This window comes from Microvirga makkahensis, from assembly GCF_009830105.1.
Taxonomy (GTDB): Bacteria; Pseudomonadota; Alphaproteobacteria; order Rhizobiales; family Beijerinckiaceae; genus Microvirga; species Microvirga makkahensis.
In genome coordinates, this window is the sequence record NZ_WURB01000007.1 from 1 (window position 1) to 57671 (window position 57671).

The window sequence follows — 57671 nt, forward strand, 5'->3', positions numbered from 1 at the left end:
CTTGCCCTCGGAGTCGAGCCCCGACAGGGTGTAGGCGTCGGTGTGGCACACGCCGGTCGCCATCACCTCCACCAGAACCTCGCCCGCCTTCGGGCCCTCCAGGCGGATCGTCTCAATCGTCAAAGGCCGGCCCGCCTCCCACGCAACTGCCGCACGCGTTTCCATGTCCCTTCCTCCCGTTGCTTGGTCCGGAACACCAGCGCGCCGGCACCGGACCCACAAAGACTCTGAAGAACCTAACGGAGCGATCCCTGCAGGCAAAGCCAAGCTACAGACGCTCCTGGATGCGGCGCGCGATCTCGAAGAGATGGTGTTCCAGAAGCACAGGCGTATCGCAGACGGAGCGAAGCGCCTGCGCCCTCTCCTCGAAGATACGCTTGTCCCATTGAAAGCGGGTCTCGAGATCCTGAAGGTCCTTGCCGAGCTGGACAGCCGGCTCATCCCTGGCAGCACTGACTTCATCGGCTTCCTTGCGGATTCTCTCGGCAAGTTTTCCCTGGCCGCGGGCGTAGCGCTCAATTCCAGCTATGACGCGGGATCTTTCCGTATTGACGATTTCGAGAACGCCCGCGAACACCCGGGTGAGGCGCTCGGCCCTGTGCTCTCCAATCTTCGCCAAGAATTCGTCGATCAAAGGGCCGACTTCCTCCGGCCGCGTTCGGCGGGAGGCTAGCCGCTGCGCGAGCGCTGCCGCATCTGCATCCGACTGCCACGGCCCGACTTTCTGAAGATCGGGTCCCGACCACACCGTGCCGGCAGCGATCACCGGCACCTTTCTTTGCACGCACGGCCAATCGGCATTCGATGGCGCCTGCCCTTGAGCGGCAGGGCAAAGTCCCGCAACCGCAAAAGCTGAGACAAGCAAGGAAACACGCTTCATGTGGTCTCTCCAGCGGGGCCACCGCGCCGGATCATGATCCCACGGGCAGGATCATAGGCGAGGACTGCGAGCACGAAGAATACGAGTGTCACCAGCGTGACGACACTCAGCGCGGTCGGGTCGAAAGAGCCGTACAGCGCATGTCGGACCAGTTCCACGGCATGCGTGAACGGGTTTGCGAGGCATATCATGTAGAGCGCCTCGCTCGATTCGCGGATGCGCCATAAGGGGTAAAGAGCAGAGGAAGCGAAGAACATCGGAAAGATGACGAAGTTCATCACGCTGGCGAAATTCTCGAGCTGGCGAACGAGCGAAGACAGGAACAGGCCGATCGAACCCAGCATCAGCCCTGAAAGGACCAGCGCCGGCAGCGCCGCGAGATAGCCGAGCGGAGGGATGTCAACCTCCCAGACGTGAGCGATGGCGAGGAAGACATAGACCTGCAAAAGGGACACAAGAACACCTGCGGCAAGCTTGGCGAGCAGGATGGACCAGCGTGGAAAGGGGCTGGTGAGAAGGACGCGCATCGAGCCGACCTCCCGGTCGTAAACCATGGAGAGTGACGATTGCATGCCGTTGAAAAGCTGGATCATGACCGCAAGGCCCGGAACGACATAAACTTCGTAGAGCACATAGGTCTCATACGGAGGAATGATCGATACCCCCAGGACACTCCGGAAGCCTGCAGCGAAAATGAAGAGCCACACGAGCGGCCTGACGAGAGCCGAGAGAAAACGTTCCCTCTGGTTGACGAAGCGGAGAAACTCCCGCCGCACGATGCCCGAGAAGCAGGTAGCATATCCTGCAAAGCCTAGCCTGCCCTCGACTGTCACCGTGCTGCTCATGCGTTCTCTTTGACTCTTCTGTCATTAGTAAGCTGGTGGAACGCCGTGGCCAGGCCACCCTCGGAAGCAACCGACCGGACGGGTCCGCTTGCGATCACCTGACCCTCATGAAGGACCACGACACCATCGTCCGGCTCGATCTCATCGAGAATGTGCGTGGCCCAGAGGACGGACAATCCCTCTTCCCGCACCAGCGCCCGAATGTCTGCGACAATGTCGGAGCGGGACGCCATGTCGAGTCCGACAGTCGGTTCGTCGAGCAGGAGGAGGCGCGGCTGATGGATAAGGGCGCGGGCGATCTCGACGCGTCGCGCCTGCCCTCCGGACAGAGTGCGCACCTTGTCGTCCATCCGGTCGGCTAGCCCAACCCGCGCCAGAAGTGCGGCAGAGCGCTCGACAGCATGACGCTTTACGATCCCATGGAGAGCGGCATGATAGACGAGATTCTGGCCGATTGTCAGATCCGGATCGAGTGTTCGGGCCTGGAACACGATCCCAAGGTCGGCGAGGGCTCGCGACGGCTCCCGCTGCATGTCGCGTTCAAAGACCCGCACAGCACCGGTCCGGCTGTGATACAGCCGCGCAATGATCGCGAAGAGCGTCGTCTTCCCGGCACCGTTGGGACCAAGGAGCGCAACGAATTGGCCTTGCGGGACACGAAAGGAAACCTCGCTCAGGACCTGCCTCACTCCGAACCAGTGGCTGACGTTTTCTACGCGCAAGGCATCGGCTGCACTCATGAAGCTCCGGCCCTCACTCAGGCGCGACGGCGACGCCCCACGGGACACGCCCGACGCTAATGCGCTCGACGACCTTCAGGCTGCCGACATCGACGGGGTTCCCGTTCGTCGCAAAAAGCAGCTTCTCGTCGGGCGTGAGAGCAAGCTGCCACACGCGCTGACCGACGAGGAGACATTTATCGACTTCGGGCATATCCGTATTCACGACGCCAACCGTTTTCGCAGGCCCAAGCGCGACGAAGACCCGGCTGTCATCGAGGATCAGCCGGCCTCCAGCCGGCTCGATCGCCTCCTTCGGCAGCCCTGGCATCTTGAGCCCGATCTTCACGATCATGGGTGTTTTGGTGTCAATGACGCTGTCTGCGCCGCGAAGCCGGTTGTCCTGCGTCCCCATGCCCAATGGAACGACCGATCGATCCTCCAAGGCAAAGGCAATGGCCAAGGGCTCTGATACTGGCAGCTTGACAACCGGGAACCGGACATCATCCTGGACAAACGTAAGGGCTTTCGCTCCAGGATTTTCGTTCTCGTCCAGCCAGGCCTCATCGAGGCGGTACCGCTGACCGATCATCGCTCCAGTCGTATTGTTGTCCCGGATCGCCAGACTGCCTCCGGCAAAACCTTCACCCTCCGGCACTGGATTGAACCCGTAAGAGGGGGACGGCGAACGATAGGACAGGAACCCCATCGGCACGTCCACCGCTTCGGCGGCTTTGACCGTACCGGTGAAGTGGAGGATCAAAGCCGCCGCAAAGCAGAACAGGCCACACAGCTCATGCAGAGGCCTGACAAGAGCATACCGAAGAGTTCTGCAATTGAGCACAGTTGCGTCGCCTTCCTCCAGACGCCACAGGGTACGCCAGCGGCGACCAAACATCCATCGTCTCTTTGGTAGACTCGGCTCCCTGTGTCGGCTGATACAAATCCGGCCCCCTCTTCGGATCAGTTGCACATCGAATCGCGTTTCCGTCTTGTTACCTTCCCCACACGGATATTCGGATCAGTATCCGCAAAGGTGTTCGGGAGAGAGTCAATGTTGCTGTTGATGACGATCTGTTTCCTCGCTGACCCCTCGGTCTGCCGAGAGGAACGACTGAGCCTCTCCTTTGAAGATACGGGCTATACTGCCTGCATGGTTCATGCGCAGTGGGTGCTCGCCGAGTGGCAGCAGAGCCATCCCGGCTGGCGGATCGACCGCTGGCACTGCGTGGCGCGAGCTGCCGTCCCGAAAAAGATTTGATCCAGCCGCCGGACCGACGCTCTGCACGAACCACCCCTCAGAGCACAGCGCCGCGGGCACATCGACACAATCACACCGGCGAAGTCAATTCCGCTTGCCTAGTTTCCTGATCTCCACCATAGTTATTAAATTGGCGAGTGTATCGCCAAGATGAGAGGCTGCGAGTTCGTAAAGGACGATTGCAAGCCTAATCGCGGAGGAAACCATGAGCATGAAATGGTCTAAGCCTTCTGTTCGCGAGTACTGCGTCGGCATGGAAGTCACAAGCTACGAGTCAGCCGACATCGATCCGTCGATGGAGATCGACCCCTTCAGGTAATCTGACGGCCACGCAGGCAGGTTGGAGGTGCAGGCCGTCATCCTCGGGTCTGCAGCAGGAGGCGGTGTTCCGCAATGGAACTGCCGCTGTCCAGTCTGCCAGCTGGCTTGGGCTGGAGATCCGAGGGTCAAGGCCGGTACGCAGTCAAGCTTAGCGGTTTCGCCGGATGGCGAGCGCTGGCTTGTTCTGAATGCGTCGCCGGACATTCGGCATCAGATCTCCCAGACAGGCGACTTGCACCCGCGGATGGGGTTACGCCACTCACCGATCGACGCCGTTCTTCTGACGAGCGCCGAGGTCGACCATGTGGCTGGCCTTCTCACGATGCGGGAGCGGCAGCCTTTCGCAGTCTTCGCAACGCCCCAGATTCTCGACACGCTAGCGCTTAACCCGATCTTCGATGTGCTCGCGCCGCAACTCGTCACCCGCCACGCGGTCGACTTCGAGCAATCGTTCGAGCCTGTCGGCGGTCTCCTTGCTACAATCTTCGCCGTTCCCGGAAAAGTGCCCCTGTGGCGTGAGAACCAGGAGGGCATCTCTGATGACAGCTCCGGCACCACGGTTGGCGTCATTCTCGAATCATCTGCCAAGCGTATCGCATACATTCCCGGTTGCGCCTGGATCGACGATGATTTGCTCCGCCGAATAGCGGGAGTCGATGCGCTGCTGTTTGACGGAACTGTTTTCAGGGATGACGAACTGATCCAGGCTGGCGTGAGCGAGAAGACCGGACGTCGGATGGGCCATGTTCCCATGAGCGGCCAGGATGGTTCTCTCGTTCGGTTGCGGGATGTCCCAGCGTCGCGTCGCGTTTTCGTTCACATCAACAATACCAACCCCGTTCTCGTCCAAGACTCACCGGAACGTCGCCTTGTCGAACAACAGGGATGGATCGTTGCACATGATGGCTTGAGGATATTCCCTTGACGGACAGAAACTCCATATCGAATCCTTCTCTTCCGACCGACGCTCCACCTCTCTCTGGGTCAGAGCTTGAAGAGGCGTTGCGCGCCGTCGGGGCTCGGCGATACCACAATCTTCATCCCTTTCATCGGCTTTTGCACGGCGGTGAGCTCGATCGTGATCAGGTGCGGGCCTGGGCTCTCAACCGCTACTGCTACCAAGCGATGATCCCCATCAAAGACGCCGGACTCATCGCAAGAACCGATGATCGGGAATTGCGACGGGCTTGGCTCCAAAGGATCGTCGACCACGATGGCAAGCAGGACGGCGAAGGCGGGATTGAGCGATGGCTGCGCCTGACCGACGGTCTCGACCTGCCACGGGCGTATGTCATGTCGATGAGAGGCGCATTGCCCGCTACACGCTTCGCCGTTGCGGCCTATGTCCACTTCGTGCGCGAACGTTCGCTTCTCGAGGCTGTCGCGTCATCCCTGACGGAATTGTTCAGTCCCGGCATCATCTCCGAACGGGTGGCGGGCATGTTGGCGAATTACAGTTTCATCTCGACAGAAACGCTCAGCTATTTCGAGACCCGACTGTCACAGGCTCCGCGGGATGCCGACTTTGCACTCGACTATGTGAAACGGCATGCGGTCACACGCTCCCAGCAACAGGCTGTGATCGATGCGCTCTCATTCAAATGCGACGTACTCTGGGCTCAGCTCGATGCTCTTTATTTCAGCTATGTAGAGCCCCGGTTTGTGCCTCCTGGAGCCTGGTCGCCGGGAGCGGAGCAAGCATGATGAGAGGGTTGAGTGCAGGAAGCATACCCCACCTTCCGCGCGGCGTCAGGTTGCATCATGACATGATCCGGAACACACATGTTCTCCTCGCCCCCGAACGGGCTTTCGACCTCGACACCGTCGCGCTGGAGGTCCTCATGCTTGTTGACGGCCGGAGAAGCATCCGAGAGATCGCCAGCGATCTTGCCGCTCGCTACGACGCAGACCGGAGCGTAATTGAGGCGGACGTGATAGACATGTTGAACAGCCTCGTCGACAGGCGGATCTTAGGGGCCTTGAGCCCAGGATCGGATCAGAAGCCATGAGTGATGCTCTGAACGACGCTCTTACCCCGATTGGCCTTCTTGCCGAACTCACCCACCGCTGTCCGCTGCGCTGTCCCTATTGTTCCAATCCAGTCGAGCTGGAACGCCGTTCGTCTGAACTCGACACCGCAACATGGTGTCGGGTCCTCAGCGAGGCTGCCGCGCTTGGCGTGCTCCATGTCCATCTCTCGGGCGGAGAGCCAACGGCGCGATCCGACATCGAAACCATCACGGCGCATTGCGCAAAGGTCGGCCTCTATTCCAACCTGATCACCTCCGGCATCGGTATCGCCCTAGAGAAGCTGCGCGGCCTCGTGGAGGCGGGTCTGGATCATGTCCAGCTCTCCATCCAGGCGGCCGATGCTGCCCGTGCGGACTCCATCGCGCATCTGAAGGGCGCCCACGATCAGAAGCTTGCCTTTGCAAGACATGTGATCGAACTCGATCTCCCCCTGACGATCAACGCCGTCATTCACCGTGGCAATATCGACAGCGTATCGGACATCCTCGATCTAGCGGTTTCTCTTGGGGCCAAACGGGTCGAGATTGCTCACACCCAGTATTACGGCTGGGCTTTTGTGAACCGCGCCGCCCTGATGCCCACGCGCGCGGAGGTGGACCGGTCGATCGCCCTTGTGGAAGCGGCGCGCGAGCAGTTGCAGGGGCGTATCGTCATCGATCTCGTCGTGCCGGATTACTATGCGAAGTACCCCAAAGCCTGCGCCGGTGGCTGGGGACGCCGCCTGATGAATGTCTCGCCCTCAGGCAAGGTGCTGCCGTGCCATGCGGCCGAAACGATCCCGGGTCTGACGTTCTGGAGCGTGCATGATCACTCGCTCGCCGACATTTGGGCGAGATCGCCGGCCTTCGAGGCATTCCGCGGCACCGCCTGGATGCAGGAGCCTTGCCGGAGCTGCGAGCGGCGAGAGCGCGACTGGGGCGGGTGCCGCTGTCAGGCGCTGGCCCTGACCGGCAATGCGGCGTCCACTGACCCCGCTTGCCACCTTTCACCCCACCACTCCCTCATCCAAACCCTTGCGGCTGCAGAATCGGCTGCCCCCTCACCCACGCCCATCTATCGCGGCTTTGGCGCTTCGGCCGGGCGGCAGCATATAGGGGAGACCGCATGAGGAGCTTGGCGTTTGCCATCGGCCTGCTCGGCTGGTCTGCCGCGGCACCGATCTCGGCACAGGAAGCACCTGCCGCTGCCGAACTTCTCTTTGAAACCCATGACTGGCAGGCTCTCCGGGGAAACGCCGCTCTGCTCTACAGGTATGAGCGCGTGAGTGATCCCTCCTTCGAGCAAGTGAGAAGCTTCTCCGATACGATCCGTCTCGTTGTCAGGCCCGGGTCGGCGGTCGACAGCCGCAATGTCCAGGTCGAGATGTTCTCAAGCCCGCATCGACGCCCGGCAGGCCCCTTCGACGAGGTGACAGGCAACCCGATCCTCATTCTGTTCCTGGAGCAGCATCTCCAGACCCTCGTCGCGGCCGTTGGAGCCAACCCTCGTTATCTGAGGAATGCCGTCCGGGCAGGTCTGCGCGAGAAGGCCTCTGTCATTGCGACCACAGCAACATACCAGGGACAGCCAGTTTCGGCATGGCGGGTTGAGATGCAGCCGTTCGCGCAGGATCCCCACCGCACCCGGATGAAGGGGCTTGACGCTTTGAAGTATTCATTTGTGACATCTGAGCGGGTGCCGGGAGAAATCCACTCTATCGAGATCAAGGCCGTCACGACTGACGGCCGAATTCTTCTTCAGGAGACCCTCAGCTATGATCCGAACGGCAGTTGAGACAAGCGCGCGAGCCGGCCTCTTCCTCATTCTTCTCACCACCGCAGGCCAGGCCGTCGAGGGCAGCCCGCCGAATGATTATCCCACGGCCGCGCGAGCCGACTATGTTTTTGGATGCATGGCGGCGAACGGACAGTCGCGCGAGATGCTGGAACGATGCTCCTGCTCCATCGATATCTTGGCCTCGATCATGCCTTATGATCGCTATGTGCAGGCGGAGACGATCCTATCCATGAGACAGGGAGTGGGCGAGCAGCTGTCGCTGTTTCGCAATGCCAAGATGTTCGATGACATCGTAGCTGAGCTCCGCCGCGCCCAGGCGGAGGCCGAGATCCGCTGCTTCCGATGACGTACGTCTTACGGCCCCCTTTGACATCAGTGGCCAGAACGGCTCTGGCTCCTACGAGCCTGCTGCCGGGAACGTCTGCTTGAAGACACGGCCCTCGTTGTCCTTGGCTTCAATCGTCACAGGCTCGCCGGTGTTCCTATAGCTGAACCTTATGGTCGGGTCCTCGCTGATGGAGATCCCCCCTTCCAGACCAAAAAGCAATTTCTCTCCCTGGCGAATGTCGAGCCTTTCGACAAACCATGCAGGGGTGTAGAGGCGCGTGACTTGATCCATCTGCAGACCGGAATAATTAGGATGCCGCACTTGGACTTGCGCATCTCCGCGATCTGCGAACACTCTGAATCTCATCTCGCCGAGACGAGCCTTGGCTTCGACCGGATCCTTGAGGGCAGGCGCCGAGCATCCGCCGGCGGCCTTGACATAAGACTTGGCCATGTAAAGACGGCCATCATCCATCGTCGCGATAACCCGGACAAACGAGTAGGAGTCGACCCGCACCCGGGTCGTTACATCAAATGCGGTCTGTCCGTCTCCCAAATGAAAGACCCCGGCGACAGGTGCCGGGTTTTCATCCACGACGAGAGTAAGCCGGGTCACTTTGCCTGCGTCGTCAGGAAGCCTGATGCGCACCTCAATCGGGACAATTGCGGCATCCTCGGCGCGCGTCGGAGCAATGAGCGTGACCGGTCCGGCTCCCTCCTCCGGAACGCTCTGGCCAATAATGGAGGGCCGGATTTCGGACCATGTCCTCTCCTCATTGGCAACGGATGAGTTCACGCACAGCAGAAGAGTCGTCAGTCCGGTCACCATGACCGCAGGGATACGGAAATGAAAAGGCATGAACAGCCTCCAATTTACAAGGCCACCGAGCAGCGTTCCACCTCAAGGACCAGGGCGGGCGTGAAAGCCCTTCGGCCTATGGACTTTTCTGTACCTTCTCGACGGGAAGGCCGGCATCCGTCCACCCGTCGGTACCTTCCGGGTACCAGTATACAACAAAATAATTGTAGTTCAGAGCACGTTTGGCCGCGTTCCAGGACATCCAACAGTTTCGCAAGCAGAAGAAGACGAGCGGATATGCGAAATTCCCCTTCGAAGCCTTGTCCAGGCCACGGCGGAAATACGCTTCCGTCTCCACCGCGATCTCACCGTAGCCTACGTTGGGCAGCCACAGAGCTCCTGGAATGCTGTCATGCGCCGGGGAGCGCCAAAGAACGTCGGCAGGCAAATTGGCGGGGCGCTCGGGCTGTGGAAGAACATCAATAAAGGCGGCGCTGCCATTCCGCCAAAGCCTTTCGGCCTCCGCGGTACCGATCACCACTGCTCCCTTGAGGGTTTTGGGCGTCGGGGATCTGTAATCGCCAAGTCGGTAACCTTCAGGTTCCGGCGGGTGTTGAGCATAGGAAGGCGGGCTTGGGAAAATACATGTAATGATGCCGGCGATGCCGGAACTGAGTGCCAGCGCCGCCGGGCGCCAGCGACTCATGGCTTGGTACCTTGTGACGCCGGCTCCCCGATGAGACGGTCGTCATCATCGAGAAGGGGCACGCCGTACGAGAGGAGCACCCGGTCGATGTCTGCTTGGCGCTTCTGAAGAACGTTGTTGAGAATCCGCTTCCATTCGATTTCGTTCGGCCGCATGCCAAGGGCGATGCGGTATGCGAGCGGTGGCCTCTCAGCCTCGCTGGTCAACGGAACCTTGATGAGCGCACCCTCGTGCTGCGACGCAGCATACCCAGCGATTGGCCCCCAGAGAATGCCGATGTCGAGACGGTCTGCCAGGAGATCCGCGATCATCTCCTCCGCCGGAGATTCGAAGCGACGGTCGACCAAGAGCGAATAGGATTTCATGTTCTGCCCGCGACCAAGAGCCTCGAGATGATCAACAGGAGGTGTCGCAGCAATGACGCCGATGCGCTTGGACCGAAGCCGTTGGTCCGAGAGCTGCTTGAAGCCTGACAGTTCACCGCCGGCTCTTACGAGTGCCGTATAGACCGTGCGGTAGTATGGATTGGAATGCTGAACTATCTCAGCGCCAGCAGCATATCCAATGATAACGTCGCACAGCTTCAGGCCAAGCGAATTGCGGACGAATCCGGGACCCTGCGGCATCCAATAATAGCGCAGCGGAATCTTGAGCTCGTCGGCAAGAATGGCCGCGATCTTGTTCTCGAAGCCCTCCCCCTTTCGGTTCGTGAAAGGCATATTTGCCGGATCTGCGCAAACACGCAGAACGTTTGGGGTGACGAGATCAGGAAGATGCTGCGCTTGAGCAAGGCGCAAGGCGCTTACGCCGAGAGCACAAACGACAAGTCCCGCGGCAGCGAGCATCCGCCTGATCTGATCGGCCCTATCCACCTAAACACGCCTTCTCGGCATCTTTCGCAGCCTGAGGCTTTTCATCTCTTTTCTCTGGCCGACCACGGTCGAGAGCTCCCTCGGCGCGAGCCCGGAGATAGACGTAGATGTCATCTAGATAGCAGACGACGTTCTGATTCGTGCCGAACGATGGCATGACGCTGGTGTTGCCGCTGCGGGCAACCTGACGCCCTTGGATTACCACTTCCGTAAACTGCTGATAGGTCATGTTCTTGAGCGAATCCGCTAACGCCGGAGCATAGGATGATCCTGCCGCGTCGGGGCCATGACAGGTGTGACAATCCCCGTGATAGCGCCGAAAGCCGGAATACGTGTACCAGTCCACGGTCCCATCCGCTTTGATGCGGTAGGTTGGGTTACCCTCGGCGTCGAAGAACTTCCCGTCTTCCTCGCGTGCCGGAGTGGCCGGTTCGGCCCGCGGCTCCCCTGCGGGTGCTAAAAGAAACGCTACGAGACCGACCTTGATGGCAACCGCAACTTTCGGTCGCACTGCCGCTCGAAACTCCGTGATCGACACTAAACCTCTCCTCGTATGGCATGATTGGGCGAGAGCAAGGCAGGGCTGGCGCAGTTGCCTGCGCCAGTCCGTCGTTTCAGCAACAATGTCTGCTCATTCGCTTATTGCGGGAGGGTAAAGACGGTGAGCTGGCCTCCAAGCGCGGTGTAGTTGCTCAAGCCTGAGTAGCCTCCGACTGCACCAAGGCCTGCCTGCGGATCTGTCAGCCCGGCCGCGAGACCGATCCCGGCCCAGCCACCGACGCCGGAGAGAACGGCGACGTACTGCTTACCCCTGTGCGTATAGGTCATCACGTTTCCGATGATGCCGGAGGGAGTCTTGAACTTGTAGAGCTCTTTACCGGTCTTTGCGTCGACGGCCTTCAGATATCCTTCGAGCGTGCCATAGAACACCACATCGCCCGCCGTCGCGAGAGCGCCCGACCACACCGAGAACAGCTCAGGAAGCGACCAGACGATCTTTCCTTCACGAGCGTCCCAAGCAATGAAGTTTCCCATTCCGCCATGGCTGTTCGGCGCAGGATACATGGATAGGGTCGCGCCCACATAGGGCTGGCCCGGGGTGTAGCTCACCTTGTACGGCTCGTAGTCCATGCAGACATGGTTGGTGGGGACATAGAACAGGTTGGTCCGCGGAGAATAGGTTGCCGGCTGCTGGTCCTTGGTACCAAGAGCGGCCGGGCAGACGCCTTTCGTATTCACGTCCTCGCCGTTCTGCTCGGTCGAGTACTGTGCCACCACCATGGGCCGGCCATAGGTCTTGCTGTTCTTGTCCATGTCGACCTTCGTGGCCCAGTTCACGGTCGGATCGTATTTCTCGGCCACCAGCAGCTCCCCGTTAATCCGGTCGAGCGTGTAGGCGAAACCATTACGATCAAAGTGAACGAGGACTTGCCGGCGCTGCCCTCCAATGTCCTGATCCACGAGGATCATTTCGTTGACGCCGTCATAGTCCCACTCGTCATGTGGGGTCATCTGGTAGACCCACTTTGCCATGCCTGTATCGATATCGCGGGCGAAGATGGTCATCGACCACTTGTTGTCGCCGGGACGCTGCTTGGGATTCCAGGTCGAAGGATTGCCGCTCCCGTAGTAGAAGGCATTCTGCTGCGGATCATAGGAGAACCAGCCCCATGTGCAGCCGCCGCCCGTCTTCCATTGATCGCCCTGCCAAGTCTTGAGACTCGAATCCTTGCCGACAGGCTTGCCATGTTCCGTTGTTTTCTCGGGGTCGATCAACATTTCGTTGTCCGGCCCCATGGAATAGGCGCGCCAGACCTGTTTTCCCGTTTTCATGTCATAGGCGGTCACGTGGCAACGCACGCCGAATTCGCCGCCCGAGATGCCGACGATCACCTTGTCCTTCACGGGCAATACGGTCGCCGTATTGGTCTCGCCCTTCTTGGGATCGCCATTCACAACGGTCCAGACAGGCTTTCCCGTCTTGGCGTCGAGAGCCACGAGCGTCGTATCTGCCTGATGCAGGAATATCTTGCCATCCGCATATGCTACCCCGCGGTTCACCGTATCGCAGCACATGACCGGAATGACATTCGGATCCTGCTTCGGCTCATACTTCCACAGGATCTTGCCTTCGCTGTTGAGATCAAGGGCGTAGACAGTATTGGGGAACGGCGTGTGAACATACATGATGTCGCCGATCACCAGAGGCGAGCCCTCGTGCCCCCGCAGGACACCTGTCGAGAACGTCCAGGCAACCTGCATCTTGTTCACATTGGATGCGTTGATTTGATCAAGCTCGGAGAAGCGGGTATTGGCATAGTCACCCGTTTGAATCACCCATTGGTTGGGATCTTGAATGAGTTTCTGTAGCTCATCATTTGCACTAGCCGGCACAACGCCAGCTGCAAGGGCTAACGCAGACACTAGGCGCAACGCTCTCATTTGGTTTCCTCCCGGGATGCCCATGCCATATCGCGAGCGGACGGCATACGGAGCACCCGCTATTTAGCGTTAGGGGGATTCGAGAGCCTCGGCACCGCAACGCGACCGGCAACTGCGCCCGGTCCTCATCGGTCCGGGAGAAAGCTACGGAGTCTGCGAAGAGCCTCGCCTCCCTAAGCGAAGCCGATAAAACCGAAGCCACCAAAAATCATAGGGCGAATTCGTGCATCTAGCAATGACGCGACTTGGCAACGACATTCGATATTATGACTATACTCTTGCTCTGAGACATATCTCTAAATATCCGCGACTATTCGCCTTGCTGAGCCAAGCGCGCCAAAAAATACCCATTTTCGTGGCGTCGCTCAGAGGCAATCTTCAAGCGACTGGCGCCTCGGGCGCGGGATACCTGAATTGGCTCGCCTGATCCGCGAGACGATTGTGAGAAGCGGCTCGTATTCCGCAATACGTTCTCGGGTTCTCACTCCCACTCAAGTTCGTGGAACGCCGCCGTCGCGTTGCGAGGATTAAACTCGTTGAAAAGCAACCACGCGCCAGCTTCGCTCCGAGCTGCTTGCTGCGCTGCTTCGCTGATCGTGTGGCCCGTGCGAATCGATGACCGCACGTCATCCGCAAGACGGGTCAGGTACTTCTCCATAGGCGCCGCTGCCTCCGGCCATGGCGCCGTCGAAGGCCCGTGACCAGGCACCACGCGGGCGGCAGGTCTGGAACGCAAGTCCCTCACGGTGCGGATCCATCCCGTCAGGCTGCCGTCCAGGGCAGGCAGGTGGCCCATGAAGAGAAGATCACCGAGGAACCACGTGCCGGTCGCCAGGTCGAGCACGGTGATGTCGGTGTTCGTGTGAGCGGTACGCCAAGCCTCCACCCGAAGCCGGCGATTGCCGAGATCGAGTTCGACCGTCCCCGCAACCAGAAGCGTCGGCGGAACGATTTCGGTCCCCCTGAACGAAGCGCCGATCAAGCCGCTATTGGCCGCCAGGTAGGCCTTCTCGCGGTCGGCAAGAGCCCGCGGAAGATTCTGATGTCCGACGAAGGTCACCCCGCCGGCTTTGAATGCGGCATTGCCGAGGATGTGGTCGGGATGCATATGGGTGTTAATCACATAGCGGATTGGCTGCGTAGTCCGCTGCCGGATTGCTGCGAGAAGTCTTTCGCCCGCGGCCAAGCTGCCGCCGGTGTCGATGATTGCAACACCATCGCGGCCTATCACGAAACCGAGATTTGCAATCGCCCCCAGATTGCTCTCGTTCGCGAGAGCGATCGGAGCCTCATGGACGAAGACGCCTGGCGCAACTTCGTTAACGGGAAGCGGAACCGCCTGATCCGCATGGCTCGGGAGCGGGAGCAGGGTCATCGCTCCGAAGCCCGTGGCGACAGCGCAGCGGCCGACGATGCGCACCATCGTTCCATAAAGATCCGCGAGGCCCGCGATAACGCTCATAGGCTTAGCCAATCATCGATGAAGCAGCGCTTGCCCGGATGATATAGTCTGGGGGTAATCCGCAGCAAGCTTCGCCAGCGTTTCCTCGATCCAAGTGTCGGTACGAAGATTGCGCGGCGTCGAAATCTTGATCTCGGCGATCACCTCTGCAGGCCGGGATTCCAGAAGGACCAGACGGTCCGCGAGCGCCAATGCCTCGCGAACGTTATGGGTCACCATCAGGACACTCATCTGATGTCGGGAGACAAGATCAAAGACGGTTGCCCGGAGATCGCCCGCAGCATGTTCGTCCAGAGATATGAACGGCTCGTCCAGCACAAGCAGGGCAGGGTTGATCACAAGCGCTCGGGCAAGCGCCACGCGGCGAGCGAGTCCTCCCGAAAGTTCACCTGGATACCTTCGCCTCCACTCTGTCAGCTTCAGATCGGCGAGCAGGTCGCCGATTGGCCGGTGACGCTCACGCCTGGGCAGCGCCAGCCGGATGTTCTCCTCAACCGTGCGCCACGGCAGCAGGCGCGGCTCCTGGAAGACCGGCCCAACCGAGAGCCTATGCGGAACGGGATGGAGCCTGCCTTCGAAATCCCGGTCCAGCCCCATCAGGATACGCAGGATCGTTGTCTTGCCGACACCTGAAGGACCGATCAGACACAATGTCTCCACGCGATTGAGAACGAGGCAAAATCCGCGAAGAATTTCCAGCGGCGGCAATCCCTTGCGCCGGTAAACCTTCCGATCGATTTCAAGCCGCAGAGGGAACAAGGCGCCAGCGTCTGGCATAGGATTCGAGAGGTTGAAGGACGACGGTGTCGATGAAGAGGACAACGGTCGTGAAAACGAGACTGTACCCTAGAAGGGCTGCTACGTTGAACAGTTGGAAATAATAGGAAAGTGCGTAACCAACTCCATCCGGACGCCCGAGAAGTTCTACGACGAGAACGACTTTCCAAACCAAGGCGAGGCCTGAGCGGGCCGCAGCAACCGCATAAGGCTCGACCTGAGGAAAGAGAACATGGCGGATCCAAGTTCGCCGATCAAACCGAAACGCCTGCCGCATTTCCTCAATCTGAGGATCAAGAGAGCGGGCCCCTTCACGCATGATCACCGCAACATTCGGAATTTTATTAAGGGTCACAGCAGCGATGGCAGCGGTTTCGGACAGGCCGAGCCAGACATAACATAGGATAATAATCACGAGAGCCGGCGTATTGAGCAGGATCATGAGCCACGAATCCAGGATCCTGTCGGATACCCGTGATCGGCCGAGAGCCACTCCGATTGCCCCTCCGATGATCATTGCCAACGAGAAAGAAGCAAATACCCGCCTCAACGTTGCTGTAAGATGATGAACCAAGTCCCCTGACTGAGCCTCCGTCACCACAAAGGCGAAGACGCTGGCAGGCGGTGGAAGAGCCCCACTGCTGAGAAATGTGGTCACTAGCTGCCAGAGAAGAAGGAGCAGGAGGATCGACAACAACCGTGGAAGGAGGCCGCTGTGCATGAGCATCCTCATAGGGGGTTGCGTGGGACATCCCAGTAAAGTCCCTTCGGAAAGCTCTGAACCGGGCCAACAAGCTTCTCGCCGCCTATCTTAGCGAGAACGCTGAAGAGCTTTTCCGCATCGCCCGTCTCATCGGAGGCATTCCTGTTGGGGATTCCTTCGAGGAAGTAGCGCTTCAGCTTCTGAAACGTTGCCTCATCCTCCGCGCTCATGAGTGGACGGATAAAGGCCCATGCATCCTCCCGATCCGCCAGGATCTGCTTGGCGCCGGCAGAAGCCTTCGCAAAGCTGTTCAGAATGGTTGGGTCAGTTGCCTCGTCAAAGACATATCCCAGCAGAGCGATCTCGCCTTCAATGCCGAAGGATTTCGCTATGTCGCCGGCGCTGATGAGACGCCGGTATCCCTTGGCCTCGAGGCGGGCACAGAAATTCCAGAACAGCAGGGCAGCGTCAAGTTCGCCTGACTCTAGCTTGTTCATCAGGAGAGGCGGAGCGCCATAGGCTGGAGCAGCATCTGTGCTCAAATCGACCCCCGTCCTGTTCTGGACGTCCGCTTTCAGGAGGAGCCAGCTCTTGTCCAGAGGCCCTCCAGCAACTCCGATCCTCTTTCCTATGAGATCGGCTGTGTCCCGCATGAGGGACCCCTCAGGCACCATCACACCCCCCTCGGTTGTAGAGAACGGGATGAACTTTATCTTGCGTCCCTCATTTCGAAGGCGTGCCGCCAGAAGGAGATCGGTGACGATCGTATCCACCTGCCTGGCCTGAAATGCGATACGGGCGGCGTCATTCGTCGCCAACTGAACCGGGTGAAGCGTGAGACCGTTTTCTGTGTCGAGCGCAGTTCTGCGAATGGTTTCGACTTCCCAAAGCACTGTTCCGAAGGGCAGGACCCCTACCCTGATGTCCTGGCGCGGAGTTGCGCGAGCCCATTCAGGAGAAACGGCTGTCGCCAGACAAAGCCCATGGAGAACCTCACGCCTCGACAACATAGCGCTTCTCCCTCTCGTCGGGTCCCGCACGCGGAACATCGGCCCCGCGAGGTGTCATCATCTTCTCCCCCGGGCATGAGCTTACCCCTTTTCGGCTTGACCGGGATAGGCAGTCATGCACCGAAGCTGGTGCAGTCTTGCCGGTTTTCAACTTTTTGGAAGTACTCTCGAAATCTGGATGGGATGGCTTGGATAGGGGCAAGCGCACCGGCAAGCGGAGACCTGTCGGAACCCTCATCGAGGTCCGGACAGCAGGAGGCTCCCGCACTTCGATGCCAAGGACTCGTCTCCCCATGCTCCTATGGTGTTACCGAAATCGGCTCAGCCAGAAGGCGGTTCTTCACCAGCCAGCGGATTCCTCTGAGCCAGCTCTCATCCGTGTTCCCGCGAATGTCGGCCTGTCCACCGCGGACGATCTTGCCGGAATGTGCATCCTTGATCGTCACTGCAAAACTCAGAATGAGGTCCGACGTCTTCTGCACGATGCCCGAGACCACGAGATCAGCGCCGAGATCCTTGGCCAGATCCTCGGCACAGCCGCTGCACTTATGCAGGGGAGCCTTCTGGGTAACGTCCTCGCGCTTGGGTGCGGTATCGATGAGTTCGATCTGCGGGGAGGCTTGGAGCAACGTACGCAACTCGTCGCTGACGAGTTGCAGTCGCTGTATCTGGTCATTCCTGATACCGAGCTCGGCTGCCTGGCTGGTGTCGACGAGCTCGATGTCGAACACGACCGTTTTGAACTCCTCCGCGGCCGCTCCAGAGCTGAGCGCCAGGAATATGAAGGCTGTCAGGATATGCATGCTGCACCGTCCCTTTGCGAGGAAAGCCAACGCTCGGTAGGGGCCGTTACCAACCCACATCTCCTTGGCTGAATTGCTCCTCTCGAGGATATCCCTCAAGGCGAGGATCTGCGGGAACGGCGTCAGAAGGCAGCTGGAACGTCCCGAAGCCTTTCTCCGCGCGGGGAAAGGCTTCGGATGCGATATGGAGACTGCCACGCTTAGCGGCAATCTTCGGCTACCGGCTCGAGGAACGAAGTTCAGTACCCTTCCCGGTTATTGGACGCCGAGAAGCCCTTTGGCTTCGTTGACCGCGCTTGTGCAGCCGCTCGCGTCTCCGCTTTGGTCGGCCGATTGTGCACGGCTAAGAGCCGCCTCGACCCGCTTCGCTCGATCTGGAGCGGGCATGGCACCCGATGCGATCTGCGAGCTGGTCGCTTGGCCCTGGATCTGTGAGCGCACGTCCTGAGACGATGTCGCCTTGTCCTGTGTGACAGTATTCATGGCCGTGGTTGCATTGGTGTCCGGGGCCTCTCCGGCGCGTGGGACCTGACGCGGCGTCGCGGAGACCGCAGCCTCGCCGCCACCTGCCTGAGGCTGCACCGAACCGGTTGTAGCACCCGTTGTCGAGCCAGTTCTCATCGTGGGACCAGAGCCTGCATCACTGCTGTCCACGATCTTTCGCAACGCACTGATCTGGTCCGTGCAAGGACCTGCCCAGCTTTCCAGGGGGGTGAGTAATAGGGCCAAGCTCGCCGCTGAAATAAACAAGCCCGTCTTCATTGCCGCTCCTCCAAGTTCTAGATCTCGTCCAGGAGATTTTGTTTTTCTGAAAAACCCGCCCCGCAGAATCGGGTTCCATCCCTCTTGAGGAGGTTCCGTCGCAAAGGTGGTGTCGATGCCACGGGAGGTGCGAGAGGCGGCAGTCTGTGGCGCCGTCTCGGACATGAGCGCGATGCCGGCCGGATCTGCTGCAGTAACTTGGAGTAGGTACGATGGACCCAGTCGAACGGGCCGCTCAGGCGGCAAGTCCGGAGAGCTGGTTCACGTGGCGGGTTTCGCCTGTCGCTCTGGACCCTGCTAGGAGGCAGTGGCCCTGGCGGACATCCGCATCACCTCGAAGCCTGTGATCGTCGCATGCGCCGTTTTCATACGCCGGAAGCCGCAGGTCGGCCGGATCAGGCGCTTGAGAGCGCCATGATCGGCCTCAACGATGTTGTTCGAGTCCTTCGATGTTGGTGCACGACATCCTTCGACAGCAACCCTCCCTCCATAAGCCCGGACGGCCTCGGGGACAGGACCCCAGCTTGTCGATCATAATGGACGAGGGCGGATAGTCGCTCATCGTTTTCACCGCCTTGCGCAGGAGCCGATATGGTGCTCCGGCATTGCACCGATCTGACGGAATGGGGTCGATCAGCTGCTTGTGCCTTTCGGCGGCGCGGAACAGGTACTTCCACCGTCCTCCGACCTGCACATAGATTTCAGCGACCCGCCGGAACCTGGGACGGAAGCTCGTCGATAGGCAGCCCAGGACAGCGACGCCCCGAAACTCTTTCCTCTGATGCCGAAGCCGGAACGCCCGTGGGCCTGAGCGTCGTGTCTAGCGATCGAAGTTGAGATACGGGTAGCGTTGCTCTGCCTGTAGCTTCAACTCACGCGCATCGAGGTAAGACTCGTGAAGCGCCAGGCAGAAGCTCCAGATCGCATGGGCAACATTGTTGAGATAGAGGTGGACCCGAGCGGGTAGGGGAAATGACAGTGTTCGCACGATGATCTCCTGAATGACAGAATGGCCATCCAGGGCGCCTCCTATAATGTTGTTGCTTTGCGCCCTCCATGGCTCAACCGCTGCTTTTTGGCAAGCTGCAGATTGTCCAAGCTGCCATGCGTACCGGACATAGAACCGGAGGGCAGCTGATATGCCGGTCACCGCCCCAGGCGCTACTCCGTTTCATCCTCCTCGGATAAGCCCCGCTCCCATCGGGCACCAAGCTCATAAAGAGCGAGCGCCGGCTCTCTTGGGCAGCCTCTTTGCGTCAGGAGTGCATCCAGCGGTAGAGATAGGACAAATCATTGAGAGCTGGTTCCGATGACCAAGATCCCTACCGCCCTTGAGATCCTCAGGCGCATCGAAGATGGCACGATGACCTGCGAAGCCCTGGTCCGCATCTGTCTGCAGCGAATTGCGGAACGCGAGCCCACAGTGCAGGCATGGCAGCATCTCGAGGCGGATACGCTACTCGATGCAGCGCGCCGCATCGATCGCTCCGGGACAGGGCTGCTGAAAGGACTGCCCATCGGGGTCAAGGACATTATCGATACGGTAGACATGCCGACGAGTTACGGCTCATCCATCTACGAAGGCTTCCACCCGGCTCGCGACGCGGCCTGCGTGGCACTGGCACGGCATGCAGGCGCGCTGATCCTTGGCAAGACCGTCACGACTGAATTTGCATATTACCAACCCGGCAAGACGCACAATCCGCATGACCACGGCCGGACCCCAGGCGGCTCCTCCTCGGGCTCGGCAGCTGCCGTCGCGGATGGCATGGTACCGCTGGCTCTCGGCTCCCAGACAGCCGGCTCCGTTATCCGGCCGGCGAGCTATTGCGGCTGCGTCGGCTACAAGCCGACACTCGGCCTGATCGACCGCACCGGAGTGCGGCCGTTTGCCGATAGTCTCGATACGGTCGGCGTCTTCGCCAGAACAGTGGAGGATGCAGCCCTCTTCGCCTCCGTCATCTCGGGACGGCCAGGGCTGCGCATCGAGGATCAGTCACTCCGTCCGCAAATTGGCCTGTCCCGAACCCATGAATGGGGCATGGCTGAACCGGCGAGTGCAGCGGTTTTGGAAGACGCTTTCACGCGTTTGCGAACTGCCGGGCTGAACATTCGGGAAGTGGTGCTGCCGGAGTCCTGGCGAGGATTGTCCGAGGCGCAGAAAACTATCATGGCCTATGAGGGAGCCCGCGCCTGTGCCCCCGAGATGTTGACGATGCCGGATCGCCTCAGCGCCAAGCTGCGCGAGTTCCTTCAGATCGGCGTAGCTATTCCCCACGAAGAATATGACCGCGCCAAGGTCTTAGCAGCAGAGGCACGGGCCGAGATGGCTGATGTCCTGGACAACTTGGACGTCCTGTTAACCCCCAGCGCGCCGGGTGAAGCGCCCCAGGGGCTGCAAGAAACCGGCGATCCGGCCTTCAATCGCGTCTGGACCCTGCTGGGAGCGCCATGCGTGAACGTGCCGGGCCTGACCGGGTCATCTGGAATGCCCGTTGGTATCCAGGTCATTGGTCGGGTGGGTGACGACGCACGCACCTTGGCGGCTTCAGCCGCGATCGCTCAAATTCTTTCTGCCGGATAGCGCTCGGCTCAGTCACAGGTCCGGCTCATGCTCCCTGAGAGTTGAGCGACCTGACTTGAGGTCCCGGCTACCCTATCCGCTTCAAACCTTTGGCGAACCGCCGCCAGTTCGCTACGTAACTCGCAGCGGACGCTCGCAACCTCTCTGCCGCCTCCGCATCTAATGTGCGCACGGCTTTCGCCGGCGCGCCGACAATGAGGGAATTGTCAGGAAACTCCTTGCCTTCCGTGACCAGTGCATTCGCACCAACGAGGCAATTTCTACCGATACGGGCGCCATTGAGAATGGTTGCGCCCATTCCAATCAGTGAATTGTCGCCAATCGTGCAGCCGTGAACGATTGCATGGTGGCCTATTGTGACATCCGCCCCGATCGCCATCGGAAATCCAACGTCCACATGCAACATCGCTCCTTCCTGAATATTGGTGCGATCTCCCACTGAAATCGTGTCGTTATCCCCCCGCACGACGGCTCCAAACCATACTCCGACGTCCTGTCCGAGTCGGACACGCCCGATGACATGAGCATCTGGAGCAATCCAGAACGCGTCTGCTTCTGGCAATTCTGGCTTTACCCCATCAAGTTCATAGATTGGCATTTCGCTCCCTCCCTTCCTATTCGTCGGAGATATCGCTCCGCATCATGCGGCCTTCTGCTACGAATGTGGTGTGACGCTGCGCAACCTGCGAAACACGCTCCATGAAGTCAGTTTCAGGCTTTCATCAGCCCGCAGCTGCCCGTCGCGCCGGCTTGACTTCTTTCTCCTCGGACTGTGCGCTCTCGGCAAAACCTGCGCGCTCGACCGCCTCCCGCTTATGACGCAGATGTCGGCGAAGAATGTGCGAAAGGCCCGCACCGTCCCGCCGCTGCAGTGCATTGAGGATCGCCTCATGCTCATGAATGGCAAGCTCCCAGTGGCTCGGATGCATCGGCGCCACGAAGCGCGCCCGACGAATGCGGGTCGTCACCGACTCGTACAGCGAAGACAAGATCGCATTGTCGGCTGCGTCGACGATCGCCTGATGAATCAGGCGGTTGCAGCGATAATATTGCGGCAGGTCCTTGCTCCGATAGTGCTTGACCATCTCGCTGTGCAGAACGGAAATCTGCTCAACCTTCTCGTTGGTGATGCGCTGACAGGCCAGTTCGCCGGCTGCCGCCTCAAGGCTCTCGCATACCTCGAACAGATCCTGAATGTCCTTCTGCGTCAGCTTGGCCGCCCGGGCGCCCCGGTTGGGAAGCAAAACAACATATCCCTCAGCAGCCAGAACTTTCAGCGCCTCGCGCAGCGGCGTGCGCGAAATTCCAAGAGCGAGACATAGCTCCCGCTCAGGCACTCGCGCTCCGGGCGGGATTTCTCCTTCCATCAGCATATGCCTGACGCGAGAGACGACCTCCTCGTGCAACATGATCGTTCATCCTTGCCCCTTCTTGCAGGGTCTGGTGCTGCCATCAGCCCCAGCCACCGTCAAGATTCAGCCGCCATGCATTCATTTATGCCAGATTTTAGTCGAATGCTTAAACTAAATAGTTGCACTTGGCGCATTTTGCATTCAGATTTTTCTGATTGCTGCTACGCGAGGGCGCCAAAGGCTGCTCGACGCGCCAGTGATGAAGCATCTGGAAGCGACCAATGAAACAGGCGGATCGAGGCTGCCAATGGATAGCACGACGATGACGAACGCCATGCCGAGCGACGAAATCCTTTACGAGCTGCGCGACGGGGTCGCCTTCGTCACATTCAACAGACCTCAGGCCCGCAACGCCTTCACCTTCGCGATGTATGAGCGCCTTGCGGAGATATGCACTGAGGTCAATGCCGACCGCTCGGTCCGGTCCATGGTGCTCACTGGTGCCGGCGGCAAGGCTTTTGCCGCCGGCACGGACATCTCGCAGTTTCGTGCCTTCGACAGCCCCGAGGACGCCCTCGGCTATGAAACGCGGATCGACCGGGTTCTCAAGACTCTCGAAACATGCCGCGTACCGACGATCGCCGCCATTGCCGGCGCCTGTACGGGCGGTGGGGCCGGGATCGCGGGTTGCTGCGATTTGCGGATTGCTGCCGGCAATGCACGCTTCGGCCTGCCGATCGCCCGCACCCTCGGGAATTGCCTTTCCATGTCCAACTACAGCCGGTTTGCGGCCTTGATCGGCCCCGCCCGGCTCAAGGAAATGATCTTCACTGCCCGCTTGGTCGAAGCATCCGAAGCGCTCCAGATCGGCTTGGTCAGCGAGGTCGTTGACGATACGGACACCCTGATGTCCCGCGCAGAGGAGCTCGCCCGCACCGTGGCGGGCCACGCTCCACTCACCCTCCAAGCCTGCAAGGAAGCACTGCGCCGGCTGCGGCCGACGATTCCTTCGGGCGAGGGCGAGGACCTGATCCTCATGTGCTATATGAGCCAGGATTTCAGGGAGGGTATCGACGCGTTCCTCAACAAGCGCCCCCCGAGCTTCAAAGGGGAATGAGCCCGCTCCCCATTTCATCGTCTTGCCCGCCCCAACAGACTGATCCGGTTATGAGAACGACACTGCTCCCGCTCTTCGACGTTCCCCCAGAGTTTGCCGACAAAGTCCTCCTGGAAACTTCGGACGGCAGCACGTTCACCTATCGTCGCTTTTTCGCGCTCACGGCCCGTCTTGCCCATGCGTTGAGAGGCTGCGGGGTAGTGCCCGGCGATCGGGTCGCTGTACAGGTCGACAAGTCACCTGAAGCGCTCGCCCTTTATGTCGCCTGCGTACGGGCCGGAGCCGTCTATCTTCCGCTGAACACGGCCTATACCGCGAGTGAGGTCGACTATTTCATCCGAGACGCCGAGCCGCGCCTCGTTGTCTGCCGTCCCTCCTCCCAAACCGAGATTGCCGCTACTGCCGCGAAAGTTGGCGGTCGGAGCGCAACGCTGGGTGTGGCGGGTGACGGCAGCCTCATGGAATTGGCAGGAAATCAATCCGAGACCTTCGAGAGTCATCCCGCCGCTCCCGACGATCTTGCGGCCATTCTTTACACTTCGGGGACGACAGGGCGGTCTAAGGGCGCCATGATGACCCATCAGAACCTGATGTCGAATGCCCTGACGCTCGTCGACTATTGGCGCTTCACGGCTGACGATGTGCTTCTCCATGCCCTGCCGATCTATCACACCCATGGTTTGTTCGTGGCGACGAACGTGGTGCTTGCTGCTCGTGCCTCGATGCTCTTCCTGCCGAAGTTCGATGCCGATGAGGTGATCCGGCTTCTGCCGCGGGCCAGCGTCATGATGGGCGTCCCTACCTTCTACACGCGCCTGCTGGAGCATGCCGATTTCACCCGTGACCGTGTCGCTCACATGCGCCTCTTCATCTCGGGCTCGGCCCCGCTCCTGGCATCTACACATGACGAATTCGCGGCCCGCACCGGCCACGCGATTCTCGAGCGCTACGGCATGACCGAGACGGGCATGAACACTTCCAACCCCTATGATGGGGATCGGATCGCCGGGACCGTCGGCTTCCCTCTGCCAGGCATCGATTTGCGCGTTGCTGATCCCGAAACCGGGAGGGTGCGGGGCACAGGCGAGATTGGGGTGATCGAGGTCAAGGGTCCGAACGTGTTCAAGGGCTACTGGCGCATGCCGGAGAAGACGGCCTCCGAGTTCCGCCCGGACGGCTTCTTCATCACGGGCGATCTCGGCAAGATCGACGAGCGTGGCTACGTCCACATCGTCGGACGCGGCAAGGATCTCATCATCACAGGCGGGTTCAATGTCTACCCAAAGGAGATCGAGCTTGCCATTGACGCAATCGAAGGCGTTCAGGAATCCGCCGTCATCGGAGTACCCCATCCTGACTTCGGCGAGGGTGTGGCAGCCCTCGTGGTGCCGGAATCCGGCGCAGCGCTGACCGAGGAAAAGATCATGGCGAGTGTTCGCGACACTCTCGCCAAGTTCAAGCAGCCGAAACGCGTGATCTTCGTGAGCGAGCTGCCGCGAAACACCATGGGCAAGGTTCAAAAGAACGTTCTACGCGAGCAGTACAACGATCTCTTTGAGCGCCGCCATGCCGGCTAACCCTGGCGCGCCTGTATCGCCGCCCCCCTGCCGCTGGCAATAACGAGGATATGATGGGCCCACTCAACGGAATGAAGGTCATTGATCTAACGCATGTCATGGCGGGGCCGACCTGCACGCTCATGCTGGCTGACATGGGAGCCGACGTCATCAAGATCGAGAAGTCACCCGACGGGGATGACACACGGCGCATGCTGCCCCCAAAGGTTGGTGACGAAGCCGCGGCCTACATGGTGATGAACCGGAACAAGCGCGGCGTAGTAATTGACCTCAAGACGGAAGGCGGCAAGAGGGTCTTGCGCCGGCTCGTGCTGTCTGCGGACGTCCTCGTCGAGAATTTCGGTCCTGGCGTGATGGAGCGCCTCGGCTTCGGCTATGAAGATTTGAAGAGGGACAATCCTGGGCTCATCTACTGCTCTCTCTCGGGCTTTGGCCGAACCGGTCCTTATAAGGATCGCCGCGGCTTCGATCTCGTGGCACAGGCCATGAGCGGCATCATGAGCTTCACGGGCGAACCGGGAGGAGCTCCCGCCAAGTGCGGCCCGCCGCTTTCCGACATCACCGCCGGAATTCTGGCAGCCATGGGTATTCTCGCTGCCTATACGCATCGTCTCAAGACCGGCGAAGGTCAGTGGGTCGAGACCTCGCTCTTCGAAGCGGCACTGGTACAGACCTACTGGCATTCAGCTATCGCTCTGGCGACCGGCGTTGCCCCCAAGGCGATGGGCTCGGCTCATCCACTCAATGCCCCGTACCAAGCGTTCCAAGCCTCGGATGGCTGGATTGTGGTCGGAGGCGCCAATCAGACGAATTGGCTGCGCACGCTTGAGGCTATCGGGGCACCCGATCTTGCGGAGGATCCCCGGTTCCGTACCGGCGCCGACCGTATGAGTCATCTGGCAGAGTTGGAGGCAGAGCTTGCACAGCGCTTCCGTACCAGGCCGGCGGCGCATTGGCTCGAAGTCTTGGACAGGAAAGGTGTGCCTTGCGGGCCTGTCTACGATATGCTGCAGGCTCTCGCCGATCCCCAGACCGCCGCACGACAGATGCTCGTCGAGGTTCAGCACTCAAAGCTTGGGCCTGTCAAGACGCTGGGCCTTCCTGTTAAGTTTTCCAGCACACCGGGCAAAGTGCACAAGGGCGCTCCCGTCTATGGCGAGGATACGCACGACGTTCTGATGCAAGCCGGATTCTCGGAGCAGGAAATCCATGCCTTCCAAGAGGAAGGAGCCGTGATCTGCGCCTAGAGCGGAGGTTGAACATCGGCCTTAGGGGAACTGCAATGCAGAGTGGATCAGAAGGTAGGCCGGTCATTGCCCTGGCGATGGGCGATCCGGCCGGCATTAGCCCGGAACTAACGGCGAAGATCGCGGCTCTCAACGAGATACGGGCGGCTGCTCGACTGATCGTGATCGGAGACAGGCGAGTTTTCGATCGTGGAGCGGAGATTGCAGACGTTCGCCCTGATATCCGGAGCGTTGCCGCCGATGATCCGCTCGAAGCGGGTTCATGGCCGGTCTTCATCGATCTCGGCCATCTTGATCCTGCGACAGTGGAGCAAGGCGTGGCCTCCATCGAGGGAGGCTCCTTTGCTCTGAAGAACTTCCGCCATGCCCTCGCCATGGCAAAACGCGGACTGGCCGATGCGGTCTGCTTTACACCGTTCAACAAGAAGGCGATGCGGCTCGCTCATCCATCCTACGATGACGAGATCAGCTTTTCGGCTGAGGAGATCGGGACAGCGGGCGCTGCAAGCGAGTTCAACATTCTCGACAGGTTGTGGAACGCCCGCGTGACCTCCCATGTCCCGCTGTCGCAGGTTGCCAGCCTCATTACGCACGATCGTGTCTCAAGGAGCCTGCAGCTCGCCGACTCCTCGATGCGAAGAGCTGGTTTCGAACGGCCGCGGATTGCGGTTGCCGGACTGAACCCACACGCTGGTGATGGAGGTACTTTCGGGCGGGAGGAGATCGACGTGATCGAGCCAGCGGTCGAGGAGGCCAGGGGCCGCGGCATCGAGGCGAGCGGACCGTTTCCTGCCGACACCGTGTTCCTCCGCGCCAAGAGCGGAGCATTCGACGCCGTGTTGACCATGTATCATGACCAAGGCCAGATTGCGATGAAGCTGATGGGCTTCGACCGCGGCGTCACTCTGCTCGGCGGCTTCCCGTTCCCGATCTGCACGCCGGCGCACGGAACTGCCTACGACATTGCGGGCCAAGGGATCGCCAATATCGGCGCCACCCGGGCGGCCGTTCTGCTTGCGGCCGAGATGGCCTCGTCCCATCAGCGGGCTCCGGCGTAAGTGTGAGGGGCCCAGCCCCTCACCATCTATGGCGGGCCAAGCGCCAGAATAGAGAGAGCCAGCGCCTGCGCGCGCGGAACCATGGTATCGAGTTCCAGATATTCGTCCGGGCTGTGAGCCTTGCCGCCGCAGGGTCCGGTCGCACAGAGGGTGGCTGCGCCCATCATGGCGGCAAAACCTGAATCGGCGCACCCGCCTGTGAATTCCTCTTCGATCGTAAGTCCGACGCGGCGTGCGCATCCGGCATAAAGCTCGAACAGCCGACGCGAGGCTGCCGACGGCACGAGGGGGACGAACTCGCCCAGGATCTCCAGATTCGCCTTAGTGCCCTTCACGAAGGAAGTGGCGGCGATCTTCTCGATCTTTGCAACGACCTCGGCGCGATCCTGTGGCTCGAGATAGCGCAGATCGATCTCGGCATGGGCGTGCGGGGCAACTGTGTTCACCGATGTTCCTCCCGAGACGAGCCCGACATTCAAGGTGATACCCCGCTCCAGGTCAGTCAGCGCATGAAGCGCGCTAATCTTCCGTGCAAGCTCTTCAATAGCGCTTACGCCTTGTTCGAAATTAACTCCCGAATGCGCGGGAACGCCCAGGATCGCCAGTCGCATGAACACCCCGCCCTTGCGGCCCGTCACGACATTCCCGCTCGGACGCCCTGGCTCGGCATTGAAGACGGCGCGGGCCCGGCGGGCCTCCTGCTCGATGAGCACGCGGGACGACGGCGAGGCGATCTCCTCGTCGCTGGTGTAGAGCCCGACGAGCGGGCCCAGCGCTCCGAATTTTGCGAAGGCTGCGAGCACGAAGCTGTTCATCACGAGGCCCGCCTTCATGTCCGCGACGCCCGGCCCATAAGCGCGCCCGCCTTCGATGTGGAACGGGCGCCGCTGTGCCTCTCCCTGTGGAAAGACCGTATCGCGATGCCCCATCAGCAAAATTGGCCTTCGGTTCTCATCAGGCTCGCCGAGAGTGGCCCTGAGGGCGTCGCCAAAGCGCGTGTGCGGGATCGTCTCACACTTGAGGCCGGCGCTCACAAGGAAGCTGCGGATATGATCCCGGACCCGGTCGACTCCCTCTTTGTTGTAGCTCCCGCTATCCGTGTCGACGAGCAGGCGCAGTTGATCGATCATTGCCTGCTTTTGGCTATCCAGCCATTCGAGGATTGTCGTTTCCAAGGTCGTGTTCAATGAGGTTTTCTCCCGTCTGGCGGCATTCTAGCCGTTTATCAGATTTCATGAACTCATCGGAGATAGCGAGCTAATCTCCGGCCCCTTCCGTTCCTGCAGAGGGCTGGGTTGCTCCTGGCGTTTCCAGTTCTGTAATAAGGAAACGGATGAAGTCCTGGGTCGTCTGCGGCAGGGTGCGGCCCAGCATGGTCTGGATCTGCATATTACGCTCGAGAAATCTCGCCTCTTCGAATGGAACGATCGCAAGATGGCCGTCACGCACCGCCCGTCGCGCTGAAATGTACGTGGAGAAGGTTATCGCGCCGCCAAGCTGGCAGAGGGTGAAAAGGCTGGCGATATTCGTCGAGCTGACGACTGGTTCGAGAGCGATCCCCTTTGTCGCACAGAAGATGTCCAGCACCCGCCTGATCGTCGCCGCATCGTCCAGAATCGCAATAGGATATTCGAAGAGCTCCGCGATGGAAACGTGCCCGCGCCCAATCAGAGGGTGATCGGTGCTTGCTAGCGCAAAGGCAGGCATGGCCCTTTGCCATTGGATGCGCACCCCACCCTCGGGAGACAAGGAGAATGTGATGCCCACGTCCACCTCACCTTCTTGGACACAGGACACCACATTCGCAGGCTGTACCACCTTGATGTCGAACATGACTTGCGGGCGAACTTTGCGAAAGTCGTGGATGATTTCTGGAACGAAACTGAGTGCGAGCCCCTCGGTGACGCCAAGGCGGATGAGGCCACGCGTGGCGCTCTTCAGCTCCCGGATCTCCTTCTGGATCTGGTCGCTCTCGAGCGTTGCGCGCTGCGCATAGGAAGCCAAGAGCCGCCCTGCATGGGTCAAAATCATGCCGCGCGACCGACGTTCGAATAGAGGCGTTCCATACTCCTCCTCAAGCTTAGCCACTTGCCGGCTGATCGCCGATGCTGCGACACGCAGCCGCTCTGCTGCCGCGCTTACGGACCCCGTACGCGCGACCTCAAGAAAGTAGCGCAAGGCTGACTGATGCATCGATGGACTCACCGCTTTGCCGTTTCAGCAACGATCCTTTCTAATCATTCTTGTTGCAGCAAGTCATTATTCTTGGCAGGCTCGGAATGGTTTCGCACCTCCGAGTGATCGGAAAGATCACCGGCGCGGAGTTAAAGAAAGAAAATAACAAGTAGTGTTCCGGAGGACCAATGATGAGCTTCACACGTAAGGCAACCCTGTTCAGTCTCGCCTCGACCGCGCTCCTGTCCAGCGTCTTGACAGCCCCGGCCCTTGCCGGAAAAGCCGAAAACACCATCCGGTTCGCCTATGATCAGGCGCCGGAGAACGTCGACCCATTCTTCAACAACGTGCGTATCGGCGTCATCATCGGCCAGCACGTTTGGGACACCCTCGTTTACCGCGACCCTAACACCAACGAGTATAAGGGCCAGCTCGCGACGGCATGGCGTCAAATCGACGACCGCACCATCGAGTTCGACCTGCGCCAAGGCGTGAAGTTCCACAATGGTGAGGAGTTCGACGCCGACGACGTGGTCTACACGCTGAACTTCGTGTCCAAGCCCGAGAACAAGGTCGTTACCCAGAACAACGTGAGCTGGATCGAAAAGGCCGAGAAGCTGGATAAGTACAAGGTCCGCCTCACGACCAAGCAGGTCTTTCCGGCGGCCATCGAGTATCTCGCAGGCCCTGTCGTCATTCACCCTAACGAGTATTACGAGAAGGTCGGCCCCAAGGGGCAGAACGACAAGCCTGTCGGCTCTGGCCCCTACAAGGTGACGAACTACGTCCCAGGCAAGTCGATCACCCTTGAAAAGAACCCCGACTACTTCAAGGACTCGCCGAAGGCGCAGCCCAAGATCGGCAAGATCGAAATCCGCTTCATTCCGGACCGTCAGACCCAAATGGCGGAGGTGATCTCCAACGGCATCGACTTCATCATGCACGTGCCGAAGGATCAGGCCGAGCAGCTCGAGGCCGTGCCAACCCTCCAGGTCGTCTCCGGCGAGACCATGCGGATTGTGTTCATGCAGATGAACACGCTTGAGAATACGCCTGCCCCGGCGCTCAAGGACGAGCGCGTGCGCAAGGCCATCATCCACGCCATCGACCGCGAGAGCATGGTCAAGTCGATCGTCGGCGCGGGCTCGCGCGTGATCCACACCATCTGCTTCCCGAGCCAGTTCGGATGCACCGACGAGGGCGCTACGCGCTATCCTTACGATCCTGCCAAGGCGAAGCAGCTCCTGAGCGAGGCAGGATTTGCTAACGGACTTCAGCTCGACATTCTTGCCTACCGCGAGCGCAACCAGACCGAGGCCCTGATCGGCTATCTCCAGGCCGTCGGCATCAAGACCAATCTGCGCTTCCTGCAATATGCCGCCATGCGCGAGCAGGTCGCCAGCAACAAGGCGATGCTCACGCACCAGACCTGGGGCTCGTTCTCGGTCAACGACGTCTCCGCCGCGACCCCGAACTACTTCGCCTTCCGGTCCGAGGACATCACCCGTGATCCGCAGGTGCGCGATCTCCTCGGGAAGGGCGACAACTCGGTTGATCCGGAAGTCCGCAAGGAAGCCTACAAATCCGCCCTGAAGATCATTGCCGACAAGGCCTATGCCGTGCCGCTGTATTCGCTGCCGGTCTACTACGTCGCCACGGCGGATCTGAACTTCAAGGCGTACCCGGACGAAATGCCCCGCTTCTGGGAGATGACCTGGAAGTAGGCCGGCGCGCCTGGAGACCGGAGCGGACCATCGATCCGCTCCGGTCCTGACCTTGTCAGAAGAAAACGCAGATGCGGCATGAGCGCGTCATGACACATCCTGTCCGACGTCGGTCCGATTCCGTTGTGAGAATGCGGTAACGGCCTGGGCAGGCAGGTGATCCAATATCGGATCAACACGGAGCATTGCCGTGATCGGCTATATCCTAAAACGTCTGGGCCTGGCGCTCCTCGTGGCGCTCGCAGTCTCGGCCATCACCTTCTTTCTTCTGCGCCTCTCGGGCGACGTCGCGCTCGCCATTGCGGGCGAAGGCGCGCAGAAGGAAGACTTGGACCTCATCCGGAAGACCTACGGCCTCGACCGACCGCTCGTCGTGCAATATGTCGACTGGCTCTGGCAGACGCTTCAGGGCGATTTCGGGACCTCTCTCTACTTCAAGACAGATGTGAGCAGGCTCGTCCTCGACAAGCTGCCCACCACGATCATTCTCGGCTTCACGGCGCTGGGCTTTGCCCTGCTCATCGCGATCCCCCTCGGCGTTCTAGCGGCGGTCTACGCGAACAGCTGGATCGACCGACTGGCTCTTGCCATAGCCGTGGTAGGGCAGGCACTGCCCAATTTCTTCTTCGCTCTCATCCTCGTGATGGTCTTCTCCATCACCCTTCGCTGGCTGCCGGTCTCGGGCTCGGGCACGTGGCTCCATTTCATCATGCCTACCATCGCACTCGGCTACTACGTCGCGCCAGCCTTCATGCGCCTCATCCGCGCCGGCATGATCGAGGTTCTGTCCGCAGACTATATCCGTACCGCGCGCGCCAAAGGACTGCCCACCCACAAGGTCATCTTCAAGCATGCGCTGCGGAACGCGGTCGTGCCCGTAGTGGCGCTCACAGCCGTGCAGCTGGGTTTCCTGCTCGGCGGATCAGTCGTCATCGAAACGATCTTCGCCCTGGATGGATTGGGGTATCTCGCCTACCAGAGCATCACGTACAAGGACTTCCCCGTCATGCAGGTCATCGTCCTGCTTCTATCGATTCTCTACGTGCTCCTGACGCTTGCCTCCGACATCGCCAACGCGTGGCTGGATCCGCGCATCCGGGTGGCCTGATATGACCGATACCATTCTCTCCGTACCGACGGTGGCGGAAGCGACGCCCGGCATGCGGCTCGCCCGTCGCTTCCTGGGTCAGAAGGCTTTCGTCATCGGGGCAGGCATCCTCACGGTCATCATAGGGCTGGCCCTGCTCGCGCCGCTGATTGCACCGCACGATCCCTATGCGCAGAACCTCGCCCTTCGGAACATACCTCCCGTCTGGTACGCGAAGGGATCGTGGCTGCACCCGCTCGGAACGGACCAGCTCGGGCGCGATTATCTCTCCCGCGTGCTCTACGGCGCGCGGATCTCTCTCCTGATCGGCGTCAGCGTCGTCCTGATTTCAGGAATCATCGGCACGACGCTTGGCCTGATGGCGGGCTATTTCGGCGGCAAGATCGACCTTCTGGTGACCTTTCTCGTCACCACCCGCCTGTCGATGCCGGTGATCCTCGTAGCCCTCGCAGTGGTAGCCATGGTCGGCGGCTCCCTGTGGATTGTCATCCTGGTGCTCGGCCTTCTCAAATGGGATCGGTTTGCGGTCGTGATGCGCAGCGCGACCCAACAGGTCCGCTCCCTTGACTACGTTGCCGCGGCGGAAGCCGCAGGGGCGTCGACCACGCGCATCATTCTCCGGGAGGTGCTGCCGAACATCGCCCCCCATCTCATTGTCGTCGCAACCCTTGAGGCTGCGAGCGCCATCCTGCTGGAGGCTGCCCTCTCCTTCCTCGGCCTCGGCGTTCAGCCACCCCTGCCCTCGTGGGGCCTCATGATCTCTGAGGCGAAAGCCTACATGTTCTTCTCTTTCTGGCTCATAGCCATTCCGGGAACGGCGTTGGCGCTGCTGATCTTCGCCATCAACCTCGCAGGCGACGGCCTGCGCGACGTGATTTCGCCGGAAGGACGGGTCTGAGCCAATGAGCGAAACAATCCTCGACGTTGACGGTCTGAGCGTCGACATCGCCACTCCGCGCGGCGCTCTTCATGCGGTGCGCGACATCTCGTTCTCGGTGAAGCGTGGCGAAACCCTCTGCCTCGTCGGCGAATCCGGGTGCGGCAAATCGATGACCTCTCTCGCCATCATGGATCTCCTGCCTAAGGCCGCGACTCGAACAGCCCGGCGCCTCACCTTCGCTGACGAGGATCTCGGAAAGGCCAGCCGCAAGCGTGTCAATGCTCTGCGCGGCGACCGCATGGCGATGATCTTCCAGGAGCCGATGACAGCGCTGAACCCGGCCTACACGATCGGAAACCAGCTCGTAGAGGCTTATCGCCAGCATCGCAACGCGAGCGAGGCGGAAGCGCGGGAGCAGGCAGTTCATCTGCTCGACAAGGTCGGCATCGCATCGGCGGCCCAGCGCCTCGGGCAGTACCCGCACCAGCTCTCCGGCGGCCTGCGGCAACGCGTCATGATCGCGATGGCGCTGATGTGCGGACCTGACCTGCTGATCGCGGACGAGCCCACGACAGCCCTCGATGTGACGATCCAGGCGCAGATCCTGCGCCTCCTCGCCGACCTGCAGCGCGAGCTCGGCATCGCGATGGTGCTCATCACCCACGATCTCGGTATCGTGGCGCGCATCGCCGACCGTGTGGCTGTCATGTACGCCGGCCAGATCGTTGAGGAAGGACCGACGGCCTCTCTCTTCGCCAACCCGCGACATCCGTACACGCAGGGACTGATCGATTGCATTCCGGTGCCGGGCCGCACCGTTCCGGGCGGGAGGCTCGGCACCATTCCGGGCGTGGTGCCCTCACTCGTCGGCGAGATTCGGGGCTGCAGCTTCCGCGACCGCTGCAGCCATGCCCGTGACATCTGCGCCGCGACGGTACCCCTGAAAGAAACAGCAGACGGCCACCAATGGCGTTGCATTCTGGAGAACGCAGTATGACGGCGCTCCTCGAAGCCCACGATCTCACCCGTTCCTTCGAAGTGAGCCAGGGCATGTTCAAAGCGCGTCGGAAGCTGCATGCCGTCAACGGCATCAGCCTCGACATCCGCAAGGGAGAGGTGCTCGGGATCGTGGGCGAGTCCGGCTGTGGAAAGTCCACGCTCGCCCGCATGCTCCTTGGACTCCTGCCGCCAACAGAAGGCGGCATCACGCTCGACGGAACGGACATCCGCTCCCTCGGACGGAAGGGCATGGCCCGACGGGTGCAGCCCGTGTTCCAGGATCCCTATTCCTCGCTCAATCCCCGGCGGACAGTCGCGTCGATCGTGGCCCTGCCGCTTGAGGTCCATGGCATCGGAACCGCGGCGGAGAGGCGCAAGCAGGCACTCGGAATCCTCGACAAGGTGGGCCTGCCCCAGCGCTTCGCCGATCGCTATCCCCGCGAGCTCTCGGGTGGTCAACGCCAGCGCGTGGCGATCGCCCGGGCCCTTGTCATGAACCCGGAGGTCGTTGTCTGCGATGAACCGACCTCTGCGCTTGACGTTTCCGTCCAGTCGCAGATCCTCAACCTGCTGATGGATCTGCGCCGTGACCTCGGCCTTACTTACGTGTTCATCAGCCATAACCTCGCCGTGGTCGAACATATCGCGACCCGCGTGGCGGTCATGTACCTCGGCCGCGTGGTCGAATTGGCCGAAACGGAAGCCCTCTTCAGAACGCCACGGCATCCCTACACCAAGGCGCTTCTGGCCTCCGTCCTGACGCCGGAACCCGGACAGGGTATTCCGGAGACCGGGCTCGGCCTTGCCTTTCCCGATCCTCTTAACCCGCCGTCCGGCTGCCCGTTCCATCCACGCTGCCCTGCGCGGATATCCCAATGCAGCACCACCGTGCCGCGCCTCCTCCAGTTCGGGCGGGATGCAGTGGCCTGTCATCTTCATGATGCCGGGCAGAGCATCCCATCCCCCAGTGATGATGGCGCCACCATGCGCCATTCCCTTCCCTTGCCGCAAAAGAGGAAACAATCCGAATGACTCGTGAGACAGCCATCGCAAAGGCCGAGAGCTACTTTGACTCCGGAGCGTTCAAGGCCGATCTGGCCCGTCTTGTCGCGATGCCGACCGAGAGTCAAAATCCGGAGCGGTCCGACGTGCTCACGGCCTATGTCGAAACCGAGATGCGGCCGCTGCTGGAGAGCCTCGGCTTTACCTGCAAGACGCTTGATCACCCCCGGGCGAAAGGGCCCTTTCTTTATGCCGAGCGCATGGAGGATCCGGCGCTCCCGACGATTCTGGGCTACGGCCATGGCGATGTCATCCGCGGTCTGGACAAGGACTGGAGCGAAGGCCTGTCGCCCTGGACGCTCACGGAAGTGGGCGATCGCTGGTACGGCCGTGGCGTGGTCGATAACAAGGGCCAGCATATCATCAACATCTCGGCCCTGAGGGCTGTTCTCGAGACTCGCGGCAAGCTAGGTTTCAACGCCAAATATCTGATCGAGATGGGCGAGGAGATGGGCTCTCCCGGCCTGCGGGAGCTATGCTCCGAGCAAAAGGGACTGCTGAAATCGGACGTGCTCATCGGTTCTGACGGCCCTCGCCTCAATGCAGAGCGGCCGACCGTCTTTCTCGGCTCGCGTGGCGGCGTTACGTTCGACCTGACGATCAACGCCCGCGATGGCGGACACCATTCCGGCAACTGGGGCGGTTTGCTCTCCGACCCGGCCATTCAACTTGCCCATGCCATCTCAACGATTGCGTCGCCGACAGGCCAGATCCGCATCCACGAATGGGTGCCGAAGGAGATCCCCTCCTCCGTACGTAAGGTGTTGGCCGACTGCGAAGTCGATGGCGGACCGGATGGGCCGTCGATTGATCCCGAATGGGGTGAGCCTGGCCTCACCCCGGCCGAGCAAGTATTCGGCTGGTGCTCGTTCGATGTGCTGGCCATGAAGGCCGGCAATCCGGAAACGCCCGTCAATGCCGTGCCGCCCACAGCCTGGGCGCGCTGCCAGTTGCGCTTCGTCGTCGGCATCGATCCGGAAGAGGTTCTTCCTGCCTTGCGCCGCCACCTCGATCGCCACGGCTTCCCGATGGTGCAGGTGTCGAAGAGCCGCGATGAGATCTTCCATGCCACACGCCTCGATCCTGAGGACCCCTGGGTCACGTGGTCGGTTCGCTCGCTCGCCCGTACAACCGGCAAGAAGCCTGCTATTCTGCCAAACCTCGGCGGATCCCTGCCCAATGATATTTTCTCGGAGATCCTGGGTCTGCGCACGATCTGGGTGCCGCATTCCTATCCCGGCTGCTCTCAGCATGCCCCCAACGAGCATCTGCCCGTCGCAATTGCCCGCGAAGGTCTGGCCATGATGGCAGGCCTTTATTGGGATCTCGGCACAGGCGACACGCCACCTCTCAGCCGCCAAGCGTAGGACGTGGGGCCGGATGCGGGCAAAGCCCGCATCCGGCCCATACCGACTGTCAGAACCGGCGTCCAGACATGCCTTTTTGCTGGAGGACGTATTGATTTGCGGCGCGCAGCCAATTCACAGTTCTGCACCTCTCCTCGCCTCTTCAACTGCCGGCAAGAAGCCAGCCCAGCAGGAGCGGTATGGTGACAATAGAAAGGAGGGTTGATAGCATGACGACTCCGGCGACTTCCTCGGGCTGATTGTTCCATCGCTGGGCGAACAGATAATTGTATACCGCAACCGGGTTCGCACATTGCAAGATCAGAACCGCTTTCATGCTTCCATTCAGGCCGAACAGCGCCGCTACCGCGATACCGACGGCCGCTCCGCATCCGATGCGGATACTGGACACGAGCGCGGCACGCCAGAATGCCGTGACCTTGAGCAGGCTGAGCGATGATCCGAGCATCAGAAGCATCAAGGGAACGGTCATATCGCCGATGAGGCCAACAGTGGCTTTTGCCCACCGGGGCAGCTCGATTCCTGTGAAGGTGAGGAGAATGCCAATCGCGACGGCATAAAGAATTGGAAGTCGGAGCAATCCACGCCAGTTCGCTTGGCCCGCGGCGATCGCCTGTCCCAACGTATAGTTTGCAACGGACGACATCGAGAAGAAGGCAATTGCGTAACCCAGCCCCTCGGTCCCGAACGCGTAGAACGATAGCGGCAAGCCCAGGTTTCCGGCATTCGGGAAGGCGATCGAGGGCAGAAAGGTTCGTAGTCGCAAGCCGAAGATCGTGAGGAGAAACGCCCCCACACCTACGAAAAGAACGATAGCTGTCCCAGTTGCGGCGGCAATGCCCAAGAAGGCATCGGAAGAGAGACGCGTTTCCTGGAACGTATTGATGATAAGGCAAGGAGTCGCGATATCCGAGATCAGAGCCGTGAGCTCTTTGGAGTTCAGTCGGTAGCCGAGCCGGGTCCATGCGAAACCGATCGAGGCGGTGATGAGGATCGGCAGGACGACCGAGATAACAACTCCAATCATTCGCGCTGCCAGCCCTCCCGAGTCCTACAAGGTATCCCGCGAACCTACTCTACACACCGCAGAAAGAGAGAGCACACCAGCGCCCGACCACTCCGAATAGACATCCGATGTTCATCGCGACGTGCATCTATGATCCAACTGCCCATCACACCCACTGTCACCTTCTGGCCGGTTGTGCCGGTAAATCTCTCATTCGACTACTTTAGGCTGTGTGATGCGCAACAGATGCGCGCGCCTTATCAAGCTCATCCATAGCGGCCAAGTCAGCAGGATGACCGCGAGGGTCGTAATGGTTCCTACGAGAGGGTTTGAGAAGAAGATGTTCAAGCTGCCTTGGGACATCAGCATCGACTGGCGAAATGCGTCCTCCGCCTTGTCGCCGAGCACCAGGGCCAGGACGAGTGGCGCAATCGGATAGTCGAGTTTCTTGAAGACATAACCGATAACACCAAAGATCAACGCAATCCAAAGATCCGGCTTCGACGCGCCAACGGTCCAAGCACCGATGAAGCAAACGACGACAATGAGTGGGCCGATAATGGCGAATGGTATCCTCAGGATCGAGGCGAAGAGCGGCACAGTTGCGAGTACAAGGACGACAGCGACCACGTTGCCGATATACATGGAGGCGATGAGTCCCCAAACGAAGTCGGGCCGCTCGATGAACAGCATCGGACCGGGATTGAGCCCCCAGATCATCAGGCCCCCCATCATTACGGCAGCTGTGGCAGAACCTGGAATACCAAGGGCCAGCATTGGCAGCATGGCGGCAGTCCCCGCGCCATGATCGGCAGTTTCCGGGGCGATAACGCCCTCGGGCTCACCAGTTCCAAAGTGCTCCCGCCTACGCGAGAACCTCTTTGCCAGTCCGTAGCTCATGAAGGACGCCGCAGTGGGTCCGCCTGGCGTGATGCCCATCCAGACGCCGATCAGGCTGCCCCGCACCAGTGCAACCCAGTAACGCGGCATGCGGACAAGAGTTTCCATCACACCTGCGAGGCTTACCTTCGCCTTCACGCCTTCGAACTTGAGCCCCTCTTCCATGGTGAGGAGAAGCTCACCAATTCCGAACAGGCCGATAACGACGATCAGAAAGCTGATGCCGCGAAGCAATTCATCGAATCCGAACGTCAGCCTCAGGCTTCCTGAGATCGTATCCATGCCGACGGTTGCAAACGCGAATCCCAGGAGAATGGAGACGATCGTCTTTGAAGCCTGTGCGCCCGATAGACCGACAAAGCTCGCAAAGGCCAGAAAGTAGACGGCGAAGAACTCAGGAGAGGAGAATTGGAGCGCAAAGCTCGTCACCCAACCGGACAAGAGTGTGGTGACGATCACGCCTACCATTGCACCGAATCCGGCCGACAGGAATGCGAAGGAAAGCGCCTGGATAGCACGCCCCTGCTTGGCCATGGGATGTCCGTCGAAAGTCGTTGCGACGGAGGACGGCTCGCCTGGAATATTAAACAGGATTGATGTTGTCGAGCCGCCGAACAGCGCGCCCCAGTACATGCTGGTCAAAAGAATGATCGCTCCGACCGGGTCCATCGTATAGGTCAACGGAAGCAGGAGCGTCACCCCGTTGGGGGCTCCCAACCCCGGAAGCACGCCGACCAGAATGCCGAGCAGCACGCCGATCATCATCAGCGCCACGTGCTGCAGTGTCAAAGCGACTGCGAATCCATGGAAAAGCGAGTCGAGATTGGCCATGAGACACCTCAGTAAAGCCCGAGCAGAGCTTCGATCGGGCCCGTCAGGAGGGGCACCTTGAACCAAATCGGAAATATGAGCCGCATCGCAACTGCAACCGCGAACGCCAAACCAATCGCGAACAGGGGACGATAGCCACCCTGGAAAATCATCACGAATGACAGATAAAGTATTGCCGCGACATAAAGGCCGAGAAGCAGAGAGAGAACGACGAAGCCTAGAATTGGCAGGCCGAAGGCAAGCACGCTCCGCATCTGTGCATTCGTGACAAAGACTTCGTTAGCAAAACCCCGTCGTCGCAGCGCCAGGACAAGATTCGTAAGGCTTGCCAGGATAATGAGGATGCCGATGCGAAATGGGAAGTAGCCCGATCCCGGGCCTGAATCGCCCCAGCCGATGTCATGCTCGGCGGCTCCCCAAATGACGGCTGCGCCGACTCCTCCAGTGACAAGTGCCGTCGCCACCTCCATGCTTGTGCGCGATATGAGAGCCCGCTCGTTTTTCACTGAACCCACCTCCCGTTTAGAGAACGAAAGGCACGGCATTTCCCATGCCTTTCGCAAGGACCCAAGGTTCAGTTGACGAGCCAACCTTCCTCTTCATACACCTTGCGGGTGCGCTTCTCATCCTCATCAATGAAGGCCTTGAAGTCGTTCCCCGCTATGAAGCGACCAGTCTGCGCGGTTCTCGTCAGATAGTCCTTCCACTCGGGGGTCTCCGTTACCTTCTTGAGGACACCCGCCCAGAAATCCACGGCCGCCTGAGGCGTTCCCGGCGGAAGGGCAACGGTGCGCGGCATCTGGTACGACTCGATACCCGCCCCCTGTTCCTTGCAAGTCGGAATGTCGCTCCACCCCTGCGTCTGAGTGACCTTCGGCCCTTCCGCCATCCTCTCCTTTGAGAAGACGCACAGAGCCTTTAATTGGCCTGCCTTCCAATGCCCAAGGCTCTCGCTCGGGTTGTTGACGTGGGACTGTACGTGTCCGCCCGTCAGCTGCACTGAAGCCTCGCCGCCACTCTTGAAGGGAATGTAGACGAACTTCGCGCCCGTATCCTTTTCGATCAAGCGCGTGAGCGTCTGGTCCGTATCCTTCGACAGAGCGCCCGCCATCTTGAAGGTACCGTTCGCAGCTTTGGCTGCTGCCGTGAACGACTTGTAGTCGTTGTATGGCGCGTCACCCTTAGTCCAGAGAATGAACTCGTCGAACACCATCGCGGCGACGGGCATGAAGTCCGTATGCTTGAACGCCACCTTGGCGACCATGGGCAGCGTATAAAGATTGGAGGTGCCAAACGCGAGCTTGTGGCCGTCCCCCTCTGCAGCTTTGACGTAGACGAAGGTCTCGGCTCCGCTGCCGCCGCCCTTGTTCGAGACCAGGATGGGCTGATCTATCAACTTGTTGTTCTGGATTGCCAGCTGTACTGCGCGCGCAAAGATGTCTGTGCCACCGCCCGCCCCGGCCGCGCCGACGAACTCCACCGGCTTGGTTGGCTTCCACTCGGCCTGCGCAAAGGCTGGAGCAGTTCCCAGTACCAGAGCCATTGCAGCCGACGCTGCGAAGCGGAGCGCACGCTGTGCATCGATTACCTTCGGAATCATTCAGTCCTCCTTGCGCGCCTGACCCAAGCGGCAAACGCGACATTTGACGTTCCCTACCTACCGCCTTCTCGCCGGCGGCCTTCTTTTATGATTGCTGTAATTATGAATTCAAAAAAAAGGTTGTGACAAGCCTTTTCTTCCCCACCGGAAGATATCGGGCTTGTTTTGCCTTCACTTGCACAACGCTCATGCGCAGGCCAGAAGAGTGCACGGCAGAGCTTGAGCCGCGCCCCGAGGAGGCGAGCAGCAATAGACGCCTCGGCCGTCCTCGGCATACCGTTGGACCCTTCAAAGCTCCCGCGCTGGCTGCAGCGGCTGGAATCCTATCATTGAAGCGACGCCGAGCCCAATGCCGGTGATATTGCTATTGAGAACTCCTCTTGCCCTACAGCACAAAGGTATTCTCGAAGGAGCGCTTGTCGAGAGCGTCGAGCAAATCGCATTCATTTTTGAAGACATGAGAGCAACTGGGAGCACCACCAGGATCTGATTGTCGTATGTCGCGGTCGCCGCGCCATGGGAGTGCGTAGCTGGAGCACTCCAGGCAAGTCAGCACCCGCCCCTCCCAGTCCAGGCCGCGGCAGGTCAAACAGCTATGGAGAATGCTCCTCTCCCCTACCCGACCTGTGGTTCAAACGATGCGGACTTGATCGCGAGAACAGCGCATGCTTCGTCATTGTCGGAGGTGTCTCCGGAAATCCCGACCGCACCGATGGTTTCCCCTGAGGGTCCGTTGATGAGAACGCCCCCGGGTACAGGAACAAGGGAACCGCCGGCGATCGCGTTTACGGCAGAAACAAAGTAAGGCTGCTCCTGAGCACGCTCAAAAATCGCCCGCGACCCAAGACCAAGCCCCAGGGCCCCGAACGCTTTTCCGTGCGCCACCTTGTCCCTCAGCAAGGACGTCCCGTCCTGAGCAGCCGATGCCTTGATACTGCCTCTGCCATCCAGAACGACAACCGCAAGAGGTTTGAGCCTGCGCCGGGCAGCCTCCTCGAGGGCTGCGTGGATGATCTCTTGGGCTGCCTTGAGCGTGAGCATGAAGTACTCCGACAGTGGACGTTTGCGGGTAAGAGTGTTCCCGTAAGGCGAGCAGGCTGGGCCATAAGGCAATCGGGCACAGGGCGGTCCAGCCCGGCAGGAGTCCTATTCGGCCGCTTGCGCCGTGGCCCTGGCATTGCCGCTCAAGTAGTTCATGGCCACCTCGACACCTCCGGACTGGTGAGGGATCCCGCATACGCGCAAGCCCATCTCAACACCGGAGAGAACGCCGGTTACCATGAGATCATGGAAATCGCCGAGATGACCAATTCGGAAGACCCGATCGGCAAGAGGACCAAGGCCGTTGCCGAGAGACATATTGCAGCGCGTCAGGATCTCTGCCCGCAAACCATCGGCGGAATATCCCTCGGGAAGCCGCACTGCAGTCAGTGAGGATGAGTATTCCTGCGGGTTTTGACACTGGATTTCAAGACCCCAGTGATGCACGCAGCGCCGGGTTGCTTCAGCGGCGCGGTCATGCCGGGCGAAGACATTGTCGAGACCTTCCTCGTGCAGCATCTGGATGGCGACACTGAGCCCCTGCAGGAGGTTTGTCGACGGGGTATAGGGGAAGAACCCCTTTTCATTGATGGCCAGCATATCCTCCCAGTCCCAGAACGAGCGCGGGAGCTTTGCTTTTTTCGCAGCGGCAACGGCCTTGTCCGAGATTGCATTGAAGGACAAGCCCGGCGGAAGCATCAGCCCCTTCTGCGACCCTCCGACCGTGACATCCACACCCCACTCTTCGTGCCGGTAATCGATTGAGCCAAGGGACGAGATTGTATCGACGAGCAGCAAAGCCGGATGGCCGGCGTTGTCGATGGCCCGCCGCACGGCGGCAATATTGGAGGTCGCCCCGGTTGATGTCTCATTATGCACGACAGCGACGGCTTTGATCGTGTGGGCCTTGTCCTCCGCCAATCGAGCCTCGATCGCATCCGCATTTACGCCGGAACGCCAATCGCCCTTGATGAACTCCGCCTCGATTCCGAGACGCTTGGCCATCTTGTTCCAGAGGGTTGCGAACCAGCCAGTCTCGAACATCAAGACCCTGTCACCGGGTGAGAGTGTGTTGACGAGGGCGGCCTCCCAGGCGCCGGTTCCAGAGGCGGGATAGATGATCACCGGCCCGGATGTCTTGAAGATCGTGCGAATGCCCGTGAGAACTTCGAGCCCAAGCTTGGCGAACTCCGGGCCGCGATGGTCGATCGTAGGCTTCGCGATCGCAGCAAGGATCGGCAGGGGCGTGTTGGTGGGACCGGGAATCTGCAGGAAATGGCGGCCGGTACGGTTTGTCACATGATCCTCCCTTGCGCGGGCCCTGAAGTGACGCCAGGTCCGCCGATTTGCTTGTTTTGAATTTTGTATTATGAATTCGAAATGCGCAAGAGCCGGCGCTAGAGCGGCAAACTCAGGACTTTCCCATGCATGGCACGTTCTCTTCTTCCGCCGCATCTCAACCTTCCAGAGGACGTGACCTCAGGCTTGAACGACGGCTGTCCAATGCTCTGGAGGGTGAGGTCCGCTTCGACGCTTTCACGCGCGGCCGCTATGCAACGGACGCATCAGTGTATCAGATCATGCCGGTCGGCGTCCTGTTCCCGAAGAGCGCCGCAGATATCGAGGCCAGCCTGAAGATTGCCCGCGAGCATGGGGTTCCGGTCATCGCGCGCGGTGGGGGAACCTCGCAAAATGGACAGCCTATCGGGGCCGGGCTGATCGTCGATTGCAGCCGGCACTTCAACGCGATCACGTCATACGACCCCGAAGCGCGGACAGTCACCGTCGAGCCTGGCATTGTGCTGGAACACCTCAACGCCAGGCTCAAGGCGGATGGGCTGTTCTTTCCCGTTGAACCGTCGACGGCAAGCCGCTGCACGATTGGCGGAATGACCGGCAACAACTCCTGCGGCGCGCGCTCCCTGCGCTACGGCAAGATGGTGGATAATGTCGTTTCGACAGCGGGCCTCCTTTCGAATGGCGAGGCATTCCGTTTCGACGGGACTGGGACGGCAGGCTCGGAGCGTGCGGCACGCCTTTCGGCGGCAATGATTGCACTGGCTCACCGCGAACGCACCGAGATCGAGCGCCTATTCCCGAAGGTGCAGCGCCGGGTTGGCGGTTACAATCTTGACGCGCTTCTTCTTGAGCACCCGAATCTGGCGCATCTTCTGGTCGGCTCGGAGGGCACGCTGGCAGTGACCACAGGTGTCACCCTGAAGCTTTCGACCATACCGGCTCACCGGGTCATGGGCGTATGCCATTTCCCCTCATTCCGTGCTGCCATGGAGACCACACGTCATCTGGTGGCGCTCGGGCCGACCGCGGTCGAACTCGTCGACAACAATATCCTGGTGCTTGGGGCTGACATCCCCCTTTTCCGAAGAACGCTTGCCGACATCACCAAGGGAAAGCCGAATTGTTTGCTTCTGGTCGAGTTTGCCGGCGACGATCTGGACGAACTCAAGGCGGATCTCAAGCGCTTGGACCAATGTATGGCTGATCACGGTTTTACGGACGCTGTCGTCGAGGTTGTCGATCCGCCGCGCCAGCGCCAGGTCTGGGAGGTTCGCGAGGCCTGCCTCAACATTATGATGTCCATGAAAGGAGATGCGAAACCTGTCTCCTTCATTGAGGATTGCGCAGTTCCCCTGGAGCATCTTGCCGACTACACTGACGCCATTACAGAGCTGTTTGAGCGCCATGGCACACGCGGTACCTGGTATGCTCATGCCTCTGTGGGTTGCCTTCACGTTCGACCAATTCTGAACATGAAGAGCGATGCCGATGTCAGCGCGATGCGAGTCATTGCGGAAGATGCCTGCGATCTCGTGCGGCGGTTCAAAGGTTCCCACTCCGGAGAGCACGGGGATGGCATCTCGCGTTCCGAGTTTCATGAGCGGATGTTCGGCACTCGGCTGGTCCGCGCCTTTGAGGCCGTGAAGGATGGATTCGATCCTGAGAACCAGCTCAACCCAGGCAAGATCGTCCGGCCCTACCGTATGGACGATCGAAGCCTGATGCGATTTCCGCCGGGCTACGAGAGCGTGGAGCCCCCCAAGACGGCTCTGGACTGGTCTGAATGGGGCGGCTTTGGCCAGGCTGTCGAGATGTGCAACAACAACGGCACGTGCCGGAAGACTTTGGGCGGAACCATGTGTCCGTCCTATCGCGCCACTCGCCAGGAACAGCATGTTACTCGCGGCCGCGCCAACTCGCTACGCCTGGCCATCACCGGCCAGCTTGGCCCAGATGCCTTCACCTCCCCTGAGATGAAGGAGACGCTTGACTTGTGCGTATCCTGCAAAGGATGCAAGCGCGAGTGCCCGACTGGCGTCGATATGGCAAAGATGAAGATCGAGTTTCTCTATCATTACCATGCGCGCCACGGCCTGCCCCTCAGGGAGCGGCTGATTGCCTATTTGCCACGCTATGCACCTCTTGCGAGCATTGTCGCACCACTTCTGAACCTGCGCGACGCCCTCCCCTTCCTGGCAAAAGTAACGGAGCGCGGGCTTGGATTCAGCGCACGCCGCTCGTTGCCGAAGTGGGGGCGTCCGTGGAGGCAGTCAGGCAAAGTGGCGAGCGTGAAAGACGTTGCAGGCGACGGTCGGGACATCGTGCTGTTCGGCGACACTTTCAATCGCTATTTCGAGCCCGATAACCTGGAGGCCGCAGAGCGCGTCCTGACAGCGGCCGGTTATCGTCTGCACCGGGTCCAGGCCATCGACGGAAAGCGTCCATTGTGCTGCGGCCGGACCTTCTTGTCCGCTGGGCTCGTTGACCAAGCCCGCCGAGAGGCGCAGCGCACCCTTGATGCGCTGAAGCCCTTTGTAGACAAAGGCGCCAGGGTGATCGGCCTTGAACCATCTTGTCTCTTGACGTTCCGGGATGAGTTCGGATCGCTCCTGACGAAGAAGGAGGCAGAGCCGTTGGCGAAAGCTGCCTTCCTCTTGGAGGAGGCACTGTTCGCCGACCTGGAGGCCGGGAGGGTTTCCCTGCCACTCACAGACCAGGGCGGACGTACGGCTCACCTGCATGGCCATTGTCACCAGAAGGCATTCGGATTGATGGGGACGGTTGAGAATGTCTTACGGAAAGTGCCCGGACTCAACGTGCAGATCATCGAGTCGAGTTGCTGCGGCATGTCGGGTGCGTTCGGTTATGGCGCACAGACGATTGATGTTTCCTTCCTCATGGCAGAGTTGTCCCTGTTGCCGGCGGTGCGCAAGGCCGGACCCGATGATATCGTGGTTGCAGACGGAACGAGTTGCCGCCACCAGATACACGACGGCGCCCATCGCGAGGCGCTGCATGTCGCCCGTGTGCTCGACAAGGCGCTCGCCCCCGCTGTTAGACCCTGACATGAGCACGATGTTCAGAACCTTTGTAGAAGTGGCTGCCCAATGAATCACATGGAAGCGACTTCCAGTATCAGCCGGCGTTACCTCCACGATGAGGTGGCGGAGCGCTTGCGGGAATTAATCCATTCCGGCGAGCTCGAACCGAAGTCACGCGTCAATGAGCTGGAGCTCGCCGAGCGTTTCGGAATATCGCGAACCCCACTGCGCGAAGCGATCAAGATCCTCGCGACCGAAGGCCTGCTGGAGCTGCTGCCCAATCGAGGCGCACGGGTCGCCAGCATCACCAATCATGAGATCGATGAGATGATCGAGGTTGTGGCTGGGCTTGAAGCGATAGCCGCCGATCTTGCCTGTCAGCGGATTACGGATGAAGAGATCGCCTCGATCGAGGCGATCCATCGCCAGATGGTTGCGGCCTGGGAGAAAGGTGACCACCTCAACTATTTCACCTTGAACCGTAAGATCCACGAAGCAATCATGGCAGCCAGTCGCAACAATACCCTGCAGGATCTCTACAAAGGCTTGTCCGGGCGCATACAACGCACGCGCTATTCGGCCCATAAAACGTCTGAGCAATGGCATAGGGCAGTCACCGAGCATGTGACGATGATAGAACTTCTGAAATCGCGAGACGGGGAGAATCTTGCAAAATTGATGCGCGTGCACATCCGGGGCAAGAAGCAAGTGATCTTAGCCGCATATGGAGAGAACACCTGACGCGCCCCGCACTTTGAAGGAAAGCCTCGCCGCCTGCCGCATCTTGTAAAAGTGCTCATAAAGCGGTGTAGTTCACTGCGATACAGGGAGAGCTTCAGCATGGAGTACCGCAGCCTAGGCCGCTCCGGCCTCAAGATCTCGCCGATTTGTCTGGGGACGATGATGTTCGGCGGTCAGACGGACGAGGCCCTCTCTTCGCGGATTATCAACAAAGCCTGCGAAGCGGGGGTCAACTTCATCGACACGGCTAACATGTACAATGACGGCCGATCCGAAGAGGTCACCGGGCGCGCAATCTCTCCCAAGCGTTCCTCCTGGGTTCTTGCGACCAAAGTTGCAAACCCCACTGGACCTGGCCCCAACGACAAGGGGCTCTCGCGCAAGCACATCATCGAAGCCGCCGAAGCAAGTTTGCGTCGGTTAGGAACCGATTGGATCGACATCTACTATCTCCACAAGGAGGATCACACGACGCCTCTGGCGGAAACCGTTCGGGCCATGGGCGACCTCGTGCGGCAGGGAAAGATCCGGCACTTCGGGGTCTCCAATCACCGAGCCTGGCGTGTGGCCGAGATTTGCCGCCTATGCGATGAGTTCGGGATCGACCGACCCGTGGTGAGTCAGCCCTACTACAACGCGATGAACCGAATGCCGGAGGTCGAGCACCTGCCGGCCTGTGACTATTTTGGTCTGGGCGTAGTGCCCTACTCACCTCTGGCACGCGGAGTTCTTACCGGAAAGTACAGCCCCGGTGCGCCCCCGCCCGAGACGAGCCGGGCTGGTCGGCAAGACGCACGGATGATGCAGACCGAGTGGCGTCAGGAGTCCCTGCACATCGCCCAAGAGCTCAAACGCTATGCCGAAGACCGCGGGATCACGGCAGGGCAGTTCGCTGTGGCCTGGGTGCTGAATAATCGGTTCGTCACTGCAGTGATTGGTGGGCCGCGTACCGAGGAGCAGTGGGACGACTACATAGGCGCTCTCGATTATCGGTTCATGGCTGAAGACGAAGCCCTGGTCGACAGGCTTGTCGCTCCAGGCCACCCCTCTACACCCGGATACAACGACCCTGCCTACCCTCTTGAAGGGCGCGCTCCCCGTACGGCCTCATTCAGCTCCAGTGCCGACAAGTAACTCGTGGCCTCGACAGCAAACGACACAGGTCCGCCAAGAGATCCTGGTCATGAAATGCTGGCAGGCCTCCTCATTTGTACTTAGGTCCGAGGAGCGTCACAGGCATGCTCCTCTGCTAGGAATACAGAGCAGGGCGGGTACCAGGGAGCCGCACCGCGGCTATCGAATGCGACGAGCGGCCGGTCCTTCGGTCATGCTTCTCGAGGTTTGATCGCTCAATGGCGTTCGTTTCAACCTCAGTCAGATGTCGAGTCTCATGTTCCTGATCAACGCCGGCATCCTCGAATATCCGGGCGGCATCGTCAACGTAACGCATGGAGATAGGTTCGGCCATCTGGGACCGTTAGATGACAAACCAGCGACGACGCCCGATACTTGATAAACTATTGAACGAAACCGGTCGTGTTCGTACCCTGCCCATTGTCAGCGAGATATTTCTTCAGCGCATCGTAAGTTCGATCAAGTTCAAGCCTTAATTGCTCGACTTGCTCTGTTCCGTTGCGCATAAGCTCTGCACTCGTGATCTTTCGCCAACTCACACAGATCTCATGCACAATCTTTGCTCCGACGTTCGCTGAAGCGCTCTGCAGTCCATGCGCCTCTAGGCGGAACCTGTGGGAATCTCCGCATGCGGCAGCGGCTTTCAAATCGGCGATGAGAGAACTGGCGTCTAGAAAGAACTCTTCTATGAGATTCGAAACGAAGTCTCTGCCCCCCAAATCCTCAAGTTCTCTCAGGAGAAATTCATCTAACAGGGAAGAGTGACCTGCAAAGGACACAGCATGATCCGCACGGTCTGCACCGGCCGAGATCCGTGGCAGGGTATCAGACTTTTCCTCAATTATCCTGAGAAGAGTCAGTGGATTCACCGGCTTCGTCAGGCATACGTCCATACCTGCTTCAAGAGTTCGAGCAACAACGTCTGGAGATGCATCAGCTGTCAGAGCAATGATGGGAATGCGGGTGCCCTGTGCCTCCGAGAACCTGAAGAGCTTAGTTACCTCGATGCCCGTCATGATCGGCATATTGATGTCCATGATGACGAGGTCAAATTTTTCTGTCTCAAGTGCGTCGAGTGCATCGTCACCGTTCGCGACGCATTGCGTGGAGTGCCCCCCACGCTCCAAAATTTTCGAGATTACCATTCGGTTTGTCGAGTTGTCGTCCGCAACCAGAATCGAGAGGGGCCTGGATGCCGTGGGAAGATCGATGTCGCTAGGCTCCTTCCAAAGCACCTGCGCCATGGATGTTTGCGCAGCAGCCGCAACAGCTCCCACTCGGGCCTCCCCCAAGGTGAAATCAAGCGGAAGTACGCTGCTCGACCATCGCATCAATCGCTCGCTCGCAGGGGTCCGCGACACTTCAGGACGTATTACAATTGGATTGATCGGAAGGTTTATGCTCTGAATTTCAGAAGAAAGAAGATCTTCTGGTAGATCACTGTAGTAGAATACCAACCACTCCCTTACGCTGCTTTTCTGCGCATGTTCTCTTGCGTCCACTAGCGTCCTAACGATCGGAGTATCACCCTCGACGCCAAGACGTGACACAATATCGCCGGCCAGATCGGCATTTGGGCAAACCAGAAGAGGCAGAGGCAGATGTGACAATTGCAGGTTTGGCTCTCTTTGATCCAATCTGCTCATCGGGAGAGTAAACCAGAAGGAACTGCCGTTGCCCTCTTGACTGTTAACGCCGATCGTACCTCCCATGGCTGTGATCAGCTGCCTGCAGATTGATAGGCCTAATCCGGTCCCACCGAAGCGGTTGATGATGGTTTCATCCGCCTGAGTGAAGCTCTCGAAAATTCTGTCGGTAGCGTGAGCGGCAATACCGATGCCCGTGTCGGACACGGCGAAGTGAATGAAAAGCTCATTGTTTATGCACACTGGGTGGGCAGAGAGCGTGATGTACCCTTTCTCGGTGAACTTGACCGCATTGCCGAGAAGGTTAAGCAAAATTTCCTCAAGGTGATGCTTTGGGCCGCAAAGCTGTGACGGCGTCCATGACGCGATGTGAATGGTGAGCCGAAGTCCTTTCTGCTTAGCCTGACTGAGCACCATCTCTCGTGCGGTGGATAAGACCTCCAACAGATCAAACTCGACATTTTCGATTGGCGTGTGGCCTGCCTCAATGCGAGACAGATTCAGGATACTATTGATTTGTCGAAGCAGAGTATCGCCAGCAGAGCCAATGGTGCGAACGAAGCCACGCTGCTCAAGATCGAGGTTCGTCCTGGCCATCAGACTGGAAAGACCAATGATCGCGTTCAGGGGAGTACGCAACTCATGACTGACGCTGGCCAAAAAAAGCGTCTTAGCGCGATTGGCCGCCTCGGCTTGGGCCTTGGCATTGGAAAGCTTTCGGATCAGAGTACTTGTATAAAGCGGGAGAGCGATCAGGCTCAGCAACATAGTGGCTGAAAGGTACACGTCGCCGTGCCATCTCGACGTGGTGTAGACTACTGCTACGAAGCAGACGACCGAGACTGTCATTGCGATGTACAGAAAGCGGACCCCGAACCGGAAACCGTTCCCGAATGTGATCCATAGGTACAGCAGAAAAAGAATCGAGGAGGGGTCTCCCACATAACGCATCTGCAAGGACACCGTGGAGAGGTCACTCACAATTGCGACGATACGCCGAGCCGTTGACTTCTGTGGCCAAAGGAAGATGTGAACAGCTATTCCGACAGAAACGAGCGCAAACACGGCGCCACTGATCAGGGCCTCCCGTGGCACAGAAGGATTGGTCCAAAAAGTATATGCCACAATCAAGCCTAAAAGGATAAGCCGGTTAAGGCTCATCTCATGCTCACGATCGGGGCTGCTCTTGAATCGGGACAGAATTTTTGCAATCACTTGATGTGAGCTTTCCTAAGCTGCATTCTCTGCTTAGGTAATAGATACTGCGGGCGTTCTATCATCAACGCGCTAAATTTCTCTGCAGGCACGGGCCGGCTGAAGAGATAGCCTTGAGCCTCGTCGCAAGGATGGTTGAGCAGGCAACCAAGTTGGAGGTCGGTCTCAACGCCCTCAGCAACCACTTTCAGTCCAAGGCTCTCAGCCAATGAAATGATCGCTCTGACAATTGCCTCGTCACGAGTTCCGTCTGCAAGATTGAAGATAAACGATCGGTCGATCTTCAACGTATCGACAGCGAAGTTTTTGAGATAGCTGAGCGAGGAGTATCCTACCCCAAAATCGTCGATAGCTATCTTAACACCCAGTTGCTTTAGCTTCTGGAGGGTCAATCTAGTCCGCTCAACATCCTTGAGAAGGCTGCCTTCTGTGAGTTCGAGCTCAAGGCATTCCGGCCTGAGACCTGTTGCCCGGAGGGCTTCCGCAACAAGCTGCACGATATCTTGGCGAAAAAACTGCACCGGCGATAGGTTCACCGCAATCTGGAGGGGACCACATCCCAAGTTCTGCCAAGCTGCCGCTTGAGTGCAAGCCTCGTTTAGAACCCAAGCGCCGATCTCATTGATCAGACCTGTCTCCTCAGCAATATCAATGAAGATGTTGGGAGACGTAATGCCAAAGCCCGGCCTGTTCCAACGTAGTAACGCCTCCGCGCCCACGATCGATCCCGTCTCCAAATCAACCTTGGGCTGGTAGTGAAGGACGAACTGCTCTTGAGAGACGGCTCTGAGAATATCAGCCTCTAAGCTAATGTTATTTGCAGAAGTCCTTTCCAAATCAGATGAGTAGAAGCGCAGAGTATTCCTCCCCTCGGCCTTTGCCTGATACATTGCCAAATCGGCATATCGGAGGAGCTTCTCCACATCTCGGGCATCACTTGGAGACAGGGCGATCCCTATCGTGCATCCGATATTCAGCTCGCTGCCATCTAAAAGAAATGGAGCTGACAGGCTGTCGATGATCTGGCGCGCGAGTTTCTCTGCATCATCGGCGACTTTGATCCTCGTTTGTACGACTACAAACTCGTCTCCAGACATTCTTGCGATCAGATTTCCATTCGGAACGCATGCGATGAGGCGGCTTGTTACTTGCTGAAGGATACGGTCACCCCCGGCGTGGCCGAGTGCGTCATTGACTGACTTGAACCGATCAAGATCTATCAAGAGCAACGCAAACAACCCTTGTCCGCTATCGATCTCTTGCTGAACCCGCTCATAGAGCATCCTTCGATTGGGAAGATCAGTCAGAGTGTCATGAAGGCCGATATGCCGTAGGGTGTTTTCCGCCTGTTTCCGCTCAGTAATATCGATTGAGGTCGTGAGAATTCCCGTTACGCCGCCTATGAGCTCGCGCAACGACGTCTTGGTTGTCAGGAATGCACGTTCTGATCCGCTACTGTCGGTAATCTGCTCCTCGAAACTGGCAGATGCACCTTTGTTCGCCAGAATCGACTTCTGAATGTTCTTGCCAAGTTGGCTCTTGTCGCTTCGAATGACATCGCTAATTTGTCTTCCCATCAACGATCCCGGTGTCGCGTCGACGAACTCGGCAAAGTAGGCGTTGACGAACACGATGCGCCCTTCCTCGTCGCTCGCACTGATCATTGCTGGCACAGTGTCAATGACTTGGGTAAGCGCCTCCCGGCTGCTGCGAACGAGCTCTTCCTGGGAGCGCTCGCTGATCCGAAGCTGCTGCTCGAGTGCCAGCGCGCGCCCCTTGATAATCTGCTGCTGCCTCTGCAGCTTAAGAAGATTGCGGGCGCGGGTTGTGAACTCATAGTGATCGACAGGAGATCGAAGGAAATCGGTTGCGCCCGCTTCTAGTGCCTGTAGTCGGAACGCTCTGTCATCATAGGCAGTAATTACGATAACAGGAACATCGGCCCCATTCTCGCTATTCCTGACACGCCTGGTAAACTCTGCCCCGTCCATTCCGGGCATACGGAAGTCAGTCACTATGAGATCGGGGCAGTTGCTAGTCAGCCAATCAAGAGCCTCGTGAGGGGAAGCAGAGGTGCATACGACCGCACCTTCCTCGATTGCCTGAGCCAATCGAGAGTAGATGTTGCGGTTCGTACTTCTGTCGTCGACAATTAGAATAGTCGTCATCTGTTGCCCCCGGGGCGCTCCCGGCTTATTAGGTTGATCAATCCTCTCGTTCCGCCGAGCGCGATCAGCTCCAGAGCTAACCTATTTTATCATTGTCAATCGGCCGGTCGCGCAGTGTGTTCTTTCGCTAGACTGGTTTGAATGCTCATCAAAAGTTATCGGGCTCGCCAGCCAGAATACGAACCCGTAGTTGACCGAAATGTTGCAGGTCAGACTGAGCCACATTCGCACTGCGCGGGCTGTTTATACCACAAGAGGGTAGGGACAGCGTGCTATCTAGCTCGACTTCATCAGAGTTTGGTTAACTTAGGATTTGCGCGATGACGTGAAAGATCTCGCGCCAGGCGGAAGTATAGAAGATAGCTTTGTATTGGGCACTCTGCTCATTAACCACGTGCCGCGAGAGAGTCGACGAGGAGCTACCCATTTCTCGGTTAATAGACCATTATCTTTAGGAAAGAACACCTGCTGTAGGTGAGGTGCTCTGAACACGGCGAGATGAAGCTCGTCGCGTCATTATCATCTCTATGATGGAGAATAATCATGCTGGCACCGTCGGTTCCACTAAATGATCGTGTCTTTAGTGACGTTGAAACCGTCGATCGCGGCGAAGTGCCGACTCTTGAGATTCCCACACCGAAGCGTCGCTCCGAGCCAGCACCGCGGAACGCTACAAGCCTTTTTCTGCCATGTATTGATGTTCGAATTGATTTTGAACAGAAGATTTATTGGGCGGCAATGCGCCAGAGTCAGCACCCAATGATTACTATGGAGCTGATACGGGACATGTTATGCGTGCAGGAATCCGTCCGTGCAATTGTGGAGGAAGGGAACCGCGAGCAGCATCAGCACCTGGAGTATTTCGTTGCTGCATCTCAGACACCAGGCGTGTACAATTTCGGCGGAAACCTAGCCTATTTTGCAGATTGCATCCGCCGCAAGGATCGTGAGGGTCTGCAGCAATACGCTTATGCCTGCATCGACGTCATATACGGGAACGCAATGGCGTTTCATACTCCCGTGATCACGATTGCGCTGGTCCAGGGTGACGCGTTGGGCGGTGGATTTGAATGTGCGCTCTCTTTTGATGTCCTTGTCGCGGAAAAGAGCGCGAAGATGGGCCTTCCGGAAATATTGTTCAATCTCTTTCCAGGAATGGGGGCATACAGCTTCCTGTCCCGCAAGATCGGCGCTGCGGCGGCTGAGAAGCTGATCATGAGCGGTAGGGTCCATACCGCTGAAGAGCTGTACCGGCTCGGTGTCGTCGACGTCCTCGCGGAGGATGGACAGGGAGAGAATGCTGTTCGGGACTATATCGCCTGTAACAAGCGCAAGCACAATGCTCACAAAGCAATCTATCGATCCAAGCGGCGCGTCAACCCGCTAACCTACGAAGAGTTGCGGGACGTCGTTGACATTTGGCTGGATGCAGCGATGGCTTTGGGAGAGCAAGACCTACGCAAGATGACGCGGCTTGTCGAAGCTCAGGGGCGCCGCTTGGACAAAAGAGATTGATGCTGCCCGTTGATCAGCATCTGAGAGAAGAGTCCTGCTGAGGCTTCCTCTTGGCCCATGCCATGCGGAGCTGCGGCATGCGCACAGGTATCCGAGTTACCCTTACTCAGTTCGACGGACAGCGTCTCGAGATGGTCAGCAGCACCGGAACACGGCTCGCAAACACGTCCAGCAGGCAACCTTCCTGCGGCTGATTACCGATGGGGTTGGCGCGACCGAGATCATGCGCCGATCCGGCACTTCCAAGTCCACTGATGTCACGGTAACCTGAGGCAACCGGTCCATCACCATATGGCACGCCGTGGAGTGACCAAAGCATTTCGGAGAAACCACACGAGAACGTTCGTTCAGGGATCATCGGGCTTGACTGAATACCTCCGGCCAGAGCACAGGGAATTGCGGCTAGCGCAAGACCTGAGACTTGGCACGATCCGAGCCGGCGGTGTCCTCGGGCCAGCCGGCGTGACCGAATGCGGCCGGCTCCCGGTTTCCGGTGCCGTTCGCCAGCTTGAGGAAGTCCACGAAGTATGTCGCTGACGGTGCTGATCGGCTTTCTGGTCCTGACGGGCGCCGCTGCCTATGCGCAAACCCTGACGGGCTTCGCCTTCGGCCTCATCACCATGGGCGGGGTTGGTCTCACAGGGCTTTTGTCCTTGCCCGACGCCGCGATGATTGTGAGCGTACTGACCCTTGTGAATGCCACGCAGATGCTTCTGAAGGGCTGGCGTGATGTGGCGTGGGATCAGTGCGGCCTCGTCATGGCGGCGAGCGTTCCGATGCTCTTCCTTGGGTACTGGTTGCTGGAATGGCTGGCGGGCAGTCATGTCGATCTTCTGCGCCTGCTCCTCGGCCTGGTGATCGTGGTCTCGAGCATGCAGCTTGCGCGAAAGCCTGAGCCGCTTCCGGCGCAATCCGGCAATGGATCGCTCCTGTTCTTCGGCGGGATCGCTGGCCTGATGGGCGGGATGTTCTCAACCGCGGGGCCACCGCTCGTTTATCACTTCTACCGCCAGCCGATGCCGCTGGTTAAGGTGCGTGAAACCCTGGTGACGGTCTTCGCCCTCAACGCGGTCTTCCGCATCGGTCTTGTGACCGTCTCCGGCGACTTTCCCTCGAGTTCGACCCTGTCCGGGCTTGTGGCCGTTCCGGCGGTGATGAGCGCAACCTACGCGGCTCGCCGCTGGCCGCCGCCTTTCTCGCCTGCCGCGATGCGGCGCATCGTGTTCATCCTGCTGCTCCTCTCGGGCATTTCACTCGGCGCACCTGCTGTCCTTCACCTTTTGGAGATATCTCCTTAAAGGCGCGGCCAAACTCCCCCACAGCCTCTCATGCTCTCCAGACGCGTGGCCGGCGGGCTGAGGTGATGGCGGATCCGCACGACGTTCTGATCATCGCTGACGACCTGCCCAACACGGTCCGGAGAAGTACGAGAAACTGAGGCTCATGGGGCAGTCACAGACAACCGGCCGCACGCGGCCCGCTTTCGACGGGGTGGCGGAAAGGACCGCTCGAATGGCTTGATCAGAGTTCCCGGGAGAGGGGAGCGAAGCCTTAAAGCCGTACTCGGATCATCCGGCAAGAACGCGTTCGCTGACCACGCCGAAATAGCAGAGCCCGTCCCCCGGCTTCGCGGCATGGTTCGGGAAGATGATGAACCCATCCCTCGGAGCTTTCAGCTCCTCTCCATTGGCTCGGCAAGCAATGACCTCTCCGGCATCCACCATGTCGCCCGTCTTCCATCGCTTTCTGAGCCGGTCCCCCTCGGCCTCGCAGACAAGGACCTCGGCCACCCGGATAACGATCCTGGCCGTGGCGTTCGGCGCTGACGCCTCTATCATCCCGAGATGTGCAAGAGCGCGAACGATGGCCGAATAGCCGACTTCCACCGCTTGGGGATCATCATGCGAGCCGCACTCCAAAGTGACCCCGTAACCGCCCGAGAAACGCATGTATTCCGTTGTACCGACGCCCTCCGAACCCGCTTTGTTGAAGTGCCCGAGCCTCTCCCGCTCCTTGAGGAAGCGGTCATAGACGTCGAGCCAACCGTGAATGACGATGGAGGTACCCAGCCGCGCTGCGAACTCCCCTTCGGCCCCGGCATGGCGGAACGGCTCGACCGGACCCGTGTTGTCGAGAGGTCCGGCAAAGACGAACGGCTCACCCTCACCCCTGAACGAATGAATGTCGAGCAGGACATCGTGCTCCCGCAGAAGGGAGCAAAGGCGGTTGCCGACTCGGTCCTCATAATCCTCGGGGATCGTCTTGTCTCGCAGATCGCGATTCAGGTTACGATCGCCCTCCCGTGTCCGCTGCCGGTAGGCCTTCATGTTGGCGACGGGCAGCAATGTCACCTCGCCCCTGCGGATCAACATGCGTCCCATGCGGCAATCGTCGATCGCGCGGAGAATGGCCTGCGGCCCACAGGCCTCGTTGCCATGCACGGCTCCCACCACGATCAGCTTCGGGCCGGGCGCGAGTCCGGTGAAGCGGACGGTTTCGAGCGGCGTCGCCGGATCAAGATACTCCCGGTCGTCGACGTCCACGTATCCAATATCGATGAGCATGCCGGGTCTCAGGCGCCGGACCAACTCGGGCATGCTCTCCTGCGGAATGCCGATGCACCCGGCTGTGCCGCTCATATCGGCGCGGGCGGCGTGAATGAAGATGGCGCTGCCGCGTCCGAACTCCGCAACCGCATCGTTGAACCCGATGGGAACGATGACGTCGAGGAGGCCCTCCGCGCGACTGCGAGCCAATCTCTCGTCCGGGCGCTCGTCCTTTTCAGCGA

Annotated in this window: 52 protein-coding genes and 3 pseudogenes (1 of these 55 running past the window's edge); 24 read left to right on the forward strand and 31 right to left on the reverse strand. The window is 59.5% G+C overall.

What is annotated here, in order from left to right:
- The 5 genes and pseudogenes from GR328_RS11375 to GR328_RS11395 all read right to left on the reverse strand — a co-directional run.
- Positions 1-165, reverse strand: a pseudogene (locus GR328_RS11375) (S-(hydroxymethyl)glutathione dehydrogenase); the annotation flags it as partial.
- A gap of 103 nt (positions 166-268) precedes the next feature.
- Positions 269-880, reverse strand: coding sequence for a hypothetical protein (locus tag GR328_RS11380; protein ID WP_160884660.1), 612 nt, complete (start codon positions 878-880; stop codon positions 269-271).
- Positions 877-1725 carry an ABC transporter permease gene (locus GR328_RS11385; protein ID WP_160884661.1) on the reverse strand — a complete coding sequence of 283 codons (849 nt, stop codon included), beginning with the start codon at positions 1723-1725 and terminating at the stop codon, positions 877-879. The genes GR328_RS11380 and GR328_RS11385 overlap by 4 nt, the downstream gene beginning before the upstream one ends.
- Positions 1722-2465, reverse strand: a complete 744-nt coding sequence (locus GR328_RS11390; RefSeq protein WP_160884662.1) for an ABC transporter ATP-binding protein — start codon at positions 2463-2465, stop codon at positions 1722-1724. Before GR328_RS11390 ends, GR328_RS11385 begins: the two co-directional genes overlap by 4 nt.
- Positions 2466-2478: 13 nt before the next feature.
- The gene (locus tag GR328_RS11395) at positions 2479-3342 is read right to left on the reverse strand and encodes a beta-propeller fold lactonase family protein (protein ID WP_160884663.1); all 864 of its coding nucleotides are present in this window, start codon (positions 3340-3342) and stop codon (positions 2479-2481) included.
- Positions 3343-3498: 156 nt separating this feature from the next.
- On the opposite strand from GR328_RS11395, the gene GR328_RS11400 reads away from it, so the two are divergent.
- The 7 genes and pseudogenes from GR328_RS11400 to GR328_RS11435 all read left to right on the forward strand — a co-directional run bounded on the left by GR328_RS11400 (position 3499) and on the right by GR328_RS11435 (position 8179).
- Complete coding sequence (locus GR328_RS11400; RefSeq protein ID WP_160884664.1) at positions 3499-3705, forward strand: hypothetical protein; 207 nt, start codon at positions 3499-3501, stop codon at positions 3703-3705.
- Between the two features lie 211 nt (positions 3706-3916).
- The gene (gene pqqA, locus GR328_RS11405; protein WP_160884665.1) at positions 3917-4024 is read left to right on the forward strand and encodes a pyrroloquinoline quinone precursor peptide PqqA; all 108 of its coding nucleotides are present in this window, start codon (positions 3917-3919) and stop codon (positions 4022-4024) included.
- A 27-nt stretch (positions 4025-4051) separates the two neighbouring features.
- On the forward strand, positions 4052-4951 hold the full coding sequence (pqqB, locus tag GR328_RS11410; protein ID WP_160884666.1) for a pyrroloquinoline quinone biosynthesis protein PqqB: 900 nt from the start codon (positions 4052-4054) through the stop codon (positions 4949-4951).
- A 14-nt stretch (positions 4952-4965) separates the two neighbouring features.
- Positions 4966-6035 (forward strand): annotated as a pseudogene (pqqC, locus tag GR328_RS11415) (pyrroloquinoline-quinone synthase PqqC).
- Positions 6032-7165, forward strand: a complete 1134-nt coding sequence (gene pqqE, locus GR328_RS11425; RefSeq protein WP_160884667.1) for a pyrroloquinoline quinone biosynthesis protein PqqE — start codon at positions 6032-6034, stop codon at positions 7163-7165. Before pqqC ends, pqqE begins: the two are co-directional and overlap by 4 nt.
- Positions 7162-7830, forward strand: coding sequence for a hypothetical protein (locus GR328_RS11430; protein WP_160884668.1), 669 nt, complete (start codon positions 7162-7164; stop codon positions 7828-7830). Before pqqE ends, GR328_RS11430 begins: the two co-directional genes overlap by 4 nt.
- Entirely contained in the window at positions 7811-8179 is a 369-nt protein-coding gene (locus tag GR328_RS11435; RefSeq protein ID WP_160884669.1) for a hypothetical protein, read from the forward strand. The genes GR328_RS11430 and GR328_RS11435 overlap by 20 nt, the downstream gene beginning before the upstream one ends.
- A gap of 51 nt (positions 8180-8230) precedes the next feature.
- On the opposite strand, the gene GR328_RS11440 is transcribed toward GR328_RS11435, so the two are convergent.
- The 13 genes and pseudogenes from GR328_RS11440 to GR328_RS11500 form a co-directional block, all read right to left on the reverse strand.
- Positions 8231-9019, reverse strand: a complete 789-nt coding sequence (locus GR328_RS11440; RefSeq protein WP_160884670.1) for a quinoprotein dehydrogenase-associated SoxYZ-like carrier — start codon at positions 9017-9019, stop codon at positions 8231-8233.
- 76 nt (positions 9020-9095) lie between these two features.
- Positions 9096-9665 (reverse strand): PQQ-dependent catabolism-associated CXXCW motif protein, encoded by a 570-nt coding sequence (locus GR328_RS11445; RefSeq protein WP_160884671.1) that lies wholly within the window; start codon positions 9663-9665, stop codon positions 9096-9098.
- Positions 9662-10510, reverse strand: a complete 849-nt coding sequence (locus GR328_RS11450; RefSeq protein WP_160884857.1) for a substrate-binding domain-containing protein — start codon at positions 10508-10510, stop codon at positions 9662-9664. The genes GR328_RS11445 and GR328_RS11450 overlap by 4 nt, the downstream gene beginning before the upstream one ends.
- A gap of 19 nt (positions 10511-10529) precedes the next feature.
- Entirely contained in the window at positions 10530-11024 is a 495-nt protein-coding gene (locus tag GR328_RS11455) for a c-type cytochrome, methanol metabolism-related (RefSeq protein ID WP_425487034.1), read from the reverse strand.
- A gap of 152 nt (positions 11025-11176) precedes the next feature.
- Positions 11177-12979 (reverse strand): lanthanide-dependent methanol dehydrogenase XoxF5, encoded by a 1803-nt coding sequence (xoxF5, locus tag GR328_RS11460; RefSeq protein WP_160884672.1) that lies wholly within the window; start codon positions 12977-12979, stop codon positions 11177-11179.
- A gap of 481 nt (positions 12980-13460) precedes the next feature.
- Complete coding sequence (locus GR328_RS11465) at positions 13461-14441, reverse strand: quinoprotein relay system zinc metallohydrolase 2 (RefSeq protein ID WP_246215819.1); 981 nt, start codon at positions 14439-14441, stop codon at positions 13461-13463.
- A gap of 12 nt (positions 14442-14453) precedes the next feature.
- On the reverse strand, positions 14454-15218 hold the full coding sequence (locus GR328_RS11470) for an ABC transporter ATP-binding protein (RefSeq protein ID WP_160884673.1): 765 nt from the start codon (positions 15216-15218) through the stop codon (positions 14454-14456).
- The gene (locus GR328_RS11475; RefSeq protein WP_425487030.1) at positions 15181-15939 is read right to left on the reverse strand and encodes an ABC transporter permease; all 759 of its coding nucleotides are present in this window, start codon (positions 15937-15939) and stop codon (positions 15181-15183) included. Before GR328_RS11475 ends, GR328_RS11470 begins: the two co-directional genes overlap by 38 nt.
- A gap of 8 nt (positions 15940-15947) precedes the next feature.
- Positions 15948-16694 carry an ABC transporter substrate-binding protein gene (locus GR328_RS11480; RefSeq protein WP_246215821.1) on the reverse strand — a complete coding sequence of 249 codons (747 nt, stop codon included), beginning with the start codon at positions 16692-16694 and terminating at the stop codon, positions 15948-15950.
- A gap of 536 nt (positions 16695-17230) precedes the next feature.
- A complete protein-coding gene (locus GR328_RS11485) occupies positions 17231-17734 on the reverse strand; it encodes a DUF3280 domain-containing protein (protein WP_246215822.1) in 504 nt (167 codons plus the stop codon).
- Between the two features lie 1059 nt (positions 17735-18793).
- A pseudogene (locus GR328_RS11490) lies at positions 18794-18937 on the reverse strand (DDE-type integrase/transposase/recombinase); the annotation flags it as partial.
- Positions 18921-19247, reverse strand: coding sequence for a DDE-type integrase/transposase/recombinase (locus GR328_RS28540; protein WP_425487035.1), 327 nt, complete (start codon positions 19245-19247; stop codon positions 18921-18923). The gene GR328_RS28540 and the pseudogene GR328_RS11490, both read right to left, overlap by 17 nt.
- A 69-nt stretch (positions 19248-19316) precedes the next feature.
- Positions 19317-19484 (reverse strand): hypothetical protein, encoded by a 168-nt coding sequence (locus GR328_RS11500; RefSeq protein WP_160884676.1) that lies wholly within the window; start codon positions 19482-19484, stop codon positions 19317-19319.
- A 321-nt stretch (positions 19485-19805) separates the two neighbouring features.
- On the opposite strand from GR328_RS11500, the gene GR328_RS11505 reads away from it, so the two are divergent.
- A complete protein-coding gene (locus tag GR328_RS11505; protein ID WP_160884677.1) occupies positions 19806-21080 on the forward strand; it encodes an amidase in 1275 nt (424 codons plus the stop codon).
- 67 nt (positions 21081-21147) lie between these two features.
- On the opposite strand, the gene GR328_RS11510 is transcribed toward GR328_RS11505, so the two are convergent.
- A complete protein-coding gene (locus tag GR328_RS11510; protein WP_160884678.1) occupies positions 21148-21678 on the reverse strand; it encodes a gamma carbonic anhydrase family protein in 531 nt (176 codons plus the stop codon).
- Between the two features lie 124 nt (positions 21679-21802).
- The gene (locus GR328_RS11515; protein WP_160884679.1) at positions 21803-22489 is read right to left on the reverse strand and encodes a GntR family transcriptional regulator; all 687 of its coding nucleotides are present in this window, start codon (positions 22487-22489) and stop codon (positions 21803-21805) included.
- A 265-nt stretch (positions 22490-22754) separates the two neighbouring features.
- Here GR328_RS11515 and GR328_RS11520 point away from each other — a divergent pair, with 265 nt between their 5' ends.
- Genes GR328_RS11520 through GR328_RS11535 form a run of 4 tightly spaced genes read left to right on the forward strand, consistent with a single transcriptional unit; the run spans position 22755 to position 27431 of the window.
- Positions 22755-23549: an enoyl-CoA hydratase/isomerase family protein gene (locus tag GR328_RS11520; protein ID WP_160884863.1), complete on the forward strand. Its 795-nt coding sequence runs from the start codon at positions 22755-22757 to the stop codon at positions 23547-23549.
- 50 nt (positions 23550-23599) lie between these two features.
- Entirely contained in the window at positions 23600-25126 is a 1527-nt protein-coding gene (locus GR328_RS11525) for a malonate--CoA ligase (protein WP_160884680.1), read from the forward strand.
- A 53-nt stretch (positions 25127-25179) separates the two neighbouring features.
- The gene (locus GR328_RS11530; RefSeq protein ID WP_246215823.1) at positions 25180-26373 is read left to right on the forward strand and encodes a CaiB/BaiF CoA transferase family protein; all 1194 of its coding nucleotides are present in this window, start codon (positions 25180-25182) and stop codon (positions 26371-26373) included.
- Positions 26374-26408: 35 nt separating this feature from the next.
- Positions 26409-27431 carry a 4-hydroxythreonine-4-phosphate dehydrogenase PdxA gene (locus GR328_RS11535; RefSeq protein ID WP_160884682.1) on the forward strand — a complete coding sequence of 341 codons (1023 nt, stop codon included), beginning with the start codon at positions 26409-26411 and terminating at the stop codon, positions 27429-27431.
- A 26-nt stretch (positions 27432-27457) separates the two neighbouring features.
- Here the strand turns inward: GR328_RS11535 and GR328_RS11540 are convergent, their stop codons facing one another.
- Together GR328_RS11540 and GR328_RS11545 are read right to left on the reverse strand one after the other, a co-directional pair.
- On the reverse strand, positions 27458-28561 hold the full coding sequence (locus tag GR328_RS11540) for a M20 family metallopeptidase (RefSeq protein WP_160884864.1): 1104 nt from the start codon (positions 28559-28561) through the stop codon (positions 27458-27460).
- A 127-nt stretch (positions 28562-28688) separates the two neighbouring features.
- Positions 28689-29624 (reverse strand): LysR family transcriptional regulator, encoded by a 936-nt coding sequence (locus GR328_RS11545; RefSeq protein WP_160884683.1) that lies wholly within the window; start codon positions 29622-29624, stop codon positions 28689-28691.
- A 173-nt stretch (positions 29625-29797) separates the two neighbouring features.
- Here GR328_RS11545 and GR328_RS11550 point away from each other — a divergent pair, with 173 nt between their 5' ends.
- From GR328_RS11550 to GR328_RS11575, 6 genes are all read left to right on the forward strand, one after another.
- Entirely contained in the window at positions 29798-31330 is a 1533-nt protein-coding gene (locus GR328_RS11550; protein WP_160884684.1) for an ABC transporter substrate-binding protein, read from the forward strand.
- 190 nt (positions 31331-31520) lie between these two features.
- Positions 31521-32438, forward strand: a complete 918-nt coding sequence (locus GR328_RS11555) for an ABC transporter permease subunit (RefSeq protein ID WP_160884685.1) — start codon at positions 31521-31523, stop codon at positions 32436-32438.
- Position 32439: 1 nt separating this feature from the next.
- Positions 32440-33336, forward strand: coding sequence for an ABC transporter permease (locus tag GR328_RS11560; RefSeq protein ID WP_160884686.1), 897 nt, complete (start codon positions 32440-32442; stop codon positions 33334-33336).
- A gap of 4 nt (positions 33337-33340) precedes the next feature.
- The gene (locus tag GR328_RS11565) at positions 33341-34315 is read left to right on the forward strand and encodes an ABC transporter ATP-binding protein (RefSeq protein WP_160884687.1); all 975 of its coding nucleotides are present in this window, start codon (positions 33341-33343) and stop codon (positions 34313-34315) included.
- A complete protein-coding gene (locus GR328_RS11570; RefSeq protein ID WP_160884688.1) occupies positions 34312-35349 on the forward strand; it encodes an ABC transporter ATP-binding protein in 1038 nt (345 codons plus the stop codon). Before GR328_RS11565 ends, GR328_RS11570 begins: the two co-directional genes overlap by 4 nt.
- A complete protein-coding gene (locus GR328_RS11575; protein ID WP_160884689.1) occupies positions 35346-36746 on the forward strand; it encodes a M20 family metallopeptidase in 1401 nt (466 codons plus the stop codon). Before GR328_RS11570 ends, GR328_RS11575 begins: the two co-directional genes overlap by 4 nt.
- 142 nt (positions 36747-36888) lie before the next feature.
- On the opposite strand, the gene GR328_RS11580 is transcribed toward GR328_RS11575, so the two are convergent.
- From GR328_RS11580 to GR328_RS11605, 6 genes are all read right to left on the reverse strand, one after another.
- The gene (locus GR328_RS11580) at positions 36889-37590 is read right to left on the reverse strand and encodes an AEC family transporter (protein ID WP_160884690.1); all 702 of its coding nucleotides are present in this window, start codon (positions 37588-37590) and stop codon (positions 36889-36891) included.
- Positions 37591-37962: 372 nt separating this feature from the next.
- A complete protein-coding gene (locus GR328_RS11585) occupies positions 37963-39483 on the reverse strand; it encodes a tripartite tricarboxylate transporter permease (protein ID WP_160884691.1) in 1521 nt (506 codons plus the stop codon).
- 8 nt (positions 39484-39491) lie between these two features.
- The gene (locus GR328_RS11590; protein WP_160884692.1) at positions 39492-39953 is read right to left on the reverse strand and encodes a tripartite tricarboxylate transporter TctB family protein; all 462 of its coding nucleotides are present in this window, start codon (positions 39951-39953) and stop codon (positions 39492-39494) included.
- A gap of 104 nt (positions 39954-40057) precedes the next feature.
- Complete coding sequence (locus GR328_RS11595) at positions 40058-41083, reverse strand: Bug family tripartite tricarboxylate transporter substrate binding protein (RefSeq protein WP_160884693.1); 1026 nt, start codon at positions 41081-41083, stop codon at positions 40058-40060.
- A gap of 615 nt (positions 41084-41698) precedes the next feature.
- Positions 41699-42124 carry a GlcG/HbpS family heme-binding protein gene (locus tag GR328_RS11600; protein WP_160884694.1) on the reverse strand — a complete coding sequence of 142 codons (426 nt, stop codon included), beginning with the start codon at positions 42122-42124 and terminating at the stop codon, positions 41699-41701.
- A 105-nt stretch (positions 42125-42229) separates the two neighbouring features.
- Positions 42230-43423: an aminotransferase class V-fold PLP-dependent enzyme gene (locus tag GR328_RS11605; RefSeq protein WP_160884695.1), complete on the reverse strand. Its 1194-nt coding sequence runs from the start codon at positions 43421-43423 to the stop codon at positions 42230-42232.
- A 125-nt stretch (positions 43424-43548) separates the two neighbouring features.
- Between GR328_RS11605 and GR328_RS11610 the strand changes: the two genes are divergently transcribed.
- The 4 genes from GR328_RS11610 to GR328_RS27995 all read left to right on the forward strand — a co-directional run bounded on the left by GR328_RS11610 (position 43549) and on the right by GR328_RS27995 (position 48718).
- Positions 43549-46488, forward strand: a complete 2940-nt coding sequence (locus GR328_RS11610; RefSeq protein WP_160884696.1) for an FAD-binding and (Fe-S)-binding domain-containing protein — start codon at positions 43549-43551, stop codon at positions 46486-46488.
- Between the two features lie 42 nt (positions 46489-46530).
- Positions 46531-47205 (forward strand): GntR family transcriptional regulator, encoded by a 675-nt coding sequence (locus GR328_RS11615; RefSeq protein ID WP_160884697.1) that lies wholly within the window; start codon positions 46531-46533, stop codon positions 47203-47205.
- Positions 47206-47304: 99 nt separating this feature from the next.
- Positions 47305-48339 carry an aldo/keto reductase gene (locus tag GR328_RS11620; RefSeq protein WP_160884698.1) on the forward strand — a complete coding sequence of 345 codons (1035 nt, stop codon included), beginning with the start codon at positions 47305-47307 and terminating at the stop codon, positions 48337-48339.
- A 256-nt stretch (positions 48340-48595) separates the two neighbouring features.
- Complete coding sequence (locus GR328_RS27995) at positions 48596-48718, forward strand: hypothetical protein (protein WP_281351945.1); 123 nt, start codon at positions 48596-48598, stop codon at positions 48716-48718.
- Positions 48719-48722: 4 nt separating this feature from the next.
- Here the strand turns inward: GR328_RS27995 and GR328_RS11625 are convergent, their stop codons facing one another.
- Positions 48723-51200, reverse strand: coding sequence for an ATP-binding protein (locus tag GR328_RS11625; protein WP_160884699.1), 2478 nt, complete (start codon positions 51198-51200; stop codon positions 48723-48725).
- A complete protein-coding gene (locus GR328_RS11630; protein ID WP_160884700.1) occupies positions 51197-53368 on the reverse strand; it encodes an EAL domain-containing response regulator in 2172 nt (723 codons plus the stop codon). Before GR328_RS11630 ends, GR328_RS11625 begins: the two co-directional genes overlap by 4 nt.
- Positions 53369-53911: 543 nt before the next feature.
- Between GR328_RS11630 and GR328_RS11635 the strand changes: the two genes are divergently transcribed.
- Both GR328_RS11635 and GR328_RS11640 read left to right on the forward strand, forming a co-directional pair.
- Positions 53912-54883: a crotonase/enoyl-CoA hydratase family protein gene (locus GR328_RS11635; RefSeq protein WP_160884701.1), complete on the forward strand. Its 972-nt coding sequence runs from the start codon at positions 53912-53914 to the stop codon at positions 54881-54883.
- 527 nt (positions 54884-55410) lie between these two features.
- Entirely contained in the window at positions 55411-56181 is a 771-nt protein-coding gene (locus tag GR328_RS11640) for a TSUP family transporter (protein WP_160884702.1), read from the forward strand.
- A 270-nt stretch (positions 56182-56451) separates the two neighbouring features.
- Here the strand turns inward: GR328_RS11640 and GR328_RS11645 are convergent, their stop codons facing one another.
- On the reverse strand, positions 56452-57671 hold the 3' portion of the coding sequence (locus GR328_RS11645) for a L,D-transpeptidase family protein (protein ID WP_160884703.1). It continues 304 nt past the right edge of the window; 1220 of the gene's 1524 nt are visible here — the last part of the coding sequence; its start codon lies off the right edge, out of view — the gene reads right to left on this strand; it ends in the stop codon at positions 56452-56454.

What these genes read in the sequence shown, in the direction of transcription:
- GR328_RS11465 (WP_246215819.1), bottom strand. Translation starts at nt 14,441, where the DNA reads ATGAGCGTTATCGCGGGCCTCGCGGATCTTTATGGAACGATGGTGCGC.
- GR328_RS11600 (WP_160884694.1), bottom strand. Translation starts at nt 42,124, where the DNA reads ATGCTCACGCTCAAGGCAGCCCAAGAGATCATCCACGCAGCCCTCGAG.
- GR328_RS11575 (WP_160884689.1), top strand. Translation starts at nt 35,346, where the DNA reads ATGACTCGTGAGACAGCCATCGCAAAGGCCGAGAGCTACTTTGACTCC.
- GR328_RS11475 (WP_425487030.1), bottom strand. Translation starts at nt 15,939, where the DNA reads ATGCACAGCGGCCTCCTTCCACGGTTGTTGTCGATCCTCCTGCTCCTT.
- GR328_RS11545 (WP_160884683.1), bottom strand. Translation starts at nt 29,624, where the DNA reads ATGCATCAGTCAGCCTTGCGCTACTTTCTTGAGGTCGCGCGTACGGGG.
- GR328_RS11385 (WP_160884661.1), bottom strand. Translation starts at nt 1,725, where the DNA reads ATGAGCAGCACGGTGACAGTCGAGGGCAGGCTAGGCTTTGCAGGATAT.
- GR328_RS11525 (WP_160884680.1), top strand. Translation starts at nt 23,600, where the DNA reads ATGAGAACGACACTGCTCCCGCTCTTCGACGTTCCCCCAGAGTTTGCC.
- GR328_RS11565 (WP_160884687.1), top strand. Translation starts at nt 33,341, where the DNA reads ATGAGCGAAACAATCCTCGACGTTGACGGTCTGAGCGTCGACATCGCC.
- GR328_RS11445 (WP_160884671.1), bottom strand. Translation starts at nt 9,665, where the DNA reads ATGAGTCGCTGGCGCCCGGCGGCGCTGGCACTCAGTTCCGGCATCGCC.
- GR328_RS11615 (WP_160884697.1), top strand. Translation starts at nt 46,531, where the DNA reads ATGAATCACATGGAAGCGACTTCCAGTATCAGCCGGCGTTACCTCCAC.
- GR328_RS11515 (WP_160884679.1), bottom strand. Translation starts at nt 22,489, where the DNA reads ATGTTGCACGAGGAGGTCGTCTCTCGCGTCAGGCATATGCTGATGGAA.
- GR328_RS11505 (WP_160884677.1), top strand. Translation starts at nt 19,806, where the DNA reads ATGACCAAGATCCCTACCGCCCTTGAGATCCTCAGGCGCATCGAAGAT.
- GR328_RS11610 (WP_160884696.1), top strand. Translation starts at nt 43,549, where the DNA reads ATGCATGGCACGTTCTCTTCTTCCGCCGCATCTCAACCTTCCAGAGGA.
- GR328_RS11390 (WP_160884662.1), bottom strand. Translation starts at nt 2,465, where the DNA reads ATGAGTGCAGCCGATGCCTTGCGCGTAGAAAACGTCAGCCACTGGTTC.
- GR328_RS11585 (WP_160884691.1), bottom strand. Translation starts at nt 39,483, where the DNA reads ATGGCCAATCTCGACTCGCTTTTCCATGGATTCGCAGTCGCTTTGACA.
- GR328_RS11560 (WP_160884686.1), top strand. Translation starts at nt 32,440, where the DNA reads ATGACCGATACCATTCTCTCCGTACCGACGGTGGCGGAAGCGACGCCC.
- GR328_RS11450 (WP_160884857.1), bottom strand. Translation starts at nt 10,510, where the DNA reads ATGCTCGCTGCCGCGGGACTTGTCGTTTGTGCTCTCGGCGTAAGCGCC.
- GR328_RS11640 (WP_160884702.1), top strand. Translation starts at nt 55,411, where the DNA reads ATGTCGCTGACGGTGCTGATCGGCTTTCTGGTCCTGACGGGCGCCGCT.
- GR328_RS11590 (WP_160884692.1), bottom strand. Translation starts at nt 39,953, where the DNA reads ATGGAGGTGGCGACGGCACTTGTCACTGGAGGAGTCGGCGCAGCCGTC.
- GR328_RS27995 (WP_281351945.1), top strand. Translation starts at nt 48,596, where the DNA reads ATGTTCCTGATCAACGCCGGCATCCTCGAATATCCGGGCGGCATCGTC.
- GR328_RS11380 (WP_160884660.1), bottom strand. Translation starts at nt 880, where the DNA reads ATGAAGCGTGTTTCCTTGCTTGTCTCAGCTTTTGCGGTTGCGGGACTT.
- GR328_RS11520 (WP_160884863.1), top strand. Translation starts at nt 22,755, where the DNA reads ATGACGAACGCCATGCCGAGCGACGAAATCCTTTACGAGCTGCGCGAC.
- pqqA (WP_160884665.1), top strand. Translation starts at nt 3,917, where the DNA reads ATGAAATGGTCTAAGCCTTCTGTTCGCGAGTACTGCGTCGGCATGGAA.
- GR328_RS11535 (WP_160884682.1), top strand. Translation starts at nt 26,409, where the DNA reads ATGCAGAGTGGATCAGAAGGTAGGCCGGTCATTGCCCTGGCGATGGGC.
- GR328_RS11570 (WP_160884688.1), top strand. Translation starts at nt 34,312, where the DNA reads ATGACGGCGCTCCTCGAAGCCCACGATCTCACCCGTTCCTTCGAAGTG.
- xoxF5 (WP_160884672.1), bottom strand. Translation starts at nt 12,979, where the DNA reads ATGAGAGCGTTGCGCCTAGTGTCTGCGTTAGCCCTTGCAGCTGGCGTT.
- GR328_RS11530 (WP_246215823.1), top strand. Translation starts at nt 25,180, where the DNA reads ATGGGCCCACTCAACGGAATGAAGGTCATTGATCTAACGCATGTCATG.
- pqqE (WP_160884667.1), top strand. Translation starts at nt 6,032, where the DNA reads ATGAGTGATGCTCTGAACGACGCTCTTACCCCGATTGGCCTTCTTGCC.
- GR328_RS11595 (WP_160884693.1), bottom strand. Translation starts at nt 41,083, where the DNA reads ATGATTCCGAAGGTAATCGATGCACAGCGTGCGCTCCGCTTCGCAGCG.
- GR328_RS11620 (WP_160884698.1), top strand. Translation starts at nt 47,305, where the DNA reads ATGGAGTACCGCAGCCTAGGCCGCTCCGGCCTCAAGATCTCGCCGATT.
- GR328_RS11630 (WP_160884700.1), bottom strand. Translation starts at nt 53,368, where the DNA reads ATGACGACTATTCTAATTGTCGACGACAGAAGTACGAACCGCAACATC.
- GR328_RS11470 (WP_160884673.1), bottom strand. Translation starts at nt 15,218, where the DNA reads ATGCCAGACGCTGGCGCCTTGTTCCCTCTGCGGCTTGAAATCGATCGG.
- GR328_RS11395 (WP_160884663.1), bottom strand. Translation starts at nt 3,342, where the DNA reads ATGTTTGGTCGCCGCTGGCGTACCCTGTGGCGTCTGGAGGAAGGCGAC.
- GR328_RS11540 (WP_160884864.1), bottom strand. Translation starts at nt 28,561, where the DNA reads ATGATCGATCAACTGCGCCTGCTCGTCGACACGGATAGCGGGAGCTAC.
- GR328_RS11485 (WP_246215822.1), bottom strand. Translation starts at nt 17,734, where the DNA reads ATGCATATCCTGACAGCCTTCATATTCCTGGCGCTCAGCTCTGGAGCG.
- GR328_RS11435 (WP_160884669.1), top strand. Translation starts at nt 7,811, where the DNA reads ATGATCCGAACGGCAGTTGAGACAAGCGCGCGAGCCGGCCTCTTCCTC.
- GR328_RS11635 (WP_160884701.1), top strand. Translation starts at nt 53,912, where the DNA reads ATGCTGGCACCGTCGGTTCCACTAAATGATCGTGTCTTTAGTGACGTT.
- GR328_RS11440 (WP_160884670.1), bottom strand. Translation starts at nt 9,019, where the DNA reads ATGCCTTTTCATTTCCGTATCCCTGCGGTCATGGTGACCGGACTGACG.
- GR328_RS11510 (WP_160884678.1), bottom strand. Translation starts at nt 21,678, where the DNA reads ATGCCAATCTATGAACTTGATGGGGTAAAGCCAGAATTGCCAGAAGCA.
- GR328_RS11430 (WP_160884668.1), top strand. Translation starts at nt 7,162, where the DNA reads ATGAGGAGCTTGGCGTTTGCCATCGGCCTGCTCGGCTGGTCTGCCGCG.
- GR328_RS11400 (WP_160884664.1), top strand. Translation starts at nt 3,499, where the DNA reads ATGTTGCTGTTGATGACGATCTGTTTCCTCGCTGACCCCTCGGTCTGC.
- GR328_RS11550 (WP_160884684.1), top strand. Translation starts at nt 29,798, where the DNA reads ATGAGCTTCACACGTAAGGCAACCCTGTTCAGTCTCGCCTCGACCGCG.